This window comes from Dactylosporangium sp. NPDC000555, assembly GCF_040300025.1.
Taxonomy (GTDB): domain Bacteria; phylum Actinomycetota; class Actinomycetes; order Mycobacteriales; family Micromonosporaceae; genus Dactylosporangium.
Genome location: NZ_JBEPDB010000013.1, coordinates 1 through 55,754, shown reverse-complemented (window position 1 = coordinate 55,754; position 55,754 = coordinate 1). Strand labels below are relative to the sequence as shown.

General features: G+C 72.2%; 57 protein-coding genes, 2 rRNA genes and 2 pseudogenes (1 of these 61 running past the window's edge). 27 read left to right on the top strand and 34 right to left on the bottom strand.

The window, feature by feature from the left end; all coding sequences use genetic code 11:
* Positions 1–1,228 carry the final stretch of an ATP-dependent chaperone ClpB gene (gene clpB, locus ABT297_RS11370; RefSeq protein ID WP_350547629.1) on the top strand. The gene continues 1,400 nt to the left of window position 1, outside the view, so 1,228 of the gene's 2,628 nt are visible here — the last part of the coding sequence; its start codon lies off the left edge, out of view; it ends in the stop codon at positions 1,226–1,228.
* Positions 1,229–1,275: 47 nt separating this feature from the next.
* Here clpB and ABT297_RS11365 read toward each other — a convergent pair whose 3' ends face one another.
* The 3 genes from ABT297_RS11365 to ABT297_RS11355 form a co-directional block, all read right to left on the bottom strand.
* Entirely contained in the window at positions 1,276–2,562 is a 1,287-nt protein-coding gene (locus ABT297_RS11365) for a glycoside hydrolase family 3 N-terminal domain-containing protein (RefSeq protein ID WP_350547627.1), read from the bottom strand.
* A 123-nt stretch (positions 2,563–2,685) separates the two neighbouring features.
* Positions 2,686–4,335, bottom strand: a complete 1,650-nt coding sequence (locus ABT297_RS11360) for an alkaline phosphatase family protein (protein ID WP_350547625.1) — start codon at positions 4,333–4,335, stop codon at positions 2,686–2,688.
* A gap of 20 nt (positions 4,336–4,355) precedes the next feature.
* Complete coding sequence (locus ABT297_RS11355; protein WP_350547623.1) at positions 4,356–5,015, bottom strand: CDP-alcohol phosphatidyltransferase family protein; 660 nt, start codon at positions 5,013–5,015, stop codon at positions 4,356–4,358.
* Between the two features lie 166 nt (positions 5,016–5,181).
* Here ABT297_RS11355 and ABT297_RS11350 point away from each other — a divergent pair, with 166 nt between their 5' ends.
* From ABT297_RS11350 to ABT297_RS11310, 9 genes are all read left to right on the top strand, one after another.
* Positions 5,182–6,186 carry a zinc-dependent alcohol dehydrogenase gene (locus ABT297_RS11350; protein WP_350547621.1) on the top strand — a complete coding sequence of 335 codons (1,005 nt, stop codon included), beginning with the start codon at positions 5,182–5,184 and terminating at the stop codon, positions 6,184–6,186.
* Between the two features lie 28 nt (positions 6,187–6,214).
* On the top strand, positions 6,215–6,613 hold the full coding sequence (locus ABT297_RS11345) for a 6-pyruvoyl trahydropterin synthase family protein (RefSeq protein WP_350547619.1): 399 nt from the start codon (positions 6,215–6,217) through the stop codon (positions 6,611–6,613).
* Positions 6,614–6,642: 29 nt separating this feature from the next.
* The gene (locus ABT297_RS11340) at positions 6,643–7,743 is read left to right on the top strand and encodes a glycosyltransferase family 4 protein (RefSeq protein ID WP_350547617.1); all 1,101 of its coding nucleotides are present in this window, start codon (positions 6,643–6,645) and stop codon (positions 7,741–7,743) included.
* A 23-nt stretch (positions 7,744–7,766) separates the two neighbouring features.
* Positions 7,767–8,804 carry a lysylphosphatidylglycerol synthase transmembrane domain-containing protein gene (locus tag ABT297_RS11335; protein WP_350547615.1) on the top strand — a complete coding sequence of 346 codons (1,038 nt, stop codon included), beginning with the start codon at positions 7,767–7,769 and terminating at the stop codon, positions 8,802–8,804.
* A 9-nt stretch (positions 8,805–8,813) separates the two neighbouring features.
* Positions 8,814–9,446, top strand: coding sequence for a GTP cyclohydrolase II (locus tag ABT297_RS11330; RefSeq protein ID WP_350547613.1), 633 nt, complete (start codon positions 8,814–8,816; stop codon positions 9,444–9,446).
* Positions 9,447–9,474: 28 nt separating this feature from the next.
* Positions 9,475–10,200, top strand: a complete 726-nt coding sequence (locus tag ABT297_RS11325) for a RibD family protein (RefSeq protein ID WP_350547797.1) — start codon at positions 9,475–9,477, stop codon at positions 10,198–10,200.
* Positions 10,201–10,262: 62 nt separating this feature from the next.
* Entirely contained in the window at positions 10,263–10,472 is a 210-nt protein-coding gene (locus tag ABT297_RS11320) for a type II toxin-antitoxin system VapB family antitoxin (protein WP_350547611.1), read from the top strand.
* A gap of 11 nt (positions 10,473–10,483) precedes the next feature.
* On the top strand, positions 10,484–10,621 hold the full coding sequence (locus ABT297_RS11315) for a PIN domain-containing protein (protein ID WP_350547609.1): 138 nt from the start codon (positions 10,484–10,486) through the stop codon (positions 10,619–10,621).
* A 6-nt stretch (positions 10,622–10,627) separates the two neighbouring features.
* Positions 10,628–10,843: a PIN domain-containing protein gene (locus ABT297_RS11310; protein ID WP_350547607.1), complete on the top strand. Its 216-nt coding sequence runs from the start codon at positions 10,628–10,630 to the stop codon at positions 10,841–10,843.
* A gap of 25 nt (positions 10,844–10,868) precedes the next feature.
* Here the strand turns inward: ABT297_RS11310 and der are convergent, their stop codons facing one another.
* The 3 genes from der to ABT297_RS11295 all read right to left on the bottom strand — a co-directional run bounded on the left by der (position 10,869) and on the right by ABT297_RS11295 (position 13,724).
* Entirely contained in the window at positions 10,869–12,233 is a 1,365-nt protein-coding gene (gene der, locus ABT297_RS11305) for a ribosome biogenesis GTPase Der (protein WP_350547795.1), read from the bottom strand.
* 5 nt (positions 12,234–12,238) lie between these two features.
* Complete coding sequence (gene cmk, locus ABT297_RS11300) at positions 12,239–12,910, bottom strand: (d)CMP kinase (protein ID WP_350547605.1); 672 nt, start codon at positions 12,908–12,910, stop codon at positions 12,239–12,241.
* A gap of 193 nt (positions 12,911–13,103) precedes the next feature.
* Positions 13,104–13,724, bottom strand: a complete 621-nt coding sequence (locus ABT297_RS11295; protein ID WP_350547603.1) for a MarR family winged helix-turn-helix transcriptional regulator — start codon at positions 13,722–13,724, stop codon at positions 13,104–13,106.
* Between the two features lie 109 nt (positions 13,725–13,833).
* Here ABT297_RS11295 and ABT297_RS11290 point away from each other — a divergent pair, with 109 nt between their 5' ends.
* A complete protein-coding gene (locus tag ABT297_RS11290) occupies positions 13,834–14,394 on the top strand; it encodes an NADPH-dependent FMN reductase (protein WP_350547601.1) in 561 nt (186 codons plus the stop codon).
* Positions 14,395–14,551: 157 nt separating this feature from the next.
* Here ABT297_RS11290 and ABT297_RS11285 read toward each other — a convergent pair whose 3' ends face one another.
* Positions 14,552–15,538: a helix-turn-helix transcriptional regulator gene (locus ABT297_RS11285; RefSeq protein ID WP_350547599.1), complete on the bottom strand. Its 987-nt coding sequence runs from the start codon at positions 15,536–15,538 to the stop codon at positions 14,552–14,554.
* A 61-nt stretch (positions 15,539–15,599) separates the two neighbouring features.
* On the opposite strand from ABT297_RS11285, the gene ABT297_RS11280 reads away from it, so the two are divergent.
* Both ABT297_RS11280 and ABT297_RS11275 read left to right on the top strand, forming a co-directional pair.
* Positions 15,600–16,535 (top strand): ATP-binding cassette domain-containing protein, encoded by a 936-nt coding sequence (locus ABT297_RS11280; RefSeq protein ID WP_350547597.1) that lies wholly within the window; start codon positions 15,600–15,602, stop codon positions 16,533–16,535.
* Positions 16,536–16,638: 103 nt separating this feature from the next.
* Positions 16,639–17,460 carry an ABC transporter permease gene (locus ABT297_RS11275; RefSeq protein ID WP_350547594.1) on the top strand — a complete coding sequence of 274 codons (822 nt, stop codon included), beginning with the start codon at positions 16,639–16,641 and terminating at the stop codon, positions 17,458–17,460.
* Between the two features lie 110 nt (positions 17,461–17,570).
* Here the strand turns inward: ABT297_RS11275 and ABT297_RS11270 are convergent, their stop codons facing one another.
* The 4 genes from ABT297_RS11270 to ABT297_RS11255 form a co-directional block, all read right to left on the bottom strand.
* Positions 17,571–18,380 (bottom strand): pseudouridine synthase, encoded by an 810-nt coding sequence (locus ABT297_RS11270; RefSeq protein ID WP_350547592.1) that lies wholly within the window; start codon positions 18,378–18,380, stop codon positions 17,571–17,573.
* Positions 18,367–19,092, bottom strand: a complete 726-nt coding sequence (gene scpB / locus ABT297_RS11265; protein WP_502885558.1) for an SMC-Scp complex subunit ScpB — start codon at positions 19,090–19,092, stop codon at positions 18,367–18,369. The genes ABT297_RS11270 and scpB overlap by 14 nt, the downstream gene beginning before the upstream one ends.
* 530 nt (positions 19,093–19,622) lie before the next feature.
* The gene (locus tag ABT297_RS11260; RefSeq protein WP_502885557.1) at positions 19,623–20,576 is read right to left on the bottom strand and encodes a segregation and condensation protein A; all 954 of its coding nucleotides are present in this window, start codon (positions 20,574–20,576) and stop codon (positions 19,623–19,625) included.
* A gap of 114 nt (positions 20,577–20,690) precedes the next feature.
* Positions 20,691–21,626, bottom strand: a complete 936-nt coding sequence (locus ABT297_RS11255) for a ParA family protein (protein WP_350547590.1) — start codon at positions 21,624–21,626, stop codon at positions 20,691–20,693.
* A 168-nt stretch (positions 21,627–21,794) separates the two neighbouring features.
* Here ABT297_RS11255 and ABT297_RS11250 point away from each other — a divergent pair, with 168 nt between their 5' ends.
* The 4 genes from ABT297_RS11250 (at position 21,795) to ABT297_RS11235 (ending at position 25,749) form a co-directional block, all read left to right on the top strand.
* On the top strand, positions 21,795–23,099 hold the full coding sequence (locus ABT297_RS11250; protein ID WP_350547588.1) for a serine/threonine-protein kinase: 1,305 nt from the start codon (positions 21,795–21,797) through the stop codon (positions 23,097–23,099).
* 346 nt (positions 23,100–23,445) lie between these two features.
* Complete coding sequence (locus ABT297_RS11245) at positions 23,446–24,099, top strand: SigE family RNA polymerase sigma factor (protein WP_350547586.1); 654 nt, start codon at positions 23,446–23,448, stop codon at positions 24,097–24,099.
* Positions 24,029–25,216, top strand: a complete 1,188-nt coding sequence (locus ABT297_RS11240) for a hypothetical protein (RefSeq protein ID WP_350547584.1) — start codon at positions 24,029–24,031, stop codon at positions 25,214–25,216. Before ABT297_RS11245 ends, ABT297_RS11240 begins: the two co-directional genes overlap by 71 nt.
* Positions 25,217–25,491: 275 nt before the next feature.
* A complete protein-coding gene (locus ABT297_RS11235; RefSeq protein WP_350547582.1) occupies positions 25,492–25,749 on the top strand; it encodes a hypothetical protein in 258 nt (85 codons plus the stop codon).
* A 103-nt stretch (positions 25,750–25,852) separates the two neighbouring features.
* On the opposite strand, the gene ABT297_RS11230 is transcribed toward ABT297_RS11235, so the two are convergent.
* The 5 genes from ABT297_RS11230 to ald all read right to left on the bottom strand — a co-directional run bounded on the left by ABT297_RS11230 (position 25,853) and on the right by ald (position 31,054).
* Positions 25,853–26,209: a hypothetical protein gene (locus ABT297_RS11230; RefSeq protein WP_350547580.1), complete on the bottom strand. Its 357-nt coding sequence runs from the start codon at positions 26,207–26,209 to the stop codon at positions 25,853–25,855.
* Complete coding sequence (locus ABT297_RS11225) at positions 26,206–28,101, bottom strand: AbeC-like domain-containing protein (protein WP_350547578.1); 1,896 nt, start codon at positions 28,099–28,101, stop codon at positions 26,206–26,208. Before ABT297_RS11225 ends, ABT297_RS11230 begins: the two co-directional genes overlap by 4 nt.
* Positions 28,098–28,901: a hypothetical protein gene (locus ABT297_RS11220; RefSeq protein WP_350547576.1), complete on the bottom strand. Its 804-nt coding sequence runs from the start codon at positions 28,899–28,901 to the stop codon at positions 28,098–28,100. The genes ABT297_RS11225 and ABT297_RS11220 overlap by 4 nt, the downstream gene beginning before the upstream one ends.
* Before the next feature lie 65 nt (positions 28,902–28,966).
* Positions 28,967–29,932, bottom strand: coding sequence for a site-specific tyrosine recombinase XerD (locus ABT297_RS11215; RefSeq protein WP_350547574.1), 966 nt, complete (start codon positions 29,930–29,932; stop codon positions 28,967–28,969).
* Between the two features lie 6 nt (positions 29,933–29,938).
* Complete coding sequence (ald, locus tag ABT297_RS11210) at positions 29,939–31,054, bottom strand: alanine dehydrogenase (RefSeq protein WP_350547572.1); 1,116 nt, start codon at positions 31,052–31,054, stop codon at positions 29,939–29,941.
* Positions 31,055–31,209: 155 nt separating this feature from the next.
* On the opposite strand from ald, the gene ABT297_RS11205 reads away from it, so the two are divergent.
* Positions 31,210–31,920 carry an RICIN domain-containing protein gene (locus ABT297_RS11205; RefSeq protein ID WP_350547570.1) on the top strand — a complete coding sequence of 237 codons (711 nt, stop codon included), beginning with the start codon at positions 31,210–31,212 and terminating at the stop codon, positions 31,918–31,920.
* A 70-nt stretch (positions 31,921–31,990) separates the two neighbouring features.
* Positions 31,991–32,362, top strand: coding sequence for a YchJ family protein (locus tag ABT297_RS11200; RefSeq protein ID WP_350547568.1), 372 nt, complete (start codon positions 31,991–31,993; stop codon positions 32,360–32,362).
* Between the two features lie 19 nt (positions 32,363–32,381).
* Here the strand turns inward: ABT297_RS11200 and ABT297_RS11195 are convergent, their stop codons facing one another.
* Entirely contained in the window at positions 32,382–32,789 is a 408-nt protein-coding gene (locus ABT297_RS11195; protein ID WP_350547566.1) for an ATP-binding protein, read from the bottom strand.
* A gap of 115 nt (positions 32,790–32,904) precedes the next feature.
* Here ABT297_RS11195 and arfB point away from each other — a divergent pair, with 115 nt between their 5' ends.
* The 6 genes from arfB to paaI all read left to right on the top strand — a co-directional run bounded on the left by arfB (position 32,905) and on the right by paaI (position 37,582).
* Positions 32,905–33,330 (top strand): alternative ribosome rescue aminoacyl-tRNA hydrolase ArfB, encoded by a 426-nt coding sequence (arfB, locus tag ABT297_RS11190; RefSeq protein ID WP_350547564.1) that lies wholly within the window; start codon positions 32,905–32,907, stop codon positions 33,328–33,330.
* A gap of 25 nt (positions 33,331–33,355) precedes the next feature.
* Entirely contained in the window at positions 33,356–34,081 is a 726-nt protein-coding gene (locus tag ABT297_RS11185; protein WP_350547562.1) for a hypothetical protein, read from the top strand.
* Between the two features lie 8 nt (positions 34,082–34,089).
* Complete coding sequence (locus ABT297_RS11180; protein ID WP_350547560.1) at positions 34,090–34,734, top strand: Rossmann-fold NAD(P)-binding domain-containing protein; 645 nt, start codon at positions 34,090–34,092, stop codon at positions 34,732–34,734.
* A 135-nt stretch (positions 34,735–34,869) separates the two neighbouring features.
* A complete protein-coding gene (gene pyrG, locus ABT297_RS11175) occupies positions 34,870–36,576 on the top strand; it encodes a CTP synthase (protein ID WP_350547558.1) in 1,707 nt (568 codons plus the stop codon).
* The gene (locus ABT297_RS11170; RefSeq protein ID WP_350547556.1) at positions 36,573–37,160 is read left to right on the top strand and encodes an NUDIX domain-containing protein; all 588 of its coding nucleotides are present in this window, start codon (positions 36,573–36,575) and stop codon (positions 37,158–37,160) included. The genes pyrG and ABT297_RS11170 overlap by 4 nt, the downstream gene beginning before the upstream one ends.
* Positions 37,124–37,582, top strand: coding sequence for a hydroxyphenylacetyl-CoA thioesterase PaaI (paaI, locus tag ABT297_RS11165; RefSeq protein WP_502885556.1), 459 nt, complete (start codon positions 37,124–37,126; stop codon positions 37,580–37,582). Before ABT297_RS11170 ends, paaI begins: the two co-directional genes overlap by 37 nt.
* A 26-nt stretch (positions 37,583–37,608) precedes the next feature.
* Here paaI and ABT297_RS11160 read toward each other — a convergent pair whose 3' ends face one another.
* The 6 genes and pseudogenes from ABT297_RS11160 to steA all read right to left on the bottom strand — a co-directional run bounded on the left by ABT297_RS11160 (position 37,609) and on the right by steA (position 45,414).
* The gene (locus tag ABT297_RS11160) at positions 37,609–39,738 is read right to left on the bottom strand and encodes a hypothetical protein (protein WP_350547550.1); all 2,130 of its coding nucleotides are present in this window, start codon (positions 39,736–39,738) and stop codon (positions 37,609–37,611) included.
* Positions 39,738–40,832 carry a glycosyltransferase family 4 protein gene (locus ABT297_RS11155; RefSeq protein ID WP_350547547.1) on the bottom strand — a complete coding sequence of 365 codons (1,095 nt, stop codon included), beginning with the start codon at positions 40,830–40,832 and terminating at the stop codon, positions 39,738–39,740. Before ABT297_RS11155 ends, ABT297_RS11160 begins: the two co-directional genes overlap by 1 nt.
* On the bottom strand, positions 40,833–42,419 hold the full coding sequence (gene murJ / locus ABT297_RS11150) for a murein biosynthesis integral membrane protein MurJ (RefSeq protein WP_350547544.1): 1,587 nt from the start codon (positions 42,417–42,419) through the stop codon (positions 40,833–40,835).
* A gap of 74 nt (positions 42,420–42,493) precedes the next feature.
* A pseudogene (locus tag ABT297_RS11145) lies at positions 42,494–43,270 on the bottom strand (hypothetical protein); the annotation flags it as partial.
* Positions 43,271–43,277: 7 nt separating this feature from the next.
* Positions 43,278–44,225, bottom strand: coding sequence for a copper transporter (locus ABT297_RS11140; protein WP_350547541.1), 948 nt, complete (start codon positions 44,223–44,225; stop codon positions 43,278–43,280).
* Positions 44,226–44,241: 16 nt separating this feature from the next.
* A complete protein-coding gene (gene steA / locus ABT297_RS11135) occupies positions 44,242–45,414 on the bottom strand; it encodes a putative cytokinetic ring protein SteA (RefSeq protein WP_350547538.1) in 1,173 nt (390 codons plus the stop codon).
* A 15-nt stretch (positions 45,415–45,429) separates the two neighbouring features.
* Between steA and ABT297_RS11130 the strand changes: the two are divergent.
* Positions 45,430–45,771: pseudogene (locus ABT297_RS11130) on the top strand (PASTA domain-containing protein); the annotation flags it as partial.
* Here the strand turns inward: ABT297_RS11130 and ABT297_RS11125 are convergent.
* From ABT297_RS11125 to ABT297_RS11100, 6 genes are all read right to left on the bottom strand, one after another.
* Complete coding sequence (locus tag ABT297_RS11125; RefSeq protein ID WP_350547790.1) at positions 45,700–46,332, bottom strand: DedA family protein; 633 nt, start codon at positions 46,330–46,332, stop codon at positions 45,700–45,702. The pseudogene ABT297_RS11130 and the gene ABT297_RS11125 overlap by 72 nt on opposite strands.
* 394 nt (positions 46,333–46,726) lie before the next feature.
* Positions 46,727–48,478 (bottom strand): DNA repair protein RecN, encoded by a 1,752-nt coding sequence (gene recN, locus ABT297_RS11120; RefSeq protein ID WP_350547535.1) that lies wholly within the window; start codon positions 48,476–48,478, stop codon positions 46,727–46,729.
* 38 nt (positions 48,479–48,516) lie between these two features.
* The gene (locus tag ABT297_RS11115; protein WP_350547788.1) at positions 48,517–49,428 is read right to left on the bottom strand and encodes an NAD kinase; all 912 of its coding nucleotides are present in this window, start codon (positions 49,426–49,428) and stop codon (positions 48,517–48,519) included.
* A gap of 118 nt (positions 49,429–49,546) precedes the next feature.
* A complete protein-coding gene (locus ABT297_RS11110) occupies positions 49,547–50,347 on the bottom strand; it encodes a TlyA family RNA methyltransferase (RefSeq protein ID WP_350547532.1) in 801 nt (266 codons plus the stop codon).
* Positions 50,348–50,369: 22 nt separating this feature from the next.
* A complete protein-coding gene (locus tag ABT297_RS11105; protein ID WP_350547529.1) occupies positions 50,370–50,600 on the bottom strand; it encodes a hypothetical protein in 231 nt (76 codons plus the stop codon).
* The gene (locus ABT297_RS11100) at positions 50,597–51,223 is read right to left on the bottom strand and encodes a hypothetical protein (protein ID WP_350547526.1); all 627 of its coding nucleotides are present in this window, start codon (positions 51,221–51,223) and stop codon (positions 50,597–50,599) included. Before ABT297_RS11100 ends, ABT297_RS11105 begins: the two co-directional genes overlap by 4 nt.
* A gap of 111 nt (positions 51,224–51,334) precedes the next feature.
* Here ABT297_RS11100 and ABT297_RS11095 point away from each other — a divergent pair, with 111 nt between their 5' ends.
* Positions 51,335–51,673, top strand: a complete 339-nt coding sequence (locus ABT297_RS11095; RefSeq protein ID WP_350547523.1) for an SCP2 sterol-binding domain-containing protein — start codon at positions 51,335–51,337, stop codon at positions 51,671–51,673.
* 61 nt (positions 51,674–51,734) lie between these two features.
* On the opposite strand, the gene ABT297_RS11090 is transcribed toward ABT297_RS11095, so the two are convergent.
* The 5 genes from ABT297_RS11090 to ABT297_RS11070 all read right to left on the bottom strand — a co-directional run.
* Positions 51,735–52,760, bottom strand: coding sequence for an HAD-IIA family hydrolase (locus tag ABT297_RS11090; RefSeq protein WP_350547520.1), 1,026 nt, complete (start codon positions 52,758–52,760; stop codon positions 51,735–51,737).
* Positions 52,757–53,851, bottom strand: coding sequence for a tetratricopeptide repeat protein (locus ABT297_RS11085; RefSeq protein ID WP_350547786.1), 1,095 nt, complete (start codon positions 53,849–53,851; stop codon positions 52,757–52,759). The genes ABT297_RS11090 and ABT297_RS11085 overlap by 4 nt, the downstream gene beginning before the upstream one ends.
* Positions 53,848–55,251, bottom strand: coding sequence for a hypothetical protein (locus ABT297_RS11080; protein WP_350547517.1), 1,404 nt, complete (start codon positions 55,249–55,251; stop codon positions 53,848–53,850). Before ABT297_RS11080 ends, ABT297_RS11085 begins: the two co-directional genes overlap by 4 nt.
* Positions 55,252–55,433: 182 nt before the next feature.
* Positions 55,434–55,550, bottom strand: a 5S ribosomal RNA gene (rrf, locus tag ABT297_RS11075).
* A gap of 110 nt (positions 55,551–55,660) precedes the next feature.
* Positions 55,661–55,754, bottom strand: a 23S ribosomal RNA gene (locus tag ABT297_RS11070); the annotation flags it as partial.

Below are 55,754 nucleotides of genomic sequence, written 5' to 3'. Positions count from 1 at the left end.
GAACGCCGAGCGCCAGGCCATCCGCAAGGTGCAGGAGCTGCGCGAGGAGATCGAGCGGGTACGCCGGGAGGCCGACCTCGCCGAGCGCCAGTACGACCTGGACCGCGCCGCGCAGCTGCGCCTCGGCCGGCTGCCCGAGCTCGAACGGCGGCTGGGGGCCGAGGAGGAGCGGCTCACCGACAAGCAGGGCGGGCATCGGCTCCTGCGCGAGGTGGTCACGCCGGACGAGATCGCCGGGATCGTCGCCCGCTGGACCGGCATCCCGACGAACCGCCTGCTGGAGGCGGAGCGGGACAAGCTGCTGCGCCTGGCCGACATCCTGCACGAGCGCGTCGTCGGCCAGGACGAGGCGGTGCAGGTCGTCGCCGACGCCGTCGTCCGCGCCCGGTCCGGTATCAAGGACCCACGCCGCCCGATCGGCTCGTTCCTCTTCCTGGGCCCGACCGGCGTGGGCAAGACCGAGCTCGCCAAGACCCTCGCGGCCGCGCTCTTCGACACCGAAGACAACATGATCCGGCTCGACATGAGCGAGTATCAGGAGCGGCACACGGTCTCCCGCCTGGTCGGGGCGCCGCCCGGGTACGTCGGCTACGAGGAGGGCGGGCAGCTCACCGAGGCGGTGCGCCGCAAGCCGTACTCCGTGATCCTGCTCGACGAGATCGAGAAGGCCCACCCGGACGTCTTCAACATCCTGCTGCAGCTGCTCGACGACGGCAGGCTCACCGACGCGCAGGGCCGCACCGTCGACTTCCGCAACACGGTCGTCATCATGACCAGCAACCTGGGCTCGCAGCTGCTGCTCGAGGGCGTGACGCCCGACGGCCGGCTCACCGAGGAGGCCCGCACCGGCGTCATGAACACGCTGCGCGGGTACTTCCGGCCGGAGTTTCTCAACCGCATCGACGAGACGGTCCTGTTCCGGCCGCTCACCCTGCCCGAGATCGAGCGGATCGTGGACCTGCTCATCGAGGACCTTCGCGCGCGCCTCGAGGAGCGCCGCATCACGCTGCGGATCACCGAGGGCGCGCGGCGGTTCATCGCCGAGGCGGGCTTCGACCCGGTGTTCGGCGCCCGCCCGCTGCGCCGCTTCCTGCAGCGGGAGCTGGAGACGCGCATCGCCCGCGCCCTGCTTGCCAGCGACGTCACCGAGGAAGCGACGATCACCGTCGAGCTCGGCCCGGACGGACTGGACGTGTCCTTCACCCCGGCTGTTCGGACCTCGCCATGATCACGGAGCGCTCGTGTACCAGGGCCTGGTACACGAGCACTCCGTGATCATGACGTCGCGGCGTTCGCGCAGCTCGCGATATCGGCACGGATCTTGCTACGCACCACGCGCGTCGCGGACTCGGTGATCCGCGCGGCGAACGCCGGGTCGCTCTTCGCGGCCGCGACCAGCGCCTCGGACATCGGCCCCGCGTCGGACAGTCGCACGCTGAGCACCAGGTCGCCGCCCGCTTTTACGAAGCGCACCGCCCGCTGCCCCAACGGCACCGAGCCGACCGCCTCGGCGGCGCCGAGGTCGTCGGACAGCACCAGCCCGGTGAAGCCGAGCTTGCCGCGCAGCAGGTCGGTGACGATCGGCGCGGAGAACGCGGCCACGTTGGCGGGGTCGAGCTTGGGGTAGGTCGCCGAGGAGATCATGACCGCGGCCGACCCGGCCTCGATGCCCTTGCTGAACGGCCGCAGCGACGGATCGTCCGCGGTGGTCAGGTCGTCGCGGGCGCCGGTCGCCGTGTCCGTGTTGACCCGCACCCGGCCCAGCCCCGGGAAGTGCTTGAGCGTGGTGAGCACCCCGGCGCCCTGCATCGCCGACACCACGGTCGCCACGTCGTCGGCGACCTCGTCCGGCGTCGAGCCGTACTGCCGGTCGAACCCTCCGATCGGCGGGTTCGCCTTGCCCACGTCCGCCGGCACCACGTCGGCGACGGGCGCGAGGTCGATGGTCACGCCGATGTCCTTGAGGCGCCCCGCCCACTCGGCGGTGCGGTCGCTCAGCGTGTCGCCGTCGAGCCGGCCCTGGCTGACCGCCGACGGGATGGCCGGGAAGTCCGCGCCCTTCAGGCTCTGCACCTGCCCGCCCTCCTGGTCGATGCCGATCTGCAGCGCGAGCCCGGAGGCCTGCCGGGACGCCTCCTGCAGCTGCCCGATCGCCTGCCGCATCGAGGCGGCCGACGCCGAGCTGCGCCCGGCCAGGAAGATCCCCCCGATCTTGTACCGCTGAATCGTCTGCACCGCGTTCAACGGCGACCCGATCGGCGTGCCGATCATCAACAGCTGGGCGGCCTGCTGCTCCAGCGTCATCTTGGCCACCAGCGAGGCGGCACAGTCGGGGCTCGCCGACGGCGACGCCGCGGCCGGCGAGCCGGCGCCGTCCCGCCCCGGCGACGCCGCGCCGGCCGGCGAGTTCGCCCCGGCGTCCCGCGACGGTCCGCCGCGCGCCCCTGGGACCGCGACGACGAGCACGGCCGCGACCAGCGCGACGGCCACCGTCACGACGGCCCACACCGGGAACGGCCCGATCCTCCCGCGCTCGCCGAGGCGGCGCGTTCCTCTCGGCATCCGTTGCTCCATCCCGCGCGACTCGCTGACGGCGCTTCCCACGCCGCGACCGAGGATACGGAAGCGCTCCGGGGCCGCCGGAGTCGCCTACGCCGTCGCGCGTACCCACACGTTCCGCGTCCGTCACGCATAGGCCGTCAGGAAGCGGTCACGGAACGCATCCATGCGCCACACCGGAGCCTGCTCGTCAGGTCTCAGCCCGTTCTGCCATCCCCAGCCCGAGATGCGGTCGAGCACCTTCGGGTCACGCGCGACGATCGCGATCGGTACATCCCGGTTCAGCGTGTCACCGACGACGACCGGCGCCGGCTGGTGATCGCCCAGGAACACCACGACGAGGTTGTCGTCCCCGTACTCCTCGACGTACGAGATGATGCTGCTCAGCGAGTACACGATCGCGTTTCGGTACGCGGTGCGGATCTTCTCCGACGCACGCCACGCGACGTCCGGCGGGTCGCCGGCGGTGCTCATCGAGCCGTACACGGTGCCGTCGCCGACCTCGTTCCAGCCGACCATGCGCGGGAGCGGCGTCCACGGCACATGGCTGGACACGAGGGCTATCTCCCCCATCACCGGCTGGTGTCCCGGCCCGCGCTCGAGCCGCTGGAACGCGGCGAGCGTGAACTGGTCAGGCACCGGCGCATAGCCGAATTTCGGCCCGCGGTAGCCGATGTTCCGGGAATCGTAGAACTCGTGGTATTGGAAGAACCTGCCCTCCGGCCAGTCCCGGTCGTTCGCCGGCATCATCCCGGCGACACGCCAGCCGGCGCGGCGGAACGCCGCATTGATCGTGAACCGGTCGCCGGCCAGCAGCGTGTCGCTGCGCCGCTGGTTGTTCACCCACAGTCCCGACAGCAGCGTGCCATGGGCCAGCCAGCTGCCACCGCCGAACGTCGGCGAGGTGAGGAACGCGCTGCGGGCACCGAACCCGGCCGCCTCCAGCCGCCGCGTGCCGTCGTCGAGGGTAGCCCCGACCTGCGGCGCGAACAGCGGGTTCCGCACCGCATCCCGCCCGTAGCTCTCCACGAACGTGAACAGCACGTCCTTGCCGCGCAGCGCGGTGAGCAGCTGCGTACCCGGCTTGTCACGGAACGCGTCCACAGCGGCCTGGTCGCCGAACTCCTTCCCGTCGTTGATGTCCCGGCGCACGAGCGAAACCTGGTCGCCGAGGGTTCCGGTCGCGCTGTCGGACGCGACGGGGAGGCCGTGGGCGGCCTGCACGTTCAGTACCGCACACACGGCCCACACCGCCGCCAGTACCGCCGTGCCACGGGTCGTGGCGACCGGATGACGCAGCGCGAGCCGCCCGAGCCGCCGCAGCGCCAGCATCATGCCCGCCGGCACCGACAGCACCACCACCCCGAGCACGACCGCGACCCCGATCGCGGCCGGGCGCCCGACGGACGAGCTGACCAGCCCGAACGCCGGCTGGAACAGCACCCGGTCGAGCACCGGGTCGAACGGCCGCCCCAGCGAGGTGTAGAACCCGAGGTTGAACAGCCGGATAACGACGAGCACGCCGAGCACCAGCCCGGCAACGGCGAGGACAACGGTCCGCATCCGCCCGCGTACGGCGAGGAGCATCGCGACGAGCAGCAGCCCTTCGATCGGGATGCGTACGAACGCCGCTGGACTGAACTGCGTCAGGCTGTCGGGAGCGAGGAGTGCGAACAGTACGACGGCGGCCCCGAGCAGCGTCCCGACCCAGGCGGACACGCCGTTCGCGCCGTCCCTCGGAGGGTCGATCTCGGTACTGTCGCCACCGGCGCTCACGGAATGCGACGACACCGCCATCAGGACGACACCGCCGCCGCAAGCGACTGCCGCCGCAAGCGCCACAACACTTCGGAGCCGAACGACTCCACGAGGAACAACAGCGAGATCGCCACGGCGGCGGTCGTCACCCCGAGCGGGAGCAGCCCGGAGGCCGCCACCGCGAGGGTCACGCCCTGCATCGCCGCGACCACCTTCCGCCAGTATCGCGGCGGCACCGGCCCACGCAGCCACGGCACCAACCAGGCGGAGACGCCGATCACGTACCGCATCGCCCCGATGGCGAGGACCCATGGCCCGACCGACTGCGCCACGTACACGCTCAGCACCAGGATCAGCCAGGCGTCGGTCTCCATGTCGAACTTCGCACCCAGCGCCGTGACTCCGCCGGTACGCCGCGCGACGTATCCGTCGACCGCGTCCAGCACCAGCGCGACGGCACTCAGCGCGCACAGGACCGGCACGGGCGTGGGACGCGAGAACGAGTCGGCAGTCAGCGCGGCCACCCCGCCGACGAGCCCGGCCCGGGTCAGCGTGACCCAGTTCGCCGCGCCGAACACTACGGCTGCGGAGCGTCGCAGCCCGTATCCCAGCGCCACGAACGTGACGACACCGCTGGCGAGACCGACCAGCCAGCCGGCCGTACCGAGCCCGGCACTCGCGGCCAGGGCACCCAGCACGGCGAAATGGAAGATCAGTCCAACAACCGGACCAGTTCGAACCCTTGGCATCATCGCTCCGTATACATGGCTGTGCTTGTGACCATGGACCCGACAATGCATACGCGTACAGCTCCGCAGCGGTTCGATCGCCCCGCCGATGAACCGAACCAGGAAGGAACGTCAGATGCGCGAGGCCCGGGCGTTCTGGATCACCGCCCCCGACGACTCCCCCGCGGTCCCCGCACCGGCCCGCGGTGAGATCCGTTCGGTCACGCTGCGCCCGCCGACCGGCGACGAGGTCCTGGTGCGAACCATGTACTCGGGGGTGAGCCGCGGCACCGAGACGCTGGTGTCATCCGGCAAGGTCCCGCCGGACCAGCACGCGATCATGCGCGCACCATTCCAGGAGGGCGACTTTCCGTATCCGGTCAAGTACGGATACCTCAACGTGGGCATCGTGGAGGCCGGACCGCCTCCTCTGGTCGGCCGCGCGGTGTTCTGCCTCTTTCCTCATCAGACCGCCTATGTGGTGCCGCGCGAGTCGGTCGTGCGACTGCCCGACGGCGTGCCCCCGCGGCGGGCCGTGCTCGCCGGGACCGTCGAGACCGCGGTGAACGCCCTGTGGGACGCGGCCCCGCTGATCGGCGACCGCGTCACGGTCATCGGCGCCGGCATGGTCGGCTGCTGCGTCGCCGCGCTGCTGGCCCGCTTCCCGGGCGCCGAGGTGGAGCTCGTCGACACCAATCCGGCACGGAAGGCGACCGCCGAGGCACTAGGTGTGACGTTCGCGACGCCGGACACCGCGTCAACCGGCCGCGACCTCGTCGTGCACGCGAGCGCCACCCAGGCGGGCCTGCAGCACTCGCTGGACCTGCTCGCGCCGGAGGGGACGGTCCTGGAGCTGAGCTGGTACGGCGACCGCCCGGTCACCCTCGCCCTGGGAGGCGCGTTCCACTCCGGCCGGCTCACGATCCGCAGCAGCCAGGTGGGCACCGTGTCACCGGCCCGGCGTGCCAGCCGCACCTACGCCGACCGGATGGCGCTGGCCCTGCGCCTGCTGCGCGACCCGGCGTTCGACGCACTCATCACCGGCTCCTCGCCGTTCGAGGACCTACCGGTGGTGCTCCCTCGCCTCGCCGCGGGCGACCTGCCCGCCCTGTGCCACCTGATCACCTACGGCAGCGAGTAAGCCCTTTCCGAGACAGGAGCCGCTCCGCATGTACAGCCTCACCGTCCGTGACCACATGATGATCGCCCACAGCTTCCGCGGCGAGGTCTTCGGCCCGGCCCAGCGTCTGCACGGCGCGACGTACATCGTCGACGTGACCTTCTTCCGCCCGGAACTGGACGCCGACAACCTGGTGGTCGACATCGGCCGCGCGTCGGAGGAGCTGAAGGACGTCCTGGCCGCGCTGAACTACCGCAACCTGGACGACGACCCCGACTTCACGGGCGTGAACACGTCGACGGAGCTGCTCGCCGCGGTGGTCGCCGACCGCCTGGCCGCCCGCGTGCACGCGGGCGGCCTGGGCCCCGGCGCTGCGGGCCTGGAACGCATCTCGGTGACGCTGCGCGAGTCCCACGTCGCCTGGGCAACGTACGAGCGCTCGCTGTGACCCGACCGCACCGGGTCACGGCGAACGCCATGCGACCGAGCGACGCCGAGTTGCACGTGGTACTGCCCAACGACATCGACGACGCCGCCGCGCCGAGTGGCGGCAATCGGTACGACCGCGAGCTCTGCACCGGCCTCGCCGCACTTGGCTGGTCGGTGCGCGAGCACCCCGCGCACGGCGCCTGGCCGCGGCCGGACGCCGGCGACCTGGCCGCGCTCGACAATCTCGTGGCAGGCCTGCCGTCGGGCGCTTCCGTCCTGGTCGACGGCCTGGTCGCGTCGTGCGCGCCGGAAACCATGGCGGCACACGCTCCCCGGCTGCGGCTGGCCGTGCTGGTGCACATGCCGTTCGGCGACACCGACCCGGCGGCGCGCCCGGCTGAGCACCGGACGCTGCTCGCCGCGTCCGCGATCATCGCCACCAGCGAGTGGACGCGCCGCCGCCTGTCGAACCTGTACGACCTTCCCGTCGGCCGTATCGACGTCGCCACTCCCGGAGTCACCCCGGCCCGGCCCGCCATCGGCGGCGGCGGTGACTCCGGCGCGGGCGGAGCGCTGCTGTGCGTCGCGGTGGTCGGGCACCACAAGGGCCACGACGTGCTGGTGGACGCCCTGGCCCGGCTCGCCGGCCTGCCCTGGACGTGCGTCTGCGTGGGCGACCTGGACCGCGACCCGGATTTCGTACGCACCCTGACGGCGCGGATCGACGCGGTCACCATCGGCGACCGGCTGCGACTGGCCGGCCCGAGGACGGGCGCCGACCTCGACGCCCTGTACTCGGCGGCGGACCTGCTCGTCCACCCGTCCCGCGGCGAAACGTACGGCATGGTCGCCGCCGAGGCCCTGGCCCGCGGCATCCCGGTCCTGGCAACGACCGCCAAGGGCCTGCCGGATGCCATCGGACGCGCCCCGGACGGCACCGTGCCCGGACTGCTGGTCCCGCCGGACGACCCGGCCGCGCTCGCCGCCGCCCTGCGCCGCTGGCTGACCGACCCCGCTCTTCGTCGCCGCCTGCGCCACGCGGCCCTGGCCCGCCGCGCGACGCTGACGGACTGGACGGTAACCACCCGTACGGTCGCTGACACGCTCCGCCAGATGAACCCGATCTCCGCGGACGGCGTAAGACACTGACAGATCCCCTGAAGGAGTCCGCCATGCAGCGCATCCATGTGCCCGCGCCCGAGGCCGCTCCGGACCCGAATGCGCCGGCGTCAGCGGTCGGCCCCGACGCTCAGAACTCGCTCCGCGCTCGCGGAGGTCGGCGTGCCGGGGTACAGAAGCCGAAGATCCCCTGGGGGCTGCTGCGGACGCTTGGCGGGCTGGCCGTGCTGGCGATGCTGTTGTGGCGGCTGGGCAGCGGGCCGTTCCTCGCCGGGCTGCGGATGATCGATGCCTGGGCGCTGGTCGCGGCGCTCGGGGTCGGGGCGGCGACCATCGTAGCGTGCGCCTGGCGGTGGCGGCTCGTCGCACGCGGGCTGGGCATGCGGCTGCCCCTGCGCACGGCGATCGCGGACTGTTACCGCGGGGTGCTGATCAACTCCATACTGCCCGGGGGCGTGCTGGGTGACGTCGACCGTGCGGTCGGTCACGGGCGGGAGCACGGCGACGTCGGCCGGGGGATCCGTGCCGTGGTGTGGGAGCGCACCGCGGGGCAGGTGGTGCAGTGCACGCTCGCGGTGGCACTGTTGTGGGCGCTGCCGTCGCCGGTTCGGCCGTACGTGCCGCGCATCGCGATCGCGCTGGCCGTGGTCGGATCGCTCGTCGCGCTGCTGGCACTGGTCGCCGGGCGGCGTGGGCCACAGGCCTGGCGCCGGGCGGTACGCGCCGCGCGCGCCGACGTCCGCGAAGTGCTGCTGGCGCGGCGGATCTGGCCCGGCGTCGTGTTCTTCTCGGCGGTCGCCGTCGGTGGGCACCTCGTGACGTTTCTGCTCGCCGCGCGTACGGCCGGCCTGACCGCCCCGGCCGCCGAGCTGCTGCCGCTGACGCTCCTGGCCCTGCTGGCGATGGGTCTGCCCGCGAACGTCGGCGGGTTCGGGCCGCGCGAGGGCGTCGCCGCGTGGGCGTTCGGCGCCGCCGGACTGACCGCCGCGCAGGGAGTCGCAACTGCGACCGTCTACGGGGTACTGGTGTTGGTGTCGAGCCTTCCCGGCGTCGCGGTCCTGCTGTTCCGCCGACGCGCCGTGGCCAGCTGAAGGAGAAGGATGTTCGAAACTCTGCCCGGGGCAACGATGCGTACGCAGGTGACGGTGCCGCTGCGGCTCCTCGACGGGTACAGCACCACCGCCCGCCTGTTCTCGTTCAACGGCCTGGTCGACGGGCGTGAGCACGTCGCGTTCGGGCTGGGTGACTGGGCCGGCGCACTGCGGCGCAGCACCGATGGCGGCGCCGCACCCCTGGTTCGCCTGCACAGCGAGTGCCTGACCGGTGACATCTTCGGCAGTCAGCGCTGTGACTGTGGTCCCCAGCTGCGCGAGGCGATCGAGCGCATCGCGGAGGCGGGCGGGTTCCTGCTGTACCTGCGCCAGGAGGGCCGCGGCATCGGCCTGTACTCGAAGCTCGACGCGTACGCGCTGCAGGACACGGGCCTGGACACGTACGAGGCGAACATCGCTCTCGGCCACGCGGAGGATGAGCGCGACTACTCGGCGGCGGCGCAGATGCTCGACGCGCTCGGCGTGCCGCGAATCGCGTTGCTGACCAACAACCCCGACAAGGCCGACCAACTCGACCGGCTCGGCGTGACGGTGGCGAGCGTGGTGCCGACCGGCGTGTTCCTCAGCCCCGCCAACGCGGGCTACCTCGCGGCGAAGGCGAACCGTGCCGCGGCACGGTGAGTCGACGCCCGCGCCGCCGCGGAGCACGATCACGAGCAGCGATTTCACAACGCCGCGCGAACGGCCGTATGTGCTGCTGAGCTGCGCGATGTCGCTCGACGGCTACCTGGACGATGCCACCGACGAGCGGCTCGTGCTGTCCAACAGCGAGGACCTCGACCGCGTCGACGCGATGCGCGCCGAATGCGACGCGATCCTGGTGGGCGCCAACACGATCCGCCGCGACAACCCGCGGCTCATGGTGCGCGCCCAGGAGCGGCGGGAGCGGCGCGCCGAGAACGGGTTGCCGCCGCTGCCGGCCAAGGTCGCGATCGTCGGACACGGCGATGTCGACCCGGAGTCACGGTTCTTCACTGAGGGTGACACCGACAAGATCGTGTACTGCGCGACAAAGACCGCCTGCCACAACCGCGCCCGGTTGGACGGCCGCGCCACCGTCGTCGACGGCGGCGATCCGGTCGACCTCGGCCTCGCCCTCGAGGATCTCGCGGCGCGCGGCGTACGGCGACTGCTGGTCGAGGGCGGCAGCACGGTTCACACGACGTTCCTCACGGCCGGCCTTGTCGACGAGCTCCAGCTGGCGATCGCGCCGTTCTTCGTGGGCGACGGGAGGGCGCCGCGCTTCGTCGGCGACGGCCGGTTCCCGTGGCATCCGGGCCACCGCGCCACCATGGCCGAGGTCCGCCAGATGGACGACGTGGTCCTGCTCCGGTACGCCCTGTCCGACCGTTTCGAGGCCTCATGCCCACCGTGACGCAGCGCACACGCCGGCCCGCGCGGCTGTAGATACGCGATTGCTACAAAGGGTGGTCCGTGATGACGAAGGTACTTATCGATATCGATGATGACGCCCTTGCCGAGGCGTCGGCGCTGCTCGGCACCAAGACAACGAGGGACACGGTCAACACCGCCCTGCGCGAGACGGCCGGCCAGCTGCGCCGCGCCAAGGCCCTGGCTCGCCTCGCAGAGCTCGGAGAGAGCGGCGCATTCGACGAACTGCTGGACAAGGGCACGTACCGCGCGTGACACCGGCCCGCTTGCTGATCGACACAAGCGCGGTGGCCCGGCCGGTGCGCGACCGAGACGTCCTCACCGACCTGGAACTGCTGCACAGCGCCCGGTCGAAGGCCGACCGCGAGGAATGGCTGGAACTGTTCGCCGCAACCTTCGCATAGATCGCGGTGCCCGAGCGGGTCTTCAGCCGGGCAGCCGAGGTCCAGGCTGCCATGACCGCTCGCGGCACCCATCGCTCAGCCGGCGCTGTCGACCTACTTCTCGCCGCAACCGCCGAACTGAGCAGCCTCACACTGGTCCATTACGACCATGACTTCGACGAAGTCGCCAAGGTAACCGGCCAGCCGACGATATGGATCGCTCCGCCGGGCTCTATTACGTGACCTCAAGGGTCGCCGACCGGATTCGCTACTTCTTGTTCTTTTTCCGCGGCTTGACCGTGATGTGGATCGGGGTGCCGGTGAACTCGAACTCCTCGCGCAGGCGGCGCTCCACGAAACGGACGTAGCCCGGGTCCAGGGCGCCCGTGGTGAACAGCACGAACTTCGGCGGGGACACGCCGGCCTGGGTGGCGAACAGCACCCGCGGGGCGCGCCCGCCGCGGATCGGGTGCGGGGTCGCCTGCACGAGCGCGGTGAGCCACTGGTTGAGCTGGCCGGTCGGCACGCGGCGCTCCCAGTTCGCCAGGGCCGTGCGCAGCGCGGGGGCGAGCTTGTCGACGGCGCGGCCGGTCAGCGCGGAGACGTTGACGCGCACCGCCCACGGGACGCGGCGCAGTTCGCGGTCGATCTCCTTGCCGAGTTGATACCGGCGGTCGTCGTCGACGAGGTCCCACTTGTTGAACGCGATGACCAGCGCACGGCCCGACTCGATGACCATCGAGATGATGCGCTGATCCTGCTCGGAAATGGGCTCGCTCGCGTCGAGCAGCACGATCGCGACCTCGGCGGCCTCGATGGCGGCGTTGGTGCGCAGCGATGCGTAGTACTCGGTGCCGCTGGCGTGGGAAACGCGTTTGCGAAGGCCGGCGGTGTCGACGAGGTGCCACGTCTCGCCGCCGAACTCGACGAGGCTGTCGACCGGGTCGACGGTCGTTCCGGCGACCGAGTCGACGACCGCCCGCTCCTCTTTGGCGAGCTTGTTCAGCAGGCTGGACTTGCCGACGTTCGGACGTCCGACCAGCGCGATACGGCGAGGGCCGGCCTCACGTGGTACGACCGGACGGGCTTTTGGAAGGTTTTCCAGAATCTTGTCGAGGAGGTCTCCCGCACCGCGGCCGTGCAGGGCCGACACCGGGAAGGGTTCGCCCAGACCCAGGCCCCACAGGCTGGCGATCTCGCTCTCGATGCGGTCATTGTCGACCTTGTTCGCGACCAGGATGACCCGGCTGCCGTTGCGGCGCAGCATGCGCACGGCCGCCTCGTCGTCGGAGGTCGGCGGGATCGTGGCATCGACGACGAGGAGCACCACATCGGCGGTCTGCGCGGCGATCTCGGCCTGCGTGGCGATGGCCTTCGCGCGCTCACGGGCGTCGGGCAGCCAGCCGCCGGTGTCGACGATCGTGAACTGCCGGCCGGTCCACTCGGCGTCATACGCGATCCGGTCGCGCGTCACCCCGGCGACGTCCTCGACGACCGCCTGACGGCGCCCGAGCACGCGGTTGACCAGGGTGGATTTGCCGACGTTGGGGCGGCCGACGACGGCGACGATGGGCAGGCTCAGCTCGGTCTCCGGCTCGGCGTCGACGGCCTCGCGCGAGACGTCCGCGGACATCGAGTTCACGCCGTCACCTTGTCGAGCATGCGCTGCAGCCGCTCGACCACCTCGTCGATGCCGAGCGCGGTGGTGTCGAGCACGACGGCGTCCTCGGCCTGGCGCAGCGGATCGGCGGCGCGGGTCGAGTCGAGGCGGTCGCGGCGGGCGAGGTCGGCGGCGGTCGTCGCCTGGCTCGTGGCGTTTTCGCTGCTGCGGCGGCGGGCGCGCTCCTCGGCGTCGGCCGTCAGATACACCTTGAGGTCGGCGGCCGGCGCCACGACCGTGCCGATGTCGCGCCCCTCGACGACGATCCGTTCCGCCTCGGCGATGATCTCCCGCTGGCGGGCGACGAGCAGCGCGCGCACGGCCGGCACCGCCGAGACCGCCGACACCGCCCGCGTCACCTCGGGCCCGCGGATCTCGCGGTCGACGCCGATCCCGTCGACGCCGATGTGCGGCGCCGCGGGGTCCGTCCCGATGGTCATCCGCACGTCCTCGGCCACCGCGGCGATCTTGTCGGAGTCGCCGAGGTCGACGTTGTCGCGCAGCACGGCATATGTCACGGCGCGGTACATCGCGCCGGTGTCCAGGTAGCGGGCGTTGAGCGCCTGAGCGACCCGCCGGGAGATCGTCGACTTGCCTGAGCCGGACGGCCCGTCGACGGCAACCACCAGTTGCCGGCCCTCGTCGTGCACGCCCGTCTCCTCACACAGATGACTCGATGAAGCCCTTCAAAACAGTACTTGACCCGCCGATGACACCCACCTACGGGAGGCGGCTGTCACACCTGGTTTGCGTGGTATGACACGCCGGCGTACCGGCTCGCCACGCGTCCCGGCGCCGTTTCGGACATTTCCGAAATGTCGCCCAGGATGCGGGTTGCCGATCTCATCGATCAACGCTGTCGCCATCGTCACGAGACGGGCACGGATCGAATATTTCGGACATTTCGCCCAGATTGGCGCCGGCCTCGATCACGTCGGCCGGATCGGGGCCGCACGCCAGCGCCCCGTCGACGACCGACCGCGTGCACGGCTCCCCCATCACCCGATCGGCCTCCGGCAGGCGGGTCAGCACCGACCGCGAGATGTCGATCAGCGCGTCCACCTGCTCCGGCTTCAGAGCGTCGAAGAACCAGTGCCGCACGTGAGCGACGTGCCGCGGCGCCGCGGCCGTCACCGCTTCCCAGCCGGCCTCGGTCAGCACGACGAATGCGCCGCGCGAGTCGTCCGGGCAGGGCTCGCGCGCGACCAGGCCGCGCGCCACCATCCGCGTGATCTGGTGGGTGAGCCGGGTCTTCTCCCACTCGGCCGCGTGGCGCAACTGGAACACACGCAGCCGCCCGCCCGGCGCCTCGGACAGGCTCACGAGCACCGAGTACTCGGCACCCGTCAGGCCGGTCTCGCGCAGCAACTGCCGCGCCATGCGCCGTTGTATCTCGTCGTTCAGCGCAAGGTACCCGCGCCAGGCCCGCTGCTCACGCTCGTCAAGCCAGTCCGGTTCCGCCACGAGAGGAAGTCTACGGGAATGGGTGACACGTCACCGTAGTTCTGAGCTATCGTCTCGGTGACACGTCACCCTTGGCGGTGACGCCCCTCCAGGAAGAGGAAGCAAGCAAATGACCAAGGTCGGAATCATCCTCGGCAGCACCCGTCCGGGCCGCAACGGCGAGGCCGTGGCCAAGTGGGTCTACGACATCGCGAGCCGGCGCGGGGACGCGGAGTTCGAGCTGGTCGACCTGCTCGACTACAAGCTGCCGCACCTGGACGAGGCCGTCCCGGCGTCGTTGGGCCAGTACGCGAACGAGCACACCAAGCAGTGGGCGGCCAAGATCGCCGAATTCGACGCGTACATCTTCGTGACGCCGGAGTACAACCACTCGACCAGCGGCGCGCTCAAGAACGCGATCGACTTCCTCTACGCCGAGTGGAACAACAAGGCGGCGGGCTTTGTCAGCTACGGCTCGGCGGGCGGCACGCGCGCGGTCGAGCACCTGCGGCTCATCGCCGGCGAGCTGCAGATCGCCGACGTGCGCGCCCAGGTCGCGCTGTCACTGTACTCGGACTTCGAGAACTTCAGCGTCTTCAAGCCCGGCCCGCAGCACGAGGCCACACTGAACACCGTCCTCGACCAGACGGTGACCTGGGGTAAGGCTCTCGCCACGGTCCGAAAAGGCTGATCGACCCGCTCTTTGCCGGCCGGCCGGAGTACCGAGGGAGGTTCCGGCCGGCCTTTCTCCTTCATCGGTACGCCAGGTGCCCACCGGCGCGGGCGACACTTCTCGACGCTCAGACGCGTCGCCCTTCTCGGGGCGTCACCGGTTACGGATGGCAATCTCAGGAGGGCGCCGCGCCCACAGCCCTGGAGAACCGGCCGGCGAGCCCGGCGGCCGCGGCGCGCAGCTCCGGCGGCCCGACCAGCTCGAAATCGACGTCGAACATGCCGAACCACGCGGCGAGGCCGGTCCACGACCACGAGCCGGCCGTGACCCGGCACCGGTCCGGCCCGAAGTCCTCCACGACCCCCTGGCCGCGGAGCCAATCGTTCACCACCGCGGCCGGCGCGTTCAGGATCGCAGTCCCCCGGCAGGGCAACGGATCGTGACGCTCGAATCGCTCGGCGATGAACGCGGCGACGTCCGGCGCCGGCAGCGTCCGCGGCGTGAACCTTGGCCCGCCTGGTGAGCGCGGCGTCATACGATCAACACGGTACGTGCGCCAATCCTTGCGATCGAGGTCCCAGCCCACGAGGTACCACCGGCCACCCCACGTGACGAGGTGGTGCGGCTCGGTGCGGCGCGGCGGCCGGTCCTGGTCGACTCCCTCGGCCATCTCGCGTCGCCCGGCGTAGTCAAACCGCAACACCTCGCGCGCGCGGACCGCCATGCCGATCGCGAGCAGATGCTCCGCGTCGATGTCAGCCTCGCGCCAGGTGTTCTTGACCACCCGGGTCACCCGCAGCGCGTCGACGCGATGGCGCAGCCGGGCCGGCATCACCTGACGGACGGTGGCCAGCGCACGCAGCGCGGCCTCCTCGACACCTTGGACGTTCATCGTCGCGGTCTGCAGCGCCACAGCCACGGCGACGGCCTGGTCGTCGTCGAACAGCAGGGGCGGGAGTTCCGAGCCGGCGTCGAGCCGGTACCCGCCGTCAGGGCCGCGGGTCGCCTGCACCGGATAGCCGAGCTCACGCAGACGGTCGACGTCGCGACGGACCGTGCGCGGGCTGACCTCGAGCCGGTCGGCGAGCGTGCGCCCCGGCCAGTCGCGGCGAGCCTGCAGTAGCGACAGCAGAGCGAGCAGCCGGGCCGAGGTTTCGAGCATGCGTTCAGTATCGCCGGAGAACAGGACAGGAACTGTCCGCATCTCTTGCGAGGCTCATCGCATGATTCGAACGCGAGGATTGACGAAGGACTTCGCCACCGGCCGGAAGACGACGGTCCACGCGGTACGCGGCATCAGCCTGGACGTCGAGCCGGGCGAGCTGGTCGCGGTACTCGGCCCGAACGGCGCCGGCAAGACCACGACGATGCGGATGCTGACGACGCTGATCGCCCCGACGTCCGGTACCGCGACGGTCGCCGGCCACGACGTGGTGCGCGAGCCCGCCCAGGTGCGCCACCGCATCGGGTACGTCGGGCAGGGCAACGGAGCCGCGCACACCCAGCGGGTCGGCGACGAGCTGCGGGTACAGGGGCGGATCTATGGTATGGACCGCAAGACCGCTTACCGCCGTGCGGACGAGTTGCTCGAGGCGCTCGACCTTGCCGACCTGGGCGAACGCAAGGTCACCGACCTCTCCGGCGGCCAGCGTCGCCGCCTCGACGTGGCGATCGGCCTGGTGCACACCCCCGAGCTGCTGTTCCTCGACGAGCCGTCGACCGGCCTGGACCCGCAGAACCGGGCGAACCTGTGGTCGCACATCGCCCGCCTGCGTGCCGAGATCGGCATGACGATCGTGCTGACGACCCACTACCTCGACGAGGCCGACACGATGGCCGAACGGGTCGTGATCGTCGACCACGGAGAGGTGATCGCCGATGACACTCCGACGGCCCTGAAGGCCAAGCTGGCCGGCGACCGAATCATCGCCTCGGGCGACGGCCCGACCCTGGCCGGAGCGGCGTCGGCGCTGCCGGGGGCCCGCGACCTGACGGTACACAACGACGGCATTGACGTGCGCGTCAACGACGGCCCGGCCGCGCTACCCGAGTTCGTGATGGCCGCCGCCGGCGCCGTGCGGACAGCCGAGGTCCACCGCCCGACCCTGGACGACGTGTTCCTTGCCCTGACCGGCCGCAACCTGCGGGAACACGCGTGACCGCGCGCCGGCGCGGTCGTCGCCGTACCCGTGATTCCCGCCTCGACGTCACCGGTGGCAGTCGCCGCACCGGCGCAACGTCGTGTCATCTGAAGGAGCAGCAATGACCACACTATCGAGTGCCGAGGTCGGCACGGACCGCAACCTGCGGCCGCGGCTTGCCTCCGCGCTGTCCGACATCGCCATCGTCGCCGGACGCGAGCTGCGGCCGCTGCTGCATTCGCCGTTCTCGCTGATCTTCGGCATGGTCCAGCCGCTGGTGTTCCTGGCGCTGTTCGGCCCTCTGCTCGCGGGCTCGATGCGCGACCAGCCCGACGGGCTCGGAGCAGACGTCTGGCAGTGGTTCGTACCGGCGATCCTGGTCATGACGACACTCTTCGGCACGTCGACGGTCGGCGCGACCCTGCTCGGCGAGTTCCTGACCGGCTCGCACGAGCGCATGCTGGTAACGCCGCTGTCCCGCCGGTCCCTGCTCGTCGGCCGCGCGCTGAAGGAGATGGTCCCGCTGGCCGGCCAGGCCCTGGTGATCATCCTGGTGATGCTTCCGTTCGGGTTCGAACTGTTCCCGGTGGGCGCGCTCCTGGGCCTGGCACTGCTGGTCCTCTTCGGCATCGGCCTGGGCTCGCTGAGCTACGCCCTGGCCGTGGCGGTACGCCGCACTGACTGGATGTTCTGGGTCGTCCACCAGACGCTGCTGTTCCCGCTGATGATCCTGTCCGGCATGCTGCTGCCGCTGGAGACCGGACCGTCATGGATGCAGGCGGCGTCGAAGTTGAACCCGCTGGCGCACATGGTGACGGCCGAGCGCCTGCTGTTCGCGGGCCGGATCGACGAACCTGCCGTGCTTTGGGGCTTCATGGCCGCGACCCTGACGGCGGCGGTCGGCCTCGCCGTCGGCATCCGCGCCATGCGCCGATCCGCCTGAACCGGGGAACAAGCGGCAGCCCGCCGCCCGCACCGAATTGTCAGCCACGCAAAGCACGCGGCCGACAATTCGGTGCTATCCAGACGGACGGAGCGGTCGGCGATCCCCAGCTACTCACCGACCGCCTTGAACAGGGTGCCCACCTCGGCCTGCGACAGGTGCCGGGTGCGGCCCGGGCGCAGGTCGCCGAGGCGGATCGGGCCGATCTGGGTGCGGATCAGCCGCTGCACGGGGAAGCCCACCGCGTCGAACATGCGGCGCACGATGTGGTTGCGGCCCTCGTGCAGAACGACCTCGACGAGGGCGACCTTGCCGTAGGCGTCCACGACCCGGAACGAGTCCACCTTCGCCGGGCCGTCCTCGAGTGTGACGCCGGCCTTCAACTCCCGGCCCATCGCGCGTGGGACCGGGCCGGGGATCTCCACCTGGTACGTCTTGGCGACCTCGTACGACGGGTGCATCAGCTTGTGCGCCAGACCCCCGTCGTTGGTGAGCAGCAACAGGCCCTCGCTGTCCTGGTCCAGCCGGCCGACGTGGAACACTCGCGTGCTGATGTTCGGCAGGAAGTCGGCGATCGCGTCGCGGCCCTTGTCGTCGTCCATCGTCGAGACCACGCCGCGTGGCTTGTTCAGCGCCAGGTACACCATTCGCGTGTCCGTCACCAGTCGCTGACCGTCGACGTGGATCGCGTCACGTACCGCGTCCGCTTTGTCGCCGAGTGTGGCCTCCTTGCCGTTGACGGTAACGCGGCCCTCGTCGATCATGCGCTCGCACGTGCGCCGCGAGCCTAGGCCGGCCGCGGCCAGGATCTTCTGCAGCCGCTCCTCGTGGCGCGGCGGCTCGGCGTCCGGTGGCGCGTTGAAGGCGGAACCCTCGAACTCCACGAACTCGGACTCAATGGACGGGTCAACGCTGGGCATCGGCGATCTCATCTATGTCGTCGGGCAGGAACGGGGCGAGCGGCGGCAGCTGATCGACGCTGTCCAGGCCGAGTTTCTCCAGGAACAGCGTGGTGGTCCGGTACAGGAATGCGCCGCTCTCGGGCTCACTCCCGGTCTCCTCGATCAGACCCCTCGTAACCAGCGTACGGACCACGCCGTCACAGTTCACACCGCGGATGGCCGAAATGCGCGACCTGGTTACCGGTTGTTTGTACGCGACTACGGCAAGCGTCTCCAGCGCGGCCTGGGTGAGCCGGATCTGCTGCCCGTCGAGAACGAATTTCTCCACATGTGCGGCATATTCGGGTCGGGTGTACAGCCGCCAGCCCCCGGCCACCCGCCGAAGATCAAAGCCAAAACCCATCGAGGTGTACTGCCGGGACGCCGCCTCCAGCGCCGCCAGCACCCGATCGACCGGCTGCTCGAGCACCTGGGCGAGCGTCACCTCGCTGGTCGGCTCGTCGACGACGAGCAGGATCGCCTCCACCGCACCGCGAAGCTCACTGTCCGTCATCTCCGCCCGGACACTCTCGGCCGGAGCCTCCCGCTCACCCTTCGTGTCCACCCCGGCGCCGGGCGCACCCACGGCCTCAACGACGGACTCGGGGTCCACGACGGGCTGAGACGGGGCGACGGGCTCCGATGCAGCATCGGACTCGGTTTCGACGACAGGCTCGGGCTCGACCGCCATCTCAGGCTCGACAACCGACCCGGCCGCAGCCGGAGAGCCGGGCTCGGCAACCGAGTCGGGCTCCGCCTCACTGACCGGCTCGGGCTCGAGGACGGTCTCGGAGTCAGACTCGGAAGCCGGTCCCGGCTCGGCAACCGAGGTGGGCTCCGCCTCAGTGACCGGCTCGGGCTCGAGGACGGTCTCGGAGTCAGACTCGGAAACCGGTCCAGGCTCGGCAACCGGCGCAAGCTCGGGCTCCGGCGCAGAATCCGGCCCAAGCTCCGGCCTGGGCTCGAAGACCGGCTCAGGCTCAGGCCCAGAGACCGGCTCGGGCTCCGAAGACGAGCCGGAAGCCGAATCCTCCGTCGCGGTGGGTTCCGACGAGTCGGCCGGCGCATCAGCGGAATCCGGGGAGCCGGGCTCCTCGGGGTCGGACTGCCACCGCAACTCGGGGAAGGACTGCGACTGCGGTTCCGGCTTCGGGCGGGCCCACGGTGGAATCCAGTTCGCGGCCTGGTCGGCTAGCGACCCCGTCGGCTTGTCGTCCTGGTTCACTCGTCCACCTCGCTGTCCACGTCCGCCCCAGTGTCCCCGCCCACCGTCGGATCGGCGGTGACGGCAGGAGCGGGGCCGGCCGCCGGAGCCGGCGACCCTTCGTACTCCTCGACCTCGATGCTCACGTCCGCGTCCTCGGTGGCCGTCCAGCGGACGATGAGTTCGCCCAGCGCCTGCACCTGCTCGAAGTTGATCAGATTCTCGCGGTACAACTCCAGGAGGGCGAGGAAGCGGGCAACCACCTCCAGCGTGGACTCGCAGTCCACGCACAGGTCGGCGAACGTCGCGACACGACATTCCAGCAGGCGGTCGCGCATGATGTTCGCGTGCTCGCGCACGCTGACCCGCACCATGTGGATGTGCGCGATCGACACGACCGGCGGGACCTTCGGGGTGAACGCCTTCAGCGCCAGCTTCAGCAGCCGCTGCGGGCCGACGCCGAGGACCAGGTCGGGCAGCGCCTCGGCGTAGCGCGGCTCGAGGGCGACCGACCGCGGGTAGCGCCGCGACCCGACCGCCTCGAGGCCGGCGATGTGGGCGGCGGCCTCCTTGAAGGCCTTGTACTGCAGCAGCCGCGCGAAGAGCAGGTCCCGCGCCTCGAGCAGCGCGAGGTCCTCCTCGTTCTCGACGGTCGCCGAGGGCAGCAGCCGCGCGGCCTTGAGGTCGAGCAGTGTCGCCGCCACGACCAGGAACTCCGAGGCCTCGTCGAGGTCCCAGGCGTCGCCCATCGCCCTGATGTACGCGATGAAATCGTCCGTCACCGTGTGCAGCGCGACCTCGGTGACGTCGAGCTTGTGCTTGCCGATGAGCTGCAGCAGCAGGTCGAACGGGCCGGTGAAATTGGCGAGCCTGACCTGGAAACCGGAGGTGGCCGGAGCCGACGGGTCCGAAGAAGCCGCCGGGATGTCCGCAGGGGCCGGCGCGGACGCGGGAACCGGCGCAGCGTCCAGTTGCCCGGCGGCGTCCGAGGACGGCGGGGGCGGGGACGCCGAGTCGAAAACCGACGCCGAGTCCAAAACCGGCTCAGTCACGCGAAGAACCTAGCGCACGAACAGCGATAACCCTTACAGCCGCCGCTCGGCCTGCTGCGCGATCACCTCGCGCGCCAGCTGCCGGTAGTTGCGCGCACCGGAGGAGGCCGGGTCGAGGGTGGTGATGGGCGCGCCGGCGACGGTCGACTCCGGGAACTTGACCGTCTTGGTGATCACGGTCTGATACACCTTGTCACCGAACGCCTCCACGACCCGCTGCAGCACCTGGCGGCAGTGCGTGGTGCGGCTGTCGTACATCGTGGCCAGGATGCCCTCGAGCTCCAGGTCGAAGTTGAGCCGCTCCCGCACCTTGTCGATCGTATCGAGCAGCAGCGCGACACCGCGAAGTGAGAAGAACTCACATTCCAGCGGGATCATGACGCCGTGCGCGACGGTGAGGGCGTTGATCGCGAGCAGGCCGAGCGACGGCTGGCAGTCGATCAGGATGTAGTCGTACTCCTTGAGCACCGGGCGCAGCACCCGGGCCAGGGCCATCTCGCGCGCGACCTCGGTGACCAGCTGGATCTCGGCGGCGGACAGGTCGATGTTGGCCGGCAGCAGGTGCAGCCCGGCGACGTCCGTCTTGATCCTGATGTCCTCGACCGTCACGTCGGAGTCCATCAGGACGTTGTAGATCGTGAGATCGAGGTTGTGGGGATTGACGCCGAGGCCGACCGAGAGGGCGCCCTGTGGGTCGAAGTCGACGAGCAGCACCCGCCGGCCATACTCCGCGAGCGCCGCGCCGAGGTTGATGGTCGACGTCGTCTTGCCGACGCCGCCCTTCTGGTTGGCCATCGCGATGATCCGCGCCGGGCCGTGCCGGTCCATCGGCATCGGCTCGGGGATCGGCTTGCGCATCGTATACGCGGTCGGGTCCGCCGGCCCGAGCTCCGCACCGAGGTCAAGCGAGGCCTGCTCGGCGCGCATCGTGGTGGTCCACGACTCCGCCTGGTCGCCCATGCCTGTCATCGCTGTCTTCGCCCCTCCCGGCGGCTTTGTCTCCACCCGGGACCGAATCGGCGTCGGCCTGCGGGGGGGAGCGAGTCAGCCGTTGCCCGACTGTACGTCACTGCAGGGTACATATGGCATTGCGCGCCCGGCGTGTCGCGAAGCTCATCGTTGGGTACGGTCGTGCACGTGTTGAGACCAGGGGACGTGCTCGGCGATCGGTACCACATCGAGGAGTTCGTCGCCAGCGGCGGCATGGGGCAGGTGTTCCGGGCCACCGACAAGACGCTCGGGCGGACCGTGGCCGTGAAGGTGCTGCTACCGGGCCACGTGACCAACGCCGAGTTCGGCAGCCGGTTCCGTTCCGAGGCGCGCATCATGGCCTCGATCGGGCACCCGGGCGTCGTCGGCGTCTACGACTACGGCGAGACCCCCGAGGGCACGCTGTTCCTGGTCATGGCGTTCGTCAACGGCAGCCCCCTCGGCGAGCGGATCAAGGACGCGGGCACGCTGCCGGTCGACGAGACGCTCAAGATCGTGGCCCAGGCGGCCGACGCGCTGCACGCCGCCCACGAGAAGGGGATCATCCACCGCGACGTCAAGCCCGGTAATCTGCTCGTCGCCGAGAACGGCGCCGTCACCCTGGTCGACTTCGGCGTGGCTCGCTCCGAGTCGGTCACCTCGGTCACGAAGGTCCACGCCGTCATCGGCACCGCGCTGTACATGTCGCCCGAGCAGGCCTCCGGCAACCCCATCTCGCCGTCGACGGACGTCTACGCGCTCGGCGTCGTGGCGTACCACTGCCTCACCGGCGCCCCGCCGTTCAACGGCAACTCGCCGCTCGAGATCGCCATCAAGCATCTGCAGGACGAGCCCCCGCCGCTGCCGGAGACGCTGGCGCCCGCCACGCGCGCGCTGGTCGAGCGGGCCATGGCCAAGGATCCCCAGGACCGCTTCCCCACCGCCGCCGCAATGGCCGCCTCGGCCCGCGCCGCGCGGGCCGACACGGCCGAAGACCTGGATGTCGTACCGCTGGTGCGCTCCTCAGCACCGACCGTCGTCACGACGCCCGAACCCGGCGGAACCGGCGACGGCGAGCCGGCCGGGCGCCCGGTGTGGGTCCCGGTCGCCGCCGGCGTGGCGATCGTCGCGCTCGTCACCGGCGTCGTCCTAGCGGTGATCGCGCTGAACCGCAAGGTCGCCGGGCCGCCCGACTCCGGCGGCCCCCACACGACCGTCTCGACGCCGGCGGCCACGCCGACGTCGGGCCGCGGGCCGGGCGCCCCCGCCGCGTCGCACGCCCCGACGCACGACGGGTCGCCGAGAAGCGGCACCGCTTCGGCGAGCGCGTCCCCGAGCTCCCCGGCGCCGAGCAGCGAGCCGGCGTCCTCCGCTCCCCCGGCGCCGAGCAAGTCGCCGTCCTCGCCGACGCCGCAAGCCTCGACCCCGCCACCGGCGTCACCGGAAGTCACGGCCGCGGCCGCGGCACCGTGATCGCGGCAGCAACCCGGCGAAAGGCTGATGAAGAGCGTCTCCGTGGTCATGCGTCCGGCGCCCACAGTGCACGGACTTCTTCATGATCACGGAGCGAATGTGCTGCTTTTTGTGCATTTTTACTCCGTGATCACGGCGAACATGATGGTCGGTCGACGCAGATCGCAGGCACGGACTTATCGCCTTAATCGCCATGGACAGGCAAGGACCCTGCGGACGTATCGATTTACTCGACACTCTCCGTTTATCGGGACATAGGCCCCGTTGCCCGGAGAAAGAATCCGCAATCGTGTGCAACCCTTCCCCGGGCGATTGCGTCCACCCTCGACGAAGGGAGCCCGGACGGGTGAACCAAGACGACGAGGCGCGTTTCCGCGAATTCGTCACCGCGCGATTCGACGGTCTGCGCTCGCTCGCCTACCTGACGTGCGGGGACTGGCACGCCGCCGAGGACGCGGTCGCCGCCTCCCTGGCCAAGCTGTACGTGCGGTGGAAGAAGGTGGACACGCCGCTGGCGTACGTGCGGCGGGCGATCGTGCACGCCCTGGTCGACGAGAGCCGGCGGCCGTGGCGCCGCCGGGAGCGCTCGGCCGGACACGCGCTGCCCGAACTGCCCGGGCCCGACCACGCCGACCAGGTCGACGAGCGGCTCCGGATCCGCGCCGCGCTCGCCCGTATGGCACCCGGTCAGCGCGCCGTGCTGGTGCTGCGGTACTACGAGGGACTGAGCGTTGAGGAGACCGCCGAGGTGCTCGGCCGCCAGCCGGGCACGATCAAGAGCCAGACCGCCAGGGGGCTCACCGCGCTCCGCGCGCTGCTCGGCGCGGAGGAGCTTCAGGCCACTGACGACACTGCCGGCGGCGCCGCAGCGGATGGCGCCATCCCGATCGGCCTCGGCCTCGGCCACGACCAGGATGGGAGGGAAGGGCATGGAACAGGATCTGCGCACGCTGCTGACGTCGGTGCGGGACGACGCGCCGCCACCGCGGCTCAGTGTTGAGGACATCGCCGCCGCGGGCCGGCACCTCGCCCGCCGCCGGCGGCGGCTCGTCCTGCTGTCGTCGGCCGGCGGGGGCGCCGCGGCCGTGGTCGCGGCCGTCACCGCCGCGCTGGTCATGGCCTCGACTCCGGCGGCCCTGACGCCCGCGGTCAACCCGAGCACCCCGGCCAACCCGGCGACGTCGCCGGCCCGGACGGTGCTCGCCGACGCGCGGCCGTTCGTGACCACGTACAAGGGCTACACGGCCGGCTCCTACCTGGTGAGCGACCCCGACCTGGTGACCGTGGCGTACCAGCAGTCCTCGATCGACGCCGGGATCGACCTGTCGGCCAACCCCTTCTCGACGCCGTCGCCGTTGCCCACGACGACGCCGGCGTCGGGCCTGTCCCGCATGCCGGAGCTGCAACGCGGCGGGATCCTCGTGGTCTACCGCTCCGGCGCCTTCCAGCCGACCGCGTTCCTCAAGTCCACGGAGAGACTCGAGATGAGCACGGGCGTCGGGCTGCTCTACCGCGCCGCCGACTTGACCCAGCCGCCGTCGACCAGCGACCGGGCCGAGATCCAGAAGATGCGGGAGCAGGTACCGGCCCTGGCGTGGCAGTACGCGCCGGACGCCTGGGCGGTCATCTACTGGGCGTCGCGGGAGACCGTGCCCACCAAGGAGGAACTCGCCGCGATCGCCGAAGGGCTCACGCCGTCGGCCACGAGGGAGTTCCCCGTCGGCTTCCATTCCTCGTCCCTGCCGCGGGGCTTCAACCTGCTGTCGGTGAGCTACGGCACCGACATGGTCAGCAATCAGGTGGTGTCGGCCGTCCGCCTGTCGCCGGAGCGCCCGGCGCTGCCCCTGACCGAGCCGATCGACCTGCAGAGCTTCCCGGCACTGACGCTGTCGTTCGGCCGCACCGACGCCGGGCCGAGGATGGTCGACAAGCTCGACTGTGCGTCCAGCGTCGAGTGCCAGCGGGTGCTCGGCGACGGCAGCACGTACGTCAAGGTCGAGCTCAACGGCCTCAAGCCGACCCCGGCGACCCAGGTCACGCAGATCACGCTGGGCATCAGGCCGCAGGACGCGGACAACATGGCGGCGTGGCCACCCGCGGTCAAAGTGTTCCCCTGAACGGCACCGCGTCGACAGCACCCCGGCGGAAACTCGCGTGCGCGAGGGGCCGGGGTGCTGTACCGTCTTCCACATGCGTTTCTGAGCCCACTGACGCCGCGCGCGCCCGCCGCTGACCGCAGATCCGGCGCAGCAGGCCGGCCCCCGTTGTGGGTTCATCACTCCCCGCTTCGCGTCCCGCGCGGCAGCAGCCTGTCCGTCTACTGCCAGTCGTTCGCAGCCTGTCCAGCAGCCCGTTGGCCGCAGCCAGCACGTCCCGCGAAGGAGACGCTCACATGCCTGCCGTAAACCGTTCAGACGAGTCCACACGCACCGCCGAGAAGGCCGCGCACGCCTCGAACAGCAGCCCCGAGGCCGACGGCACGGCCCCGGAGGCCGCCGAGGAGAGCGCGCCGGCCAACCCGCTCGAGGCCCTCCGCCGCGCCCAGGCCCAGCGCTCGCTGCCCCCGGGTTCGGGCGGCCGCGGCGGCCGCGGCGGCGTCGGCAAGGGCGCCGGCCCCAAGGCCCCACGCATGTACAACCGCCACAAGTAGCCCGCGCCAGGCGGCGCGTCGCCCACGGCACCCTCCGGCGCCAAGGGGGCGACGCGCCGCAACGAACAGCCCGAGGCCGAGCCGGGCCGGGGAACCGGCCCGGTCAGCTCATCCAGTCGCGGATGCGGTCCGCGATGCCGGCCAGGCCGCCCACCGTCGCCACCACGGCCGAGAACCTCGACAGCCGGTCCTTCAGCGCCGCCCGGTCCACCGGCGTGCGCCGCAGCTGCTCGTCCACCTCGGTCAGCGCCTCCTGCACCCGCACCACCTGGGCCGGCTCGGCCGTCGCCGCGGTCGCCGGCCACTGCCGGTGGAAATCTCCCAGGATGTAGTGCAGCTCCGCCAGCCACGGAGCGCTCGGGGCGCCCGAGATGGCCGTCGCGCCCGTGCCGAACGCGGCCGGGCCGTTGGTCACGACGTTGTCGAACGTGAACGAGTCGCCGCCGTTCGCCGAGTTCATACCGGTACTCCCGCCTGTTGTGCGCCCACCGACTGCGCGAGCGCGCCGGCGCCGAACGCGGCGGGCCCGTTGAAGGTGGCGCTGCTGAATGTGTTCGAGAAGTTCTGGATGTGGTTCATCTGCATCCGGTACTCCGAGGTGTCCACCCCGGCCCGCTCGAGGTAGTCGAGCACCGTCGCCAGGACGGTCTTCTCCACGAGCTTGAGGTACTTGCCGGCGTCGAGATCCTGCAGAAAGGTCCGTACCTGTGACTCGGCGGCGAGCTCGCGGACGCAGAGCCGGGCGCCGTGGTCGTACGACTTGAACACCAGCGCGTCCTCGTGCGCCTGCCGGGCCCGCTGGTTGATCGAGATCATCTGACGCAGCCAGCGCAGCAGCCGGCGGGGCGCGTCGAACGAGTTCATCCAGTCCGACATGAGGCCGGGCAGGGCGCGGCCGATCATGTGGCCGAGGTCGGGGCGCAGCCGATCAATGATCTTGAACTCGTCGCGGATCGGGGGCAGGACGGTGCCGATGAACTCGACGTAGAGCTTGCCGCCCTCGACCGCGACGTGGACGTGCGCGGAGATGACGATGTCCTGCGACTGCGGCGGCACGGCCACGCGCCCGTCGCGCAGGCGTACCTCGCGGCCGTCGACGCCGACGAGGACGTGCAGGTAGTGGCGCACCCCGCCCTGCGGCTGCTCGACGATCGCCGCCACCGCGTCCGCCGAGGCCAACTGCAGCGCGGTGCGGCTGCGCGGGTCGATGAGCGGGTCTCCCTGGTAGCGCTCGCCGTCGGCGATGATCCGGTCCATGACGTATACGCCGGGCACCCGCTGGTGCGCCGGCAGCGCGGCGTCCTGCAGGCGCAGCACCGCTTCGTGGACCGACTGCTGCAGCCGCAGGGCGGAGACGGACCCGGGGTCGAAGGTGCCGTCGCGGTCGAAACGCTCGGTGTCGTCGTGGCGGCCGGCGCCCGCGCGCACCGCCCGGCCCTGCAGCAGTACCGCCATGGACCACACCATCGCGGTGTCCCCGGCGCCCATGAACGGCCGCTTCGAGTGCAGCGAGACGTTGCCGCGCTGGGCGGCGGCCAGCCAGCCGACGCGGCGCTCGACCCGGGTGCTGGGCAGCCCGGGCAGCGGCGCGTTCGCGCCCGGGGCGAGGACGCTAATCAGCGTCCGGAAGGTGCGGACCCGGGCGATCAGCGCGTAGCCGACGGTCACCAGCGCGAACAGCAGCGGCAGGGCCAGGATCAGCAGGCTGAGCGAGGTGTCGAACGCGGCGACCAGCCGTTGCGTCAGCGTCGTGACGGTGTCGGGCTCCTGCCCGTAGTACTGCGACGTCACCGGCTCCTGCGGGCTCAGCAGGAACAGCGGCGAGAAGGAGAAGCCGCAGGCGTACAGCACGGCGGAGAGCAAGACCGCCGCCCAGGCGCCGTTGGTGCGCAGCGCGCCGATCCGGGTCGCGAGCGCGCCGGTGACCTGCCCGGACAGCACCTCGCGGCGCAGCCGGTGCACGAGGCGGATCTGGCGCACGCCCCAGGCGAAGCACAGCCAGCCGATCGTGACGATCGGCAACAGCACGAAGGTGGCCAGCAGGATCGCGCTCAGGATGCCGTCGCGGGACAGCAGCATCCCGCGCGCCCGGAAGGAGTGGCGGATGACGGGCTCGATGTCGAAGCCGAGGGACGGCGGCACGGCCCGCTGGTCGTCGCCGGTGGTCTCCTGGATGACCCGGTACGCGTACTCGTCGTCGAGGTAGGCCGCGGCGCACAGCCTGCGGGTGGTGTCGTTCATCGGCGGCCGCGCGGTCATCGGCGGGTGCGTGAACGGCGGCGTCGGGATCGCGCCGGTGGTCAGGCCGCCAGGGGCCGGGCCGCCAGGGGGAACGGACGTCGTCACGCTCATCGGGGCACCTCCGGCAGGCCGGAGACGGCGCGGCTGTTCTCACCGAACGCGGCCGGCCCGTTCGTGGTCAGGTTGCCGAAGCTGAAGCCGCCGCCGGGCCGTGCCGGCGCCGCGGGGGCCGACGGGACCGGGGAGGTCGGGGCGGCCGGCTCGGGCAGGAGGTCCGGCAGGACCCGCGCGACGTCCGCCGCCGGCTCGCCGGGGACGGTGATCCAGGCGACCGCGGCGAAGTCCTTGTCGGGCAGCTCGACGCGGATCCGGGTGTACCCCTCGGGCCGAAGGTCCTCGTACCGCTGCGCGACGACGTCGTCGTACACCTGCTCGGACACGATCAGCGCCGCGCCGGCCGCCGGGAAGGCGGCGAGCGCCCGCTTGAGCGGCGCGGCGTCCACGATCCGGCAGACGGTCACGGCGGCCGAGCCCGGGAAGCCGTTGGCGCCGTCGACGTGGACCAGCCCGACGTGCACCGCGACCCGCAGCCGCAGCCGCAGCTCGGCGGCGAGGTCCCGGTTGCGCTCGCGCAGCAGCGCGTCAAGGGTGGTGGCGAGGCGCGCGACCACCCGCGGCTCGGACGTGCCGGCCGGCAGGACGGCCAGCTCGCCGTCGCCGCCGGCCTGGGTCAGCCAGTCGCCCCGGCGCAGCCCCAGCCGGTCGCACGCCTCCGCGAGCGCCCGGCGCAAGTCATGCTGGATGCGGTACTGCTGCAGGTTCTCCCGCCGCGAGTACCGCTCGATGTCAACCGCGACAAGGATGCGCCGCTGCGGTTCCGGTGGTTCCGGTGGTTCCGGAGGTGCGGTCATACCTCACTTCTACAGAACCGGAAACCGGACTTCACCGGACATTCGGCCGATGCCCGGCGGCGCGGTCAGCGGGCGCGCGGGTGCGCCGTCGCGTAGACCTCACGCAGCCGGTCGACCGTGACCAGGGTGTACACCTGCGTCGTGGTCACCGAGGCGTGCCCGAGCAACTCCTGCACGACCCGGATGTCGGCGCCGCCGTCGAGCAGGTGCGTGGCGAAGGAGTGCCGCAGCGTATGCGGCGAGACGCCGGCCGGCCCGTCGACCGGCAGGCCGGCCCGTTGCGCGGCCTTGCGCAGGATCGTCCAGGCGCTCTGCCGCGACAGCGCGCCCCCGCGAGCGTTGAGGAACACGTTGGGCACGCCGGTGCCGTTGGCGGCCAGCGACGGGCGGCCGCGGACCAGGTACGCGTCCAGCGACGTGCGCGCGTAGTTGCCCATCGGCACCAGCCGGGTCTTGCCGCCCTTGCCGCGCAGCACGGCCATGCCGGGCCGGGCGTCGAGGTCGAGGTCGTCGACGGCGATGCCGACCGCCTCGGAGATGCGGGCGCCGGTGCCGTAGAGGAACTCCAGCAGCGCCGCGTCGCGCAGGTCCAGCGGCCCGCCGGCCTGCGGCGGCACCGCGAGCAGCCGCGACACCTGGTCGACGTCGAGCGCCTTGGGCAGCCGCTTGGGCAGCGACGGCGGCTTCACCTCGCGCGAGGGGTCGTCCGGCGCCAGCCCCTCCAGCAGCGCGAAGCGGTGCAGGCCGCGCACGGCGCTGGCGGCGCGGGCGGCCGAGGAGGCTGACAGCGGCGGGCTGTCGCCGCCGGCCGTGCGCAGCGCCGCGACGTGGCCGGCGATGTCGCGCGCGGCCACGTCGGACAGGCGGCCGATCCCGGCCGCGACCAGCCACTCGACGTAGCGTTCGAGGTCGCGGCGGTACGACGCGAGCGTGTTCGCCGCGAGAGCGCGCTCGACGGTCAGGTGGTCCAGGTACGCGTCGACGACTCGGTTGAGCTGCGCACCCGGGATCCCGCCGTCGACGTCCACCATGGAGTTCTATGCCAGGACGTCTCGCAGGGCAACGGGGTTCATCCCGTGCGCGTCCGCGACCGGGCCGTAGGTGACGTGGCCGTCGTGCGTGTTGAGCCCGAGCGCCAGCGCCGGGTCGCGGCGCAGTGCGTCGCGCCAGCCGCGGTTGGCCAGCTCCAGCGCGTAGGGCAGGGTCACGTTGGTCAGCGCGTACGTGCTGGTGTGCGGCACGGCGCCGGGCATGTTCGCCACGCAGTAGAAGATCGAGTCGTGCACCCGGTAGGTCGGCTCGTCGTGCGTGGTCGGGCGCGAGTCCTCGAAGCAGCCGCCCTGGTCGATGGAGATGTCGACCAGCACGCTACCCGGCTTCATCCGCTTGACCAGGTCGTTGCCGATCAGCTTCGGCGCCCTCGCACCCGGCACCAGCACGGCGCCGATGACGAGGTCGGCGTCGATCACGGCCTTCTCGATCTCGTAGCCGTTGGACGCCACCGTCTGCAGGCGCCCCTGGTAGATGGCGTCCGCGTCGCGCAGCCGGGAGATGTTCTTGTCCAGCAGCAGCACCTCGCTCTGCATGCCCAGCGCGATCGCGGCCGCGTTGAGCCCGGAGACGCCGGCGCCGATGACGACGACCTTCGCCGCGTACACGCCGGACACGCCGCCCATCAGCACGCCGCGCCCGCCGCCGGCGCGCATCAGGTGGTACGCGCCCACCTGCGGGGCAAGCCGCCCGGCGACCTCGGACATCGGGGCGAGCAGCGGCAGCGACCGGTCGGGCAGCTCCACGGTCTCGTAGGCGATGCCGGTGACCTTGCGGTCGACGAGCGCCTGCGTGCAGGCGCGGGACGCGGCCAGGTGCAGGTAGGTGAACAGGACCTGCCCGGGGCGCATCCGGTCATACTCCTCGGCGACCGGCTCCTTGACCTTCAGCACCAGGTCACCCTCGGCCCAGGTGTCCTCGGCGGTCGGCAGGATGCCGGCGCCGGCCTCCCGGTACTCCTGATCGGTGATCGACGAGCCCTCACCGGCGCCGGTCTCGACGAAGACCTCGTGCCCGTCCGCGACGAGCTCGTGGACGCCGGCGGGTGTGATCGCCACGCGGTATTCGTGGTTCTTGACCTCGCGCGGAATTGCGACCTTCACGTTGCGACCCCTCCTCCACTCAGCGCACCGTTGCGCTGTGTGTACACGCGGGAGTTTATGGCCCGTGAGCAGCGCACGCGGGCTGCACAGTGTGAACTCCTACGCGGACGGATTGACACAGTGTCGCCCGCACGGCTCATCTATGCTGTGCGGCCATGACCGTCTACGGCGGGCCCCGGCCGGTGCCACCCGAGCCGCCTGCGCGAAGGCCCGACAAGGTGCTGCTGGCCGCGTTCGGCTTCCTGGTGCTGGCGCTGATCGTCGGCATCGTCTTCGGCGTGCGGGCCTTCACGTCGGACCCGCCGCGCGCCAGCAGCGCCGCCGGGCAGAGCGAGCCGCCCAGCGCCGCCGCGTCGCAGCCGGCGCCGTCGGCCGCGCCGTCCTCGGCGCCACCCCCGTCGTCGCCCGCTCCCTCGTCGCCGCCCCCGCCGAAGGCCCTGCTGGCCGCGAAGCCGACCCTGATGCGCCCCGGCCACTCCGGCCTGTGCCTGCAGGCCAACCCGGGCAACGGCGGCAACGCCTCCCAGCAGCCCTGCGACGGCAACAACCGGACCATGCTGTGGGTACCTCAGGCGATGAACGGCAGCCGGGACACGTTCGAGCTCATCAACGCCGCCGACAACCGCTGCCTGGATGTCAGCGGCGGGTCGAAGGACAACGGCCCGCAGCTCATCATCACGGACTGCCACGGCGGGCCCACCCAGCTGTGGCGGCCGGTCCGCGACGGCGACGGATACCACGTCGTGAACCTCAACAGCGGCCGCTGCATCGGCATCGACGCCGCCAACCCGGCGCCCGGCGCCGCGGCCCGGCAGTGGGACTGCGACGGCTCGACCAACCAGCGCTGGCAGTTCCAGCAGGTGTAAGGCTAGCGCGCCGCGCCGCCGGCGGCAGGCCCTGAGCAGGGCGGCGGGCGCGTCGGGAACAATGTCCGGCATGGACACCTGCCCGTGTGGACTCGGCGAACCGTACGACGACTGCTGTGGCAGGTACCACCGCGGCGCCGAGCCGCCGAGCGCCGAGCTGCTCATGCGGGCCCGCTACACGGCGTACGTGGTGCGCGACCGGCAGTTCCTGCTGCGCACCTGGCACGAGAAGACCCGGCCGCGGGCGCTCACCCTCGAGGAGGGCCAGAACTGGCAGGGGCTGACCATTCTGGACCGCGAGGGCGGCGGCCTGTTCGACACCGAGGGAGTCGTGGAGTTTCGCGCCCGGTATGTCGCCGACGGCCGCCCGGGCAGGATGCACGACCGCAGCCGCTTCGTGAAGGTCGGCGGCGCCTGGCGCTACGTCGACGAGGTCTCCTGACGGGGCGCGTCACCCAGCACTAGTCCGGCACCGCGCTGCTCAGCCGCACGATGGTGCCGTCCTCACTCGAGCGCACCTCGACGTCGTCGACGAGGTGCCGGGCCAGCCACAGCCCGCGCCCGCTGATGGAGTGGCTGGGCGGCAGCGCCTGCCCGTTGAGCCGCTCGGCCGGAATGCCCGCACCATGGTCGGTGACCTCGCACACCAGGACGTCGCCGGCCACCCAGAGCCGCACCATGCCCCCGCCGCCCGCGTGCCGCACGGCGTTGGTGACGATCTCGTTCACCGCCAGGACGAAGTCCTCCAGCCGCGACCCGCTCAGCCCGGCGGCCGAGGCGCCACGGCTCACGGCGTGGCGTATCGGGGTGATCTGGGCGACGCCGAACTGCTCGACCAGCAGCGCCGTCGTCCGAACGGCTTCAGCCACGGTGTCACCTTTCCGCTGCGTCTCGCCTCGCTGAGACTACCTCCAGCGGACGACGGGCCGACGTCAAGTCACCCGGGAGGTGCAAATTGCATTCCGTGCCCCGCATGCTAGGCGGATGGACGACGACCTGCGGGTGACGGACGACATCGCATTGCCGCGCGCGGAGCTGACGTGGCGCTTCAGCCGCTCCGGCGGCCCCGGTGGCCAGTCCGTCAACACCACCGACTCGCGGGTCGAGCTGCGCTTCGATCTGGCCGCGACCCCCGCGCTGCCCGAGCCGTTGAAAGCCCGGGCGCTGGAGCGCCTGGCCGGCCGGCTGGTCGACGGTGTGCTGTCGATCGTGGCCTCGGAGCACCGCTCACAGCTGCAGAACCGCCGGGCCGCCGAGGAGCGGCTGGCCGCGGTGATCGCCGCCGCGATCGCCCCGCCGCCGAGACCGCGGAAACGAACGAAACCGTCGAAGGGGGCGGTGGAGCGCCGCCTGACGGACAAGCGCCGCATCGCCCTGCGCAAGCAGGAACGCCGCCGCCCCAGCGAGTAGCCGCGTTTTCGTGCAAAATCCGGATATGTCACGTTGCACGGTGGCGCTGCTCGCGTCCGCGCTGCTGGCCACCGGGTGCGGCGTCACCGGGTGCGGCGGCGAGGCCACCCCTCGGGCGTCGACCAGTGAGACGCCCGGCCACCCGCCGGAGACCGGCGCCTATCCCGGCGAGGCGTCCCACTCCCCCGTCCCGCGCGCCTCCGGCCCGCCGGTGCGGCTCGAGGGCTGGGAGGTCACGGTGTACTACACCGCCGTCGAGACCCTGCACACCGGCCAGGCGACCACGGTCACCGGCTGCCCGTCCATCGACTGCGACAAGGACCGCGACCGGCAACGGCTCGGCAGCTTCCCCGCCTCGTTCGTCAAGGCCGTCAAGGACGAGGGCACCGGCCGGACCGCCGACGGGCGGTACCTCAACTGGTCCTACGACACCGGCTACTGGATGGACACCGCGCCCCGCGACACCGCCGGCCGGCCGCTGCGCCCGTGGAGCTCGGCCGCCGCCGACGGCGCCGCGCTCGGGGCCGGCACCCAGTTCACGATCCTGCACTGCGGCACCGCCGAGGTCGCGGCCGAGGTGTGCGCGAAGCTCAAGACCCCGACCTGGACGATCGTCGACGAGTTCACCCCCGGCCTGGGCGGCGAGCGGCACGTCGACGTGTACATCGGCGAGGAGACCGGCCCGGACTTCACCGGCTCGGACCTCTACACGACGCTGGAGAATGCCACGCTGTCGGCGATCCGGGCATGATGGTGAGCATGAAGGTGATCCTGTTCGGGGCGACCGGCATGGTCGGCCAGGGCGTGCTGCGCGAGTGCCTGCTGGCCGCCGACGTCGACGAGGTCCTGGTCGTGACCCGCGCACCGACGGGCGTGACGCATCCGAAGCTGCGCGAGGTCCGCCACGGCGACTTCACCGACTTCGCGGGCGTGGACTTCGCGGGGTACGACACCTGCTTCTTCTGCCTCGGCGTGAGCTCGGTCGGCATGAGCGAGGCCGACTACCGCCACATCACCTACGACTACACCCTCGCCGCCGCCCGGCGGATGGCCGAGCAGCGCCCCGGCATGGTCTTCGTCTACGTCTCGGGCGCCGGCACGGACACCGACGGCCGCCAGATGTGGGCCCGCGTCAAGGGCCGGACCGAGGACGACGTCGCCGCGCTGGACCTGCGCGCGTACGCGTTCCGCCCCGGCTTCATCATGCCCGAGCACGGCGCCCGCTCGAAGGTCCGGCTCTACAACGTGATGTACACCGCGCTCAGCCCGCTGTCGTCGCTGCTGGTCCGCTTCGCCCCGGGCATCGCGACGAGCACCTCGCAGCTGGGCCGCGCCATGCTCGAGGTCGCCCGCAACCGGCCCGACCGGCGCGTGTGGGCCTCCCGCGACATCGCGGGTGTCTAGGGCCCGGCCGTCACCGGCGGGTGTGTGACGCGTGTGACCCCAGGTGTGTCTTCTGCACCGCCGTTTACCTGGTGTTAGGCTGAACTCCCGTGGATCGCTGACTCTGCAGCGTGACGGACCCCACGGGAGCGGGCTTTGTCCTCATCAGCACGGACCGGTGCCAGCCGGCAGGCTAAGCACATCTTCGTCACCGGGGGCGTCGCCTCCTCACTCGGCAAGGGCCTGACGGGCTCGAGCCTGGGCAGTCTGCTCAGCGCCCGCGGGCTGCGGGTGGTCATGCAGAAGCTCGACCCCTACCTCAACGTCGACCCCGGAACGATGAACCCGTTCCAGCACGGTGAGGTGTTCGTCACCGAAGACGGCGCCGAGACCGACCTCGACATCGGGCACTACGAGCGCTTCCTCGACCAGGACCTGTCGCGCAACGCCAACGTGACGACCGGCCAGATCTACTCGGCAGTGATCGCCAAGGAGCGGCGCGGGGAGTATCTCGGCGACACGGTCCAGGTGATCCCGCACGTCACCAACGAGATCAAGGCCCGCATCCGGGCGATGTCCGCCCCCGACGCCGACGGCGTGGCGCCCGACGTGATCATCACCGAGGTCGGCGGCACGGTCGGCGACATCGAGTCGCTGCCGTTCCTGGAGGCGATCCGCCAGGTGCGCCACGACATCGGCCGGGACAACTGCTTCTTCCTGCACGTGTCGCTGGTGCCCTACCTGGCGCCCAGCGGCGAGCTCAAGACGAAGCCGACCCAGCACTCGGTGGCGGCGCTGCGCAGCATCGGCATCCAGCCCGACGCGCTGGTCTGCCGCTCGGACCGGGAGATCCCCGACAAGACCAAGAACAAGCTGGCGTTGTACTGCGACGTCGACGCCGAGGCCGTCGTGTCCGCGCCCGACGCCCCGTCCATCTACGACATCCCGCGGGTGCTGCACGAGGAGGGCCTGGACGCCTACGTGGTGCGCCGCCTGGGCCTGTCGTTCCGCGACGTCGCGTGGAAGAAGTGGGACGACCTGCTCGACCGGGTGCACCACCCGCGGCAGAAGGTCACGGTCGCAATCGTCGGCAAGTATGTCGACCTGCCCGACGCCTACCTGTCGGTCACCGAGGCCGTGCGCGCCGCCGGCTTCGCGCACCGGGCCCGGGTCGAGATCCGCTGGGTGCCCAGCGACGCGTGCACGACCCCGGCCGGGGCCGCGCAGGCCCTCGCGGGCGTCGACGGTGTGGTGATCCCGGGCGGCTTCGGCGTGCGGGGCATCGAGGGCAAGATCGGCGCGGCGCAGTACACCCGCGAGCACGGCATCCCGACCCTCGGCCTGTGCCTGGGCCTGCAATGCATGACGATCGAGGTGCTGCGCCACGTCGGCGGCATCGGCGGGGCCAACTCGGTGGAGTTCGACGCCGACGCCCCGGACCCGGTCATCGCCACGATGGCCGACCAGGAGGACATCGTCGCGGGCAAGGGCGACCTGGGCGGGACGATGCGGCTGGGCGCCTACCCGGCCGTGCTCGTGCCGGGCACGCTGACCGCCGACGCCTACGGCGAGACCGAGGTCTCCGAGCGCCACCGCCACCGCTACGAGGTCAACAACGCCTACCGCGACGCGATGGTCCGCGCCGGCCTGCGGGTCTCGGGCACGTCGCCGGACGGCCGGCTCGTCGAGTTCGTCGAGCTCGACCGCGAGCAGCACCCGTTCTTCGTGGCCACCCAGGCGCACCCCGAGCTCAAGAGCCGCCCGACCCGCGCGCACCCGCTCTTCGCCGCGTTCGTCGGCGCCGCCGTCGTCTACAACGCCGCCGACCGCCTGCCGGTCGAGCTGGAGACGGTCGACGCGTGACGGCCTACGATGTGCGCTCGCACACCGAGCGGCTGCGCAACCGGGTGTTCTCCATCGTCACCGACGCCATCGAGATGCCCGGCGGCGAGGTCGTCGACCGCGACTACATGGTGCACGTCGGCGCCGTCGGGGTCGTGGCGCTGGACGCGGACGGGCGCGTGGCGCTCGTGCGGCAGTACCGCCCGGCGGTCCGCCAGGTCCTGTGGGAGCTGCCCGCCGGCCTCATCGACGTGCCGGGCGAGTCGCTGGTCGGCGCCGCCGCCCGGGAGCTCGCCGAGGAGGCCGACCTGGTCGCCGCCCGCTGGGACCTGCTGGCCGATGTCCACCCCAGCCCGGGCTGCTCCAACGAGCGCATCCGGCTGTTCCTGGCCCGGGAGATCGCGCCGGTACCGCAGCAGGAGCGCCACGAGCGCACCCACGAGGAAGCCGACCTCGAGCTGCACTGGATCGATCTCGACCAGGCCGTGACGATGGCCCTGTCCGGCGAGATCACCAACGCGGCCTGTGTGATCGGCGTCCTCGGCGCCGCGCAGTCGCGGGCCCGCGACTGGGCGACGCTGCGCCCGGCCACCGACGCCACGTGAGTCCGCAGGAGCTCGCCGAGGCCTGCGCCGCGAAGCTCTATGCCGAGGACACCGCATCGCGGTCCCTGGGCATCGGGATCGACGGCGTGGGCCCCGGCCGGTCCGTGGCCACCATGACGGTGACCGAGCGGATGCTCAACGGCCACACGATCGGCCACGGGGGCTACGTCTTCCTGCTCGCCGACACCGCGTTCGCGTTCGCGTGCAACACCTACGACCGCGTCACGGTGGCGGCGGGCGCCGACGTGACGTTTCTGGAGCCGGCCCGCGGCGGCGACGAGCTGACGGCCACGGCGGTGGAGCGCACCCGCCGCGGCCGCTCGGGCCTCTACGACGTCACGGTCCGCCGCGCCGACGGCACGGTGCTGGCCGAGTTCCGCGGCCGCTCCCGCACCCTGGACGCCGCGATCCTGCACCCCTGACCGGGGTCCACGCGGGCCCGGCGCGGTCAGCTCTCCAGGGCCGCCTCGGGCACGCGCGGGGCGGGCTGGCTGCGGTCGTCGGCGTGGTCGAGCACGCGCAGGCAGGACAGCACGACCAGGGGCAGCGCCGTGGCCAGGGCGGCGCCGAGCACGTTGAACGACGCGCCCTCGACGAGGCCGGCCAGCAGGCACGCGACCACCAGGCCGGACAGCGCGCCGCGGACCGGCGGGAAGACGCCGAGCAGCCGGCGCAGGCCGCCCCAGTCGCGCAGGAGGACGAAGGTGGTGTACAGCAGGGATCCCAGCACCAGCACGGTCAGCGGGCTGGTGACGGTGGTGACCACGTCGGCCTCGCCGATGCGGCGGGCGATGAACCCGGCCGTGCCGTCCTGGGTGCGCACCAGCAGCCGCCCGATGCTGCTGCGCTGCTCCTCCGGCCGGAACAGGTCGAGCACCGCGAAGCCCGCAGTGACGCACAGCGCGGCGGCGGCCGCCCACAGCAGGCGGGTAATGGTGAGCCAACCGCCCACGGCCATCGCCGCGGCCACGCACACGCCGGCGGTGAGCGCGACCGCACCGGAGGCGTCGGCGCCGAGGTACGGGCTGCCGATCACCACCATCCCGACCGCGCCGATGAGGGCCATCACGAACGGGCGCCAGCGCCGCTCGAAGCGCTGGGCCATGGCCGCGCCGCCGAGCAGCGCGCCGGCGACGAGCAGGCCGAGGCCGATGACGCCGACGCCGGCGTAGCGGCCGCCGAGCACGGCGGAGTATCCGGCGACGCCGTTGAGCTGCAGCCGCGACCCGGTGAGCACGTCGAAGGCGACCGCGAGGGCGGCGATCGCGGCGACGCCGCCGAGCGGCGCGATGGCCCGGCTGCGGGCGGTGACGAACGCGATCGCGAACGTGGCGACGGCGAGCGCGGCGAGGGTCACGCCGCCGAAGCCGAGGCCGGGCCGCGCCCAGCGCCACCACGGCAGCAGGTCGGCGACGAGCGCCGCCGGCACGGCGAGGGAGGCGGAGATGAGCAGCACCTCGGCGGCGCGCACGATCGACCGCGGTACGGGCCGGTGGGTCAGCGGCCCGGCCGGGCGCCGGGCCCGCCGCAGCAGCGGCACGACGGCGACGAACAGCAGAAGCTCGGCGAAGACGAGGGTGGTGAGGAAGTTCGTGCCGACCCGGCGCTGGACGCTGGCTTCGCGGTCGGCGTCGGCGAGCCGGCTGACGGCCGCCGTGACGTCGGACGGGCGGCCGCTGCTGCTGGTGGAGGCGGGACCGCCGGCGAAGAGCTTGCCGGGCAGCGGCCGGTCCAGCGCCGCGAGCGCGGTCGGGGCGAGGTCGACGACCTGCACGTAGCCGTGCCGCGAGGTCGACGGCGAGGTGAGCCAGCCGCCGGTGAACCCGGGGCCCTGTGCGATCGCCACGTGCAGCCGGCTGGTGGCGTCGAGGTCGGACAGGCCGGCGAGCACGACGACCGAGCGCTCGGGCCGGGCGGCGAGGATCGAGGCGAGCGCGGCGTCGGCGCGGCGGGCGCCCGCGGCCCGGGCCACCGGGTCGTCGCCGGCGATCTGGCCGAGGTCGATCAGCGTCAGCGCGCAGGCGGACAGCAGGCTGTCGTTGAGGTTCGCGGAGTAGCGGTCGATGCGGCCGTACGGGCGGGCGGCGGCGAGCGCCGCGCCGGGCCCGATCGCGGTGGTGCACCGCACGCCCTCGGCGAGCGCGCCGGGCTGTGCGCCCCAGTGCAGGGCGCGGTTGCGCGCGACGAGGTCGCCCTGGTCGGGCAGCGAGGCGCCCGAGTTGTCCACGTCGATCGGCACGCTCAGCTCGGGGCACGTCGGCGTCACCGCACCGGGTGTGTGGATCGCGAAGTTGCCGGACCCGAGCGTCAGCCAGCCGTCGCCCGCGCAGGTGATGCGCCGCGCGGAGCGCACCGACAGCGCCCCGATCGCGCCGTCCTGGGCCATCTGCCACATGGCCGGGGTGTCGGTGGCGGTGATGTCGTCCCAGCGCAGCCCGGCGGCGCCGACGATCAGCACGTAGTCGGCGGCGGGCGCCGCGGGCGCCGCGGCCGGTTGCGGAACCAGCGCGACGAGCCCGACGAGACCGGCGAGCAGGGCCAGCAGCGTGGGGGTGGACCGATGCAGCCAGTGCCGCATCAGCCCTCCTCGCGGGCGCGCAGCTGCGCGTACACCGCCTCGGCCTGCTCGACGGTGTCCTGTTCGGTCGGCCAGGTGGCGGCCTGCGCGAGCCCGAGCCGGCCGAGCTCCGCGCGGGCGGCCGGGTCGTCGAGCAGCTCGAGCACGGCGTCGTGCACGGCGTCGACGTCGTGCGGCGCGACGAGCCGCGCGGCCGGGCCGACGAGCTCGGGGACGCCGCCGACGGCGGTGGACACCAGCGGTACACCCGCGGCCAGGGTCTCCTGGATGAACAGCGGCTGGCCCTCCCAGACGCTGGTCGCCACGACGAGGTCGGCCGCGGCGAGCAGGTCGGGCACGTCGTCGCGGTTGCCCAGCAGGTGCACCGGGGCATGCTCGACGGAGATGCGCTGGGCGAGCGACATGTACGACGGCCCGCTGCCGGCGATCGCGACGAACGGCTCGGGCGCCCGGTCGCGCCAGCGCGCGGCGGCGGACACGAGCGTCTCGAAGCCCTTCTGCGGGTGCAGGCGGCCCACGGCGAGCACGAGCGGCTGTTCCGGCTCCGCGCCGAGCTCCTCGCGGACCCGGTCGCGGGCGCGGGCCACGGGCCGGGGCACCGGCGCGGGCACCTTGGCCAGGCGCACGTCGCGGGCGCCGAGCTCGCGGGCGCGGGCCACGAGGTCGCCGGAGACGGCGAGGGTGACGTCGGCGGCGCGGGCGACCCGCTGCTCGAGGGGGTGATAGAGCTTGGCCCGCAGGCCGGTGGCGAGCACCAGGTTGTGCCAGGTGACGACGAGCGGGGTGCCGGCCGGCCGGGCGAGCGCGGCGACGAGCCCGGCGCGCAGGCTGTGCGCGTGGATCACGTCGGCGCCGCGCACCGAGCGGCGCAGGGCGCGCACCGCGAGCACGTCGCCCGGCTGCGGGCTGGCCGGGATCTCCACCGGCACGAACCGCGCGCCGCGCGCCGCGAAGCCGAACTGCTCCTCGGTCGCCGCCGGCCCGTGCACGCTGACCTCATGGCCGCGGGTGACCAGAGCCTGGGCGAGCATGCCGACGTGCCGGCCGATGCCGCCCGTGCTCGACGCCAGGACCAACGCGATGCGGGCGCCCACCTACCCGTCCCTTCGTCTTCCTCGGATCAGCCTGCCTCCGATCAATCGCCGCAGGGTCCGCCGGTCCGCGACCGCCGCTCCGGCGAGGAACACCGCCGCCACCACGACTCCGCACAGCATGCCCTGCGTGACGGCCCCGCCCACACCCGGGGTTGGCAGATGTGCCCGTACGAGCAGCCCAGCGCCGACGGCCGCCGCGGCGGACACGACCGAGATGGATGTGCTGCGCCAGGTGCCGGCCAGCGCCTCGGACCCGGCTCGCCGCCACACCGCGACCAGCAGTGCCGCCCCCAGCACCAGCATGCCCAACGAGTTCGCCGCGGCGACGGCGGCCACCCGATCGGCGACGGGCAGCGCCACGGCCAGGGACACCGCGGCGACCGCGGCGGCCGCCCAGCCGATCGCGGTGGCGAGCGCGGCCGGGTAGGCGTTACCGCCGGCGTACAGGGCCCGTGACAGCAGGGCGAACAGGCCGTAGCCGAGCAGGCCGGGGGCGAACCAGGCGATCCCGGCGGCGAGCGGCCCGATCGCCGGCGGATGCGGGGAGGCGGCGGCCACCAGCACCGCGATCGGCCGGGCGAGCACGATCAGCCCGGCCGCGCCGAGGCAGCTCAGCAGCACGACCGCGCGCACCGCGGGCGCGAGCACGGCGGCGAACCCGGCCCGGTCGCCGGCGTGGCCGTGCTCGGCCAGCGCCGGGTAGGTCGTGGTGGCCACCGGCACCGCGAGCACCGCCCAGGGCAGCAGGAACATCGTCTGGGCGAGGCTGTAGATGAAAATGACGCCCTCGTCGGGCCCGTAGCTGACCAGCCGGATGGCGAGCCCGAGCACCAGCTGCTGGGTGCCGACAGTGACGATCCCGGCGATCGCGAGGGGCTTGAGCGTGGCGATCGCGCCGACGTCGAGGCTGGTCGTGGGCCGGATGCGCAGCCGGAGGCGGCTCACGGGCAGGACCAGGCACAGCGAGAGGACCGCGACCGCGAGCGTCGTACCGCCCGACAGGACCAGCAGGTGGCCGCCGGAGATGCCGCCGAGCGCGGCTCCGCGCCCGGCCAGCACGCCGAACGCGATGTAGACGCCCATCACCGTGAGGCTCGACAGCAGCGGCGCGATGACCGGCCAGGCGAAGCGGCGGTACGTCTGCAGCGCCCCCGCCAGTACGATCCCCACCCCGTACAGCGGCAGCTGCGGCGCGAACACCCGCAGCATGGCCGCGCCCGCGTCGATGACCTGCGGGTTCTGCCCGCTGGCGAGCAGCTCGACGAGCGGGTGGGCGAGCAGCGCGACCAGCACGGCGATCGGCGTGAGCAGCAGGACGACCCAGGTGAGCAGCGCGCCCACGGTCCGCCCGACGGTCTCGCGGTCCTTGCCGGCCAGCAGCGGCACGACGAGGCTGGCCAGGGCCCCGCCGGCGACGAGCTCGAAGATGATGTTGGGGACGGTGTTCGCCGCCTGGTAGGCGTTGCCGAGGCCGGTGGAGCCGACCGTCGTGTTGAACACCATGATGCGGGCAAATCCGGCAATCCGGCTCAGAATGGTGAGGCCCGCGACGAGTGCCGCCGCGCCGAAGATCCGGCTTCCCGTCACCCGCGCGGATACGGGGAGGGCTTGCGCGGCTTCGGCTGCGCCGGCTTCTCTGACGTTTCCGATGCGTTCGGGTCGTGCTGCCGCCGTCCCCACTGGTCGACCGCGTTGAGCACCGGGTTGCCCTCGATGACCCGGGTGAAACTCACCCTCTCGCTCGCCGCGGTCAGCGCGACGATCCCGGCCAGGGCCGCGAGCCGCCCGAACGTGCCGGTGCGGGCCGTGTAGGCGGTGCCGAGCAGCGCGCCGAGCGCGTTGGCCCCGGCGTCGCCGAGCATGATCTGCTCGTCGAGGTCGGCCGGCAGCAGCGCGCCGGCCGCGCCGAGCGGGCCGGACGCCCCCAGCGGTGTGCCGGCCGCGAGCCCGGCCTTCAGCGCCCGGCCGGGGCGCAGGTCGAGCAGGTTGAACAGGTTCGCCGCGCCGGCGATGACCCCGGCGCCGAGCAGCACGTCGATCCCGCGCTTGCGGGGCAGCAGCGCGGCGGCGGCGAGCCCGGCGGCGCCGACCCCCGCGATCTTCACCAGGCCGCTGGTGACCCGGCCCTGCCGCAGCGCGCCGAGGTGCCCGCGGAAGCCCTTGGCCGCGTGCTCGGGCCGCGCGCCGACGAGGTCGTCGTAGAGCCCGACGGCCCCGGCGCCGAGGCCCGCGATCGCGGTCGCGGCGGCATGCTCGGGCCGGTGCACGATCGCGCCGGCGGTGGCGCCGAGGGCGAGGGCGGGGCCGCCGGCGAGCGAGACGGTGCGCCCGTGGAAGTTGGTGCGCTCCAGCGCGGGAGTGTCCCGCAGAGCACGCAGCGCGGCGCGGGCGACGCCGCCGCCGACCGGGCCGGCGAGCGCGCCGCCGATGAACCTCAGCACGCGGCTACGAGCCATTGGTCACGCTCGCGCCCTTGGGCAGCAGGCCGGTGGCGCCGTCGCCGATGCCGTAGTGGCCGGTCTTGCCGCCGAGCCGCTCGGCGAGGGCCATGACCGCGGCGAGCTGCCCGTTCGCGGTGACGGCGTTGTCGACGGTGGAGATGGAGCGGGCGATGGAGGCGTCGGCGCGTACCGACGCCACCAGGCTGTTGGCCGACAGCCCGGCCACGACGACGCGCCCGGCCAGGTCGAACCGGCTGGCCAGGGTGAGGGCGGCGGCGTTGCGGTCCTTGGCGTCCTTGCCGGTGGCGGGCGCCCCGGCGACGATCACGACCGCCTCCGCGGGCGCCTTGAAGTCACCGTCGACCCCGATGAACCCGGCCGACTCGTACGCGCTGAGCACGGTGCGCACGCCCTCGACCTGCGGCGTGCCGGACTTGCCGACGAGCACGGCGGCGAGCAGCGCGGCCGAGGTGTCCACGCCGTTGGCCTGGCTGGGCAGGGCGCCGCTGACGCCCGGCGGGGCGAAGGACTCGGCGAGGTCGAGCAGCATCTCGTTGCTGGCGGCGGCGGTGAACTTCTCCTTGACGGTGACGGTGCCGACGACCTTGGCGCCCGCGGTGCCGAGCATGGTCGCCACGCCGTCGGCGGCGGTGTTCACGTCGCTTCTGTCGCTGCCGCTGAGCCTGATGAGCAGCACGTTCCTGTTCGGCAGCTTGTTGCTCAGCAGCATCGGCGCGGCCTCGGTGGCGAAGTCGCCGTTCTTCTTCAGCTCCGCCCGGGACTGCTCGAGGTCGTCGCGCAACTGCTGCTTCTCGTCGGTGATCTTGTTGACCTGCTCGTTGAGGTTCTCGGCGAGCGGCCCGTTCGCCGCCGCGGTCCCGACGACGAGGCCGATGGCCAGCGCCAGGAACACGGCGGCCAGCGACACCACGTGGTATCGGAAATTGATCACAGGAAATGCGGCCCGTCTACGAGAACAGCGTGAAGATCAGGTTGTCCCACCACTCGGCGATGACACTGAGATAGGCCCGGCCGATCGTGGTGACCGCGAGCGCGGCGGCCATCGCGGCGATCGCCGAAACAAGCAGCAGGACCAGCGACGAACCGGAGAGGCTCTGCCGATACAGCCTGCTGACACCCTTGGCGTCGACGAGCTTGCCGCCGAGCTTGAGCCGGGTCAGGAACGTGGAGGCCATGCCGCCGCGGCCCTTGTCGAGGAACTCGATGAGCGTGTTGTGGGTGCCGACCGCCACCAGGAGGGACGCGCCCTTCTCGTCGGCCAGCAGCATCGCGATGTCCTCGCTGGTCGCCGCGGCCGGGAAGGTGATCGCCTCGACGCCGAGCCGCTGCACCCGGGCCAGGCCCGGCGCGCGCCCGTCGGGGTAGGCGTGCACGACGATCTCGGCGCCGCAGCGCAGCACGTCGTCACTGACCGAGTCCATGTCACCGATGATCAGGTCCGGGGTGTACCCCGCCTCGACCAGCGCGTCGGCCCCGCCGTCGACGCCGATGAGGACCGGCTTGTACTCCCGGATGTAGGGCCGCAGCACGTCGATGTCGGCCTTGTAGTCATACCCGCGCACCACGATCAGGCAGTGCCGCCCGGCGATCTGGGTCTGCACCTCGGGCACGCCGACGCCGTCGAGGAGCAGGCCGCGCTCCTGCTTGAGATACTCCATCGTGTTGGCGGCGAACGCCTCCATCTGCACCGACAGGCCCTCCCGGGCGTCGGCCATCGCCTCGGCGACCGAGTCGGCGTCCTGCCGCACACCCTTGGCGACGGCCTCGTCGCCGATATACACGCTGTCGCCCTCGATGCGCACCGAGTCGCCCTCGCGCAGCCGGTCGAAGAGCTCCTCGCCCAGGTCGTCGACGAGCGGGATGCCGGCCTTGATCAGCCCCTCGGGCCCGAGGTTCGGATACCGCCCGGACACCGACGGCTTGGCGTTGAGCACCGCCGCCACGCCCGACGCGGCCAGCGAGTCGGCCGCCACCCGGTCGAGGTCCATGTGGTCGATGACCGCGATGTCGCCCGGCCGCAGCCGCCCCACCAGGCGCTTCGTCCGCCGATCGAGCCGCACGACGCCGGCGATGACACCCGGCTCGGCGGGCCGGTTGCGGCGCAAGGTTGGAAGTCGCATCAGCACCATCCTGGCATGGGGCGTTGCCGAAAGCCGTGTGCGACATGTCCACGAGCAGGTGGAACGCCCCATTTCACGTTTCGGAGTGACGCCGGTCACCCTCGAAGCCTCACACTCGGTGTCGCGTACACGACACTATGGAGGCGTATTTACGACGTCCGGCGGTTCCTCACGTCAGCGCAAGGGTCCATCACGAGGAGTCGCCAGATGGAAACATTATCGTCGATCCGCCTGACCCGCGTGCCCAACCTCGCCGGACAGACCCCGGCCGAGGCGACCGCCGCACTACGCGCCGCCGGACTCGAACTCGGGGTGATCCGCGAGGTCGGCCCGGCCGGCACCATGATCGTGCTCGAGCAGTCCACCCTGGCCATGACCGTCGCCCCCGTCGGCACGAAAGTCAACCTGCTGGTCGGCCGGCGCTGAGCGGCGCCGCACCAGTTCCGCCGCGACCAGCAACGCGCCGGCCCCCGCATAGGCGACCAGCAACGCCTTCCAGGGGCTTCCCCCGAAGAAGAGCCCGCACGTGTACCCGATGAGCCCGGCCATCGACGCCCAGACGCCCACCCCGAGCGCCGTCCAGACCCGAAAGCGCACCGCCGGGTAGCCGACCACCCCGGCGGCCAACGCGGACGCGGACCGGCCGCCGGGCAGGTATCGCGCGAACACCAGCACCTGTCCGCCACGGCTGTGCAGCGTCCGCCGCGCCCACTCATACGCGGCCAGCCCGCGCGACTTCCCCCGCAGCCGGCGCAGCACCCCGGCCCCGGCCCGCACCCCGATCCGGTACGACAACACATCCCCCGCGAACGCCCCCGACGCGGCGGCCAGGATGACGAGCGCGATGTGCGGCTCCCCGGTGGTCCCGGCCAGCACCGAGACGGCGATCAACGTGGACTCGCTCGGCGAGAGCGGCACGATCGCATCGAGCCCGGCCACGAGGAAGACCACGAGCAGCACCCACGGCGACCCCGCAACGGCATCCACCACGCTCGAAACGTACGACGACCACGCAAACGCTCAGTGACAACGAGGCTACCCACGACGAAGCAGCCGGCGGCCGCCTGGAGGGGCTAAGAGCGACCGTCAATTGCTGGCAGCGGCAGCCAGCGAGCAAAGTCCCCGCGGTCATGCGCCCCGGCGTACACGGTGCACGGGTTCTCGATGATCACGGAGTGAATGTGCTGCTTTTTGTACATTTTTACTCCGTGTTCATGGAGAAACATGATGTCGGTCGACGCAGATCGCAGGCGCGGCCAGCGCCGCCGGAACTCGGCTTCTCGCGATGCCAAGCGCCCAATTGTCGGTCACGCTAAGCCTTCTCCCGATCCGCCACCGACAGCAGCTCCTCCGCGTGCGCGATGCCGAGGTCCGAGTCCGGCAGCCCCGCCAGCATCCGGGCCAGCTCCCGGGCCCGCTCCGTGCGCTCCACCGCCCGCACGCCGCTCGTCGTCACGGCGCCGCCGGTGTCCTTGGCCACCACCAGGTGCCGGTCCGCGAACGCCGCCACCTGCGGCAGGTGCGTCACCACGAGCACCTGGTGATCCCGCGCGAGCCGGGCCAGCCGCTTGCCGATCTCCACCGCCGCGGTCCCGCCGACCCCGGAGTCGACCTCGTCGAACACGAGCGTCGGCGGCCCGCCGACCCCGGCGAACACGACCTCGATCGCGAGCATGACCCGCGACAGCTCACCGCCCGAGGCGCCCTTCTGCAGCGGCTGCGCCGGCGCCCCCGGGTGCGGCAGGAGCCGGATCTCGATGTCGTCGGCCCCGTCGGGCCCGACACCGCTGTCCGCTCCGGACGCTGTGGGAATGGCCGGCCCGCTCCCGGCCGGCTTCGGCACGACGACGACCTCGATCCGTGCGTGCGGCATCGCCAGCCCCGCGAGCTCGACGGTGACGTCGGCGGCGAACCGCCCGGCGGCCTCGTGACGGGCCGCGGACAGGGTGGTCGCGAACTCGGCGACCTCCCCGTGCAGCCGCCTGCGCTCCCGGTCGAGCTCCTCCAGCAGCTCGTCGGACGTGTCGAGCTCGGCGAGGCGGGTGCGGGCGTGCTCCGCCCAGGCGACGACCCCGTCGACGTCCTCGGCATATTTGCGGGTGAGCGCCCGCAGCGCGGCCCGCCGCTCATACACCTCCTGCAGCCGGCCCGGGTCGGCGTCGAGCGAGGCGAGATAGGTGCCCAGCTCAGTGGACACGTCACCGGCGAGCGTGGCGACCTCGTCGAGACGCGCGGCGAGCTCGCCGAGGACCCGGTCGACGCCGGACTGCGCCTCGAGGGTGCGCCGGGCGGTCGCGATCAGGCTGAGCACGTCGGCCACGTCGTCGCCCTCGCCGTTGCCGGCCAGTGCCACGTGCGCCAGCTGCGCGGCCGAGCGCAGGCCCTCGACGTGCTCGAGGCGCTGGGCCTCCTCGCGCAGCAGCTCGTCCTCGCCGGGCTGCGGGTCGACGCGGCTGATCTCGTCGAGGCCCAGCCGCAGCAGGTCGGCCTCCTGGGTGCGCTGACGGGCGTTGGCGCGCCGGTCGGCGAGGTCGTCCTCGACGGACCGCCAGCGCGCATACAGCTCGGCGAACTGGCCGAGGAGCTTCTCGTGCTCGGGTCCGGCGTAACGGTCCAGCGCGGCCCGCTGCTCGGCCGGGCGCAGCAGGCGCAACTGGTCGGACTGGCCGTGCAGGGCGAACACCCGCTCGCCGACCTCCGACAGCAGCGACACCGGGACGGTGCGCCCGCCGACGTGGGCACGGGAACGGCCCTCGGCGGTCAGCGTGCGGCTCATCAGCAGCGTGCCGTCGTCGTCGACCCCGGCACCCGCGTCGGCGATGCGGCTCTCCACGGCGGCCCGCACGTGCCTGGGCAGCGTCAACCGGCCGTCGACGGTGGCGCGCCCCGGGTCGGCGCGCACCCGGCCCGCGTCGGCGCGACCGCCGAACAGCAGATTGAGGCTCGTCACGACCATGGTCTTGCCCGCGCCGGTCTCGCCCGTGATGACGGTCAGGCCCGGGCCCAGGGGCAGGGTGGCGTCTTCGATCACGCCCAGTCCGGTAATGCGGAGTTCCTCCAGCACGTGAGGAACACTAGCCGCGGGGTGTGACAGTTCTCCACTCAGCCATGCCGTTTGTTGTGCCGCCAACCCTCGACCGGGAGACCGAACTTCGCCACGAGCCGATCGGTGAACGCGCGCTCACGCAGGCGCACGACGCGGACCGGGAGGGATCCCCGGCGTACCGTCACCGTGGAGCCCGGGGCGAGGTCGATGACCCGCCGGCCGTCGCACGACAGCAGCGCGAAGCTGGTGAACGGCTCGACGTTGATCGTGATGGTCGCCGTCGGCGCGATCACCAGGGGCCGGCTGAACAGCGCGTGCGCCGAGATCGGCACCATCAGCAAGGCTTCCAGCTCCGGCCACACGACCGGCCCACCGGCCGAGAAGGCGTAGGCCGTCGATCCCGTCGGCGTGGCGCACACCACGCCGTCGCACCCGTACCGCGACAGCGGCCGCCCGTCGACCTCGACGAGCAGTTCCAGCATCTTCTCGCGGGCGCCCTTCTCCACGGTGGCCTCGTTGAGCGCCCACGAGCTGCCGACCAGCCGCCCGTCGTGCTCGGCGGTGACATCGACCGTGAGCCGCTCGTCGACCGTGTACGTGCCCTCGACGACCTCCCGGACCGCCTTGTCGACGTCGCCGATCTCGGCCTCGGCGAGGAAGCCGACCTTACCGAGGTTGATGCCGAGCAGCGGGGCCTTCGCCGGCCGGGCGAGCTCGGCGGCGCGCAGCAGCGTGCCGTCGCCGCCGAGGGCGAACACGATCTCGACCCCCTGCGCCGCCGCCTCGCCGGTGACCGGCACCGCCCGCGGGATGGCCAGCTGCGCCGCCTCGTCGGCGAGGACCCGCACCGTGAAGCCGTTGTCGAGCAGGTCCGCCGCGACCGTGCGAGCATGGTCGTTGTTGCTGGCCTTGCCCGTGTGCGCGACGAGCAGCGCCTCACGAACGCTCACGCCGTCACCTCCGCCCAGTCTGGCTCGATGGGGCTTCGCGCTGACCGACCCAGACCAGGCGCCGCTTCGCTCCGGCAGCGGCGCGAGCTCAACCCGCGCTCCTGGTGAGCGGCCACTCCGCTTCGCTCCGTACCGCTCACGAAGCCACAACCCCCTCCACCACGTCGTCCACCGCGGCCGGATCCACCGCAGGGGCGTCGCGCCGCAGCCACAGGAAGAATTCCACGTTCCCCTGCGGCCCCGGCAGCGGGCTGCGCGCCACGCCGGCCACGCCGAGGCCGAGTTCCGCGGCCGCCGCGGCGACGTCGAGCACCGCCGCGGCGCGCAGCTGCGGCGAGCGCACCACCCCGCGGTCGCCGAGCGCCTCACGCCCCACCTCGAACTGCGGCTTCACCATCGGCACGAGGTCGCCGCCCGGGGTCGTGCAGGCCGCCAGCGCGGGCAGCACCAGCCGCAGCGAGATGAACGACAGATCCGCCACGGTCAGCTCGCACGCGCCGCCGATCTGCTCGGGCGTCAGCATGCGCACATTCGTCCGCTCGATGACCCGCACCCGCGGGTCGGTCCGCAGTGACCAGGCGATCTGCCCATACCCGACGTCGACCGCCGCGACCGAAGCCGCACCCCGGCGCAGCAGTACGTCGGTGAACCCGCCGGTCGAGGCACCCGCGTCGAGGCAGCGGCGCCCCGCGACCGGCAGCGCGCCGAACGCGTCCAGCGCCCCCGCCAGCTTGTGCCCGCCCCGCGACACGTACTCGTCCGCCGCCGACTCCAGCACCCGCACCGGGTCCGCCGGGTCGACCTGGGCCGCGGCCTTGCCCGCGGCGCTTCCCCGCACCTCCACGCGGCCAGCGGCGATCAGCGCCGCCGCCTGCTCGCGGGAGCGGGCCAGCCCGCGTCGCACCAGCTCGGCGTCGAGTCGATTCCGGCGCGCCATCTGCCAGCAGCTCCCTGAATGCTCAGCGTTCCTCGATCGTGCTCAGCGTCTCCTGCAGCGTGCGGTGCGCGTCGGTGTACACCCCGACCTGTTGCCGCAGCGGAAGCGACGCTACCTCGCCCAGCGCCGCGACCGCTGCCTCGACCCGGCCGAGCACCGCCGCGCCGGGCGGACCCGGCACCGCGCCGGGCCCGGGCACCGGCCCCGGACGAGGCCCCCCACCAGGCACGGGACCGGGAACCGGGGCTGTCATGACGCGGCCTTACGGGGCGTCCGCGTGGCCTTCTTCACGGGCAGCTTGTCCGAGGCCGGCCCGACCTCGGAGGCCGCCGCGACGGTCTCGATGGCGGCCTTCGCCGTGGCCTTCTTCGCCGGCGCCCGCCGCGTCGCGGTCGCCCTGGCCGGAGCTGCCTTGGCCGGAGCCGCCGGAGCCGCGGCCTTCTTCGCCGGCGCCCTCTTCGCCACCTTCTTCGCGGGCGCGGCCTTCGCCGCCGCCGCCTCCTCCGGGGCCTCCTCGATCGCCTCGGCACCCACCGGCGGCTCGGGCTCGTGCGACGGCGCGACCGCCTTCACGGCCGCCTCCTTCAGCTGCGCCTCGAGCTCGTGCACGCGGGAGGTGAGCGCCGCCACCTCGTCCGCGGTCGCCAGGCCGACCGCACCGAGCGCCCGATCCAGCTCGTACCGCACCAGCTTCGTCAGCGCCTCACGGTTCGCCGAGCCGGCCTTGAGCAGGTCCTCGGCCATCGCCTGCAGCTGCTCGGCGGTCGCGCCGCTCTTGCCCACCAGGCGCCGGACCGTCTTGGTCGCCTTCTTCGTGGTGGCCTCGGTCATGCCATAGGCGAGTTCCAGATACGCTCGCCATGCTTCCTGCGCCATATTGCGTCTCTCCTCCAAGTGGTGTACGCCCTCACGCTACCGGGCGCACCGCGGCGCCGTACGGTACCGTCACATTCCACAGAACCGCAGAGAAAGACGGAGATTCACGCGATGGCAACGGTTGACGAGTGTCGTGCCGCACTGCAAAAGCTGGCAGAGCGACTTTCGGCCAAGGCCACCGAGGCACGGGAGAAGCTCGACTTCGACCGTTCCCTCGCCTGCCGCGTCACCGACCTCGAAGTGGCGTTCCACGGCCGGCTCAAGGACGGCCAGATCACCGACCTCCAGGACGGCGACGACCCACGCGCCAAGATCAAGCTGACCTCGTCGAGCGACGACCTGGTCGCCCTGGTCAACGGCGAGCTCCACGTCATGTCCGCCTGGACGAGCGGCCGCATCAAGATCGAGGCCGGCATGCTGGACATGCTGAAGCTCCGCAAGCTCCTGTAGAGCCCAGCCGCCTGGAGAACCCGGCGCGACCGCCTCAGTGCGATCGCGCCGCGCGTGGCTCTCAGGCCAGCTTCAACCACTTCAGCGCGGCCTGCGCGGCCTCGTCCGCCGCGACGACCGGCCGCACCTCGCCCGCGGCCCAGGCGACCTGGCAAAGGGCCGTCAGGGCGTCGACCGGACGTCCGTCGCCCGCGAGCTCCCACCGTCCGTCACGGTCCGTGACCTGCCATTGCCCCTGCCGCGGTACCGCCTGAGCCGCCTCGAAAAGCCCGCCCAGGTCCTCCGCCACGAACGTCGGCCGGCGCTCGACCGGCGCCGCGAGCAACTCGGCGGCGTCGGACACCCCGGTCAGCACGAGCAGGCTGTCCATCCCGGCCCGGTACGCGCCCTCGATGTCCGTGTCGAGCCGGTCGCCCACGACGATCGGCCGCTGCGCGCCCCGCTCCCGCGCCGCCTCCAGGAACAGCGCCGGGTCCGGCTTGCCGACGATCGTGTCCGGCTGCCGCCCCAGCGCCGTGGCGAGCGCCACGACCAGCGACCCGTTGCCGGGCAGCGGCCCGCGCGGCGACGGCAGCGTCTTGTCGGCGTTGGTCGCGATCCAGGCCGCCCCGCCGCGAATCGCCACGGCGGCGTCGCCGAGGTCGCGCATGCGCACCTCCGGACCGTACCCCTGCACGACGACCCGCGCCTGCTCCGCCTCGGTCACCGGCGTCAGCCCCGCCGCGACGACCTCCTCGCGCAGCGCCGGCGCCCCAAGCACGAGCACCGGCGTGCCGGCCGGGAACTGCTCCGCCATCAGCAGCGCGGTTGCGTGCGCCGAGGTGACGACCTCGCGCGGCTCCGAGGGGATGCCGATCCGCGTGAGCAACGCGGCCACGTCGCCGGGCAGCCGCGAGGCGTTGTTCGTGGCGTACGCGCTGGGGATTCCCCGCTCGCGCAGCCTCGCGCACGCCTCCGCGGCCCCCGGGATGACCTGATCGACGAGGTACAGCACCCCGTCAAGATCGAAGATCACCAGGTCGTAGTGGCCGACCAGGTCGCCGCCGTCCTCCTCCGGACCGGCCGCGGCGACGCTCGCCGCGCTCACGCCCTATCCGTCCCATCGCGGCCGCCGGCCGGCCTCGCGTCGTCCCGTGTGGTCACCGGCTCAGTACCGCCCTGGTCCCCGTCGCGCTCGTCGTCGCCAACGGCCACATCCGGATCGGCTCCCCGCCCCGGCCCGTCCTCACGGCCGGCGTCGCGGACATCAGCGTCCCCGTCGCGCTCGTCGGCGTCCCCGTCGCGCTCGTCGTCTACGTCGTCTTCTTCGTCGTCGCCGAGGTCGTCGTCCTCGTCGTCCTCGTCGTCGTAGTCATCTTCGTCGTCGTAGTCGTCTTGGTCTTCGTCGTCCTCGTCGTCGTCTTCTTCGTCGTCGTCGTAGTCGTCGTCCTCGTCGTCTACGTCGTCTGCCTCGTCGTAGTCGTCATCGTCGTCTACGTCGTCATCGTCGTCGCGGTCGTCCTCGTCGTCCGCCGCCCGGGCGGCCGGTTCGTCCTGGCCGTCCTGCTCGTCGGACTCGTCGGCGTCCCCGTCGAGCGTGATCCCGTCCAGCTCCAGCAGCCGCTCCGCCGCGTCGGTGCGCAGGTCCTCGTCCAGGTCCGCGGCCCGGGCGAACCACTCCCGCGCCTCTTCCCGCCGCCCGGCACGCAGCAGCGCATCGGCGTACGCGTACCGCAACCGCGCGGCCCAGGGCGCCTCCGGAGCTGAAGTGAGCTCCCGCACCTGCAGCATCGCGACGGCCGCGTCGTGCTGCCCCATGTCCCCGCGGGCCCCCGCGGCGACGATGAGCAACTCCACGATCTCCTCGGCCGACAGCCGCTCCCGGTCCGCGGTCCGGAACAGGTCGATCGCCTTCTCCGGCCGGCCGAGCCCCCGCTCGCAGTCCGCGATGACCGCGATGTGCGTCTGCCGCCCGCTCATCCGGTGGTACGTCCGCAGCTCTCCAAGCGCCGTCTGCCACTCCCCGGCGTGGTACGCCGCGAGCCCCGCCGCCTCGCGCACCACCGCGATCCGGGACGCCTTCCGCCGCGCCACGAGCGCATGCGCCAGCGCCAGCTCGGGGTCCTCGTCGATCAGCTGCCCCGTCGCGACGAGCCGACGAGCGACCTCCTCGGCCACAGGCCGCGCGAGTGAGCTCAGCTCCGCCCGGACCTCCCGGTCGAGCTCCGAGGCGTCGATGTCCTCCGCGAGCACCGGATCGGCGACCCGGCTGACGGTCTCCTCGCCCGCTTCGTCGCTGCTGGCGAACCCGGGGTCACTCGTCCGCGGCCGGTACCCACCGGCGTCGGTGCGCCGCAGCCCCTCACCGCGCTGGAACCCGCCATCGCGCCCGCCGGCGTCCCGGTCGCGGAACCCACCGGGGCGCGTGTCCCCGCCCCGGTCCCGATACCCGGGCCGATTCCCGCCCCGGTCGCGGAACCCACTGTCGCGGTCGCGCCCGCCATCACGGTCGCGGTACCCGGACGGCCGATCACCACGAGGCCCGCCATCACGGTCACGGAACCCACCGGACGGCCGGTCCCCGCGCGGCCCACCGTCGCGATCGCGGAAGCCCGACGGCCGGTCCCCGCGCGGCCCGCCATCGCGGTCGCGGAACCCACCGGACGGCCGGTCCCCGCGCGGCCCACCGTCGCGGTCGCGGAACCCACTGGACGGCCGATCACCACGGGACCCGCCATCGCGATCGCGGAAGCCCGACGGCCGATCACCGCGAGGCCCGCCATCGCGATCGCGGAAGCCCGACGGCCGGTCCCCACGCGGCCCACCATCGCGATCGCGGAAGCCCGACGGCCGGTCCCCACGCGGCCCGCCATCACGGTCACGGAACCCACCGGACGGCCGATCACCGCGCGGCCCGCCATCGCGATCGCGGAACCCACCGGACGGCCGATCACCGCGGGGCCCACCATCACGGTCACGGAACCCACCGGACGGCCGATCACCGCGAGGCCCACCATCACGATCGCGGAACCCACCGGACGGCCGATCACCACGCGGCCCACCATCACGATCGCGGAACCCACCGGACGGCCGATCACCGCGAGGCCCACCGTCACGATCGCGGAAGCCACCATCGCGGTCACGGCCGCGGAACCCGCCCTCGCGATCCCGGTCACGGAAGCCACCGTCACGCTCGCGGAACCCCGACGACGGCCGCTCACCACGCGACCCACCATCACGGTCCCGGTACCCGGACGGCCGGTCCCCGCGAGTCCCGCCGTCACGGTCGCGATCGCGCGAGCCGCCGTCACGGTAGCCGCCGTCGCGGCCCCGGTAACCACCTTCGCGGCCCCGGTAACCGCCGTCGCGATCGCGGTGACCGCCATCGCGGTCGCGAGAGCTCCCGTCACGGTCACGGAAGCCGCCGCTGCGCTCGCGGAAGCCACCATCACGGTCCCGCGGGGCGCCAGAGGAACCACCCCGGTAGTCGCCGGCCCCGCCGCGCTCGGGCCCATCGCCCCGCGAATCACCGCGCGGAGCGCCTCCGTCGCGGAAACCGCCCCTGGGCCGATCGTCACGACCGCGATCATCGCGACCACGAGCCGGCCCGGAGTCCCTGTGCGGCCGCCGCGGGCCGCTGTTGCCGTTGCCGTCCTGGCCCTTGCCGTCGTGTGGCGTTGCGTTCACGACTTCATCCTTCCCGACCGGGGTGCGCCACCTGCGCTCGACCCGGTGAAACGAGTCGAGGGTCGCCCAATGGGCGACCCTCGATCGAAAGATTGTCCGGCGGCGTCCTACTCTCCCACACTCTCTCGGGTGCAGTACCATCGGCGCTGGAGGGCTTAGCTTCCGGGTTCGGAATGGGACCGGGCGTTTCCCCTCCGCTATGGCCACCGAAACACTATGAACCTATCAACCCCGCACACCCACCACACTTCATGGCAGGGTGCGAACGGTATTGGTTCAGAATCACACAGTGGATGCAAAAACTTCTTTCAAGCTTGTGTAGTAGTCAAGTCCTCGGCCTATTAGTACCGGTCAGCTCAAACCTGTTACCAGGCTTCCACCTCCGGCCTATCAACCCAGTAGTCTAGCTGGGGGC

Excerpts from the sequence above, each read along its gene's own strand:
- ABT297_RS11365 (WP_350547627.1), bottom strand. The coding sequence starts at position 2,562 with ATGCCGAGAGGAACGCGCCGCCTCGGCGAGCGCGGGAGGATCGGGCCG.
- ABT297_RS11350 (WP_350547621.1), top strand. The coding sequence starts at position 5,182 with ATGCGCGAGGCCCGGGCGTTCTGGATCACCGCCCCCGACGACTCCCCC.
- ABT297_RS11345 (WP_350547619.1), top strand. The coding sequence starts at position 6,215 with ATGTACAGCCTCACCGTCCGTGACCACATGATGATCGCCCACAGCTTC.
- ABT297_RS11340 (WP_350547617.1), top strand. The coding sequence starts at position 6,643 with ATGCGACCGAGCGACGCCGAGTTGCACGTGGTACTGCCCAACGACATC.
- ABT297_RS11335 (WP_350547615.1), top strand. The coding sequence starts at position 7,767 with ATGCAGCGCATCCATGTGCCCGCGCCCGAGGCCGCTCCGGACCCGAAT.
- ABT297_RS11330 (WP_350547613.1), top strand. The coding sequence starts at position 8,814 with ATGTTCGAAACTCTGCCCGGGGCAACGATGCGTACGCAGGTGACGGTG.
- ABT297_RS11320 (WP_350547611.1), top strand. The coding sequence starts at position 10,263 with ATGACGAAGGTACTTATCGATATCGATGATGACGCCCTTGCCGAGGCG.
- der (WP_350547795.1), bottom strand. The coding sequence starts at position 12,233 with ATGTCCGCGGACGTCTCGCGCGAGGCCGTCGACGCCGAGCCGGAGACC.
- ABT297_RS11290 (WP_350547601.1), top strand. The coding sequence starts at position 13,834 with ATGACCAAGGTCGGAATCATCCTCGGCAGCACCCGTCCGGGCCGCAAC.
- ABT297_RS11285 (WP_350547599.1), bottom strand. The coding sequence starts at position 15,538 with ATGCTCGAAACCTCGGCCCGGCTGCTCGCTCTGCTGTCGCTACTGCAG.
- ABT297_RS11280 (WP_350547597.1), top strand. The coding sequence starts at position 15,600 with ATGATTCGAACGCGAGGATTGACGAAGGACTTCGCCACCGGCCGGAAG.
- ABT297_RS11275 (WP_350547594.1), top strand. The coding sequence starts at position 16,639 with ATGACCACACTATCGAGTGCCGAGGTCGGCACGGACCGCAACCTGCGG.
- ABT297_RS11270 (WP_350547592.1), bottom strand. The coding sequence starts at position 18,380 with ATGCCCAGCGTTGACCCGTCCATTGAGTCCGAGTTCGTGGAGTTCGAG.
- scpB (WP_502885558.1), bottom strand. The coding sequence starts at position 19,092 with ATGGCGGTCGAGCCCGAGCCTGTCGTCGAAACCGAGTCCGATGCTGCA.
- ABT297_RS11255 (WP_350547590.1), bottom strand. The coding sequence starts at position 21,626 with ATGACAGGCATGGGCGACCAGGCGGAGTCGTGGACCACCACGATGCGC.
- ABT297_RS11240 (WP_350547584.1), top strand. The coding sequence starts at position 24,029 with ATGGAACAGGATCTGCGCACGCTGCTGACGTCGGTGCGGGACGACGCG.
- ABT297_RS11235 (WP_350547582.1), top strand. The coding sequence starts at position 25,492 with ATGCCTGCCGTAAACCGTTCAGACGAGTCCACACGCACCGCCGAGAAG.
- ABT297_RS11230 (WP_350547580.1), bottom strand. The coding sequence starts at position 26,209 with ATGAACTCGGCGAACGGCGGCGACTCGTTCACGTTCGACAACGTCGTG.
- ABT297_RS11225 (WP_350547578.1), bottom strand. The coding sequence starts at position 28,101 with ATGAGCGTGACGACGTCCGTTCCCCCTGGCGGCCCGGCCCCTGGCGGC.
- ABT297_RS11220 (WP_350547576.1), bottom strand. The coding sequence starts at position 28,901 with ATGACCGCACCTCCGGAACCACCGGAACCACCGGAACCGCAGCGGCGC.
- ABT297_RS11215 (WP_350547574.1), bottom strand. The coding sequence starts at position 29,932 with ATGGTGGACGTCGACGGCGGGATCCCGGGTGCGCAGCTCAACCGAGTC.
- ABT297_RS11205 (WP_350547570.1), top strand. The coding sequence starts at position 31,210 with ATGACCGTCTACGGCGGGCCCCGGCCGGTGCCACCCGAGCCGCCTGCG.
- ABT297_RS11200 (WP_350547568.1), top strand. The coding sequence starts at position 31,991 with ATGGACACCTGCCCGTGTGGACTCGGCGAACCGTACGACGACTGCTGT.
- arfB (WP_350547564.1), top strand. The coding sequence starts at position 32,905 with ATGGACGACGACCTGCGGGTGACGGACGACATCGCATTGCCGCGCGCG.
- ABT297_RS11185 (WP_350547562.1), top strand. The coding sequence starts at position 33,356 with ATGTCACGTTGCACGGTGGCGCTGCTCGCGTCCGCGCTGCTGGCCACC.
- ABT297_RS11180 (WP_350547560.1), top strand. The coding sequence starts at position 34,090 with ATGAAGGTGATCCTGTTCGGGGCGACCGGCATGGTCGGCCAGGGCGTG.
- ABT297_RS11160 (WP_350547550.1), bottom strand. The coding sequence starts at position 39,738 with ATGCGGCACTGGCTGCATCGGTCCACCCCCACGCTGCTGGCCCTGCTC.
- steA (WP_350547538.1), bottom strand. The coding sequence starts at position 45,414 with ATGCGACTTCCAACCTTGCGCCGCAACCGGCCCGCCGAGCCGGGTGTC.
- ABT297_RS11110 (WP_350547532.1), bottom strand. The coding sequence starts at position 50,347 with ATGGCGCGCCGGAATCGACTCGACGCCGAGCTGGTGCGACGCGGGCTG.
- ABT297_RS11105 (WP_350547529.1), bottom strand. The coding sequence starts at position 50,600 with ATGACAGCCCCGGTTCCCGGTCCCGTGCCTGGTGGGGGGCCTCGTCCG.
- ABT297_RS11100 (WP_350547526.1), bottom strand. The coding sequence starts at position 51,223 with ATGGCGCAGGAAGCATGGCGAGCGTATCTGGAACTCGCCTATGGCATG.
- ABT297_RS11095 (WP_350547523.1), top strand. The coding sequence starts at position 51,335 with ATGGCAACGGTTGACGAGTGTCGTGCCGCACTGCAAAAGCTGGCAGAG.